Below are 57,208 nucleotides of genomic sequence, written 5' to 3'. Positions count from 1 at the left end.
ACCAGGGCAGATCGTGGCGCGCGATCGTGGATGTGAGGCCGCTCGCGAGCCGTTCGGAGAGCGCGAACATGTGCGCGTAGGCTGCTTCCGTCATGACTTCGTCGAGCGTCGCGCGCATTGCGCTCATCGACAGCGCATTGGCCGTGAGCGTCGTGCCGATGCCCGAATGGCCCGGCGGCGCGTCGAGCTTCGCTTTCTGCGCGCGTGCAGCCAGTTCCGCCGAGAAACCATAAACGGCGCAAGGCACACCGCCGCCCACCGGCTTGCCGAGCACGAAGAGATCGGCTTCGATACCGTGCGCACGTGCATAACCGCGCGGGCCGCTGCTGATGGTGTGGGTTTCGTCGATCAGCAGCAGCGTACCGTGGCGTTTGATGAGCGCCTGGGCCTCGCGCCAGAAGCCCGCTTCCGGCAACACCATGCCGACGTTGGTCATGGCCGGTTCGGCCAGCACGCAGGCGACTTCGCCATCGGTAAGCGCTTGTTCCAGCGCGGCGAGATCGTTGAATTCCACCGCGCGCGTGTGCGGCAGCAGGTCGTGCACCTGGCCGAGCAGGCTCGCGCGCTGCGTGGGCACGCCATCGACGAGATCGACGAATACGTCGTCCACCGTGCCGTGATAGCAGCCGTTGAACACGACGATCTTCTGCCGCCCAGTGGCCGCGCGCGCCCAGCGCAGCGCGAACCGATTGGCGTCGCTCGCAGTCATGGCGAACTGCCAGTAGGGCAGGCCGAAGCGTTGCGCGAGCGCGGCACCCACGGCCACGGCGTCTTCGCCGGGCAGCATGGTGGTGAAGCCGCGTTGCGCCTGCTGCGCGAGTGCCTGCGCGACGGCCTGCGGTGCGTGGCCGAACATCGCGCCCGTGTCGCCCAGGCAAAAGTCGACGTAGCGATGACCGTCCACGTCGCTGAAGGCCGCGCCACGCGCGCGATCGACATAGAGCGAGAACGGCGTGGACCAGTCGTTCATCCAGTGCAGCGGCACGCCGAACAGCAGATGCTGCGCAGCCCGCGCGGAGAGCGCCTGCGATTTCGGGCGCGCGGCAATAAAGGCGTTGCGCTCGCGTGCGAGGACGCGTTGCGCGCGTTCCCGGTTCACGCCTTGACGGTCTGGCATGCGTACCTCCTTTCGATTTGATCAAATCTTCGCATGGCCAAGTATGGAAGTAAATTTGATCGAATACCAAAGGATACAAGTAATGCGATGCTACTTTAGAAATCGGAAATGCAGGCTGGACAAAATCAGCTCGTCACATTCGCTCGCTGAGCCTCTGAATATCTGTCAACGACGAGCGCTGAGCCTATACAAAGTGTAGCGCTGAATATCTGTATTGGATTTAGCGCCTCTCCCAAGAGCAAGCATGAAATGCTGATGGATGCGATCGGTTCCAAATATTGCGATGTCACAGCGAAGATTGGTGTGTGCCTGAGTGCGAAAGAAAACAGCGCGTAGCCGAAAGGGACGACTATGCCGAGTGTCACCGGGAAAACAATTGCCGTGCGAGGTATTGCCGTGATCTCCCGATCCAAGATAATCCATAGGAATACTGAGGATGCGAGTCCAAATAGATTCATGATCTGCGCAACTTCAATATCACTGAATTCCTTCTGTATTCGATGAATAAACACAGTGTAATACGCCCAGCACACCATCCCGCCGAGCATAGACATTGCGCCTAGAAGGGGAATCTGACCGGTTGACTCGCGTCCACTCCATATAAAAGCGCACAATGCTACGACGCAAACTCCTGTCGCAGCCCAGGCGCGCCGAGCCATGGGAAGCCGAAGCAATACAATTGTCAGGACGGGAGTGGCAGAAAAAAAGACAACATAAACGCTCGCCGGAATATCCTCCAGCGCAAGTGCCTGCAGTACGTAAATAAGTGTACTTGTGAGTGCAATTTTCAGCCATATTGTTAGATTAAGCCGATGGGCCTTACGGTAAATTGAACGTATGCAATGACTGAGTATCAGTGTTGATACTGAAAATCGAAAAATCAAAAATGGAAATAATGGTATGGTATGTAGGCTTGATTTTATTAGATACGGCAATATGGCCCATATGAGGACTGATACGATTGCGGCAACATAAGCCAAGCCAAAGTACATTCGGAAATTCCCTTGTGCTGGTGTCTGCATGATGGTCGAAATCAGACAAAACGAATGCTCTGATCTATGTCGCTCAGGCGACGTTCGAGGGCTCCATGATCACGATCCGTAGCAATGACATACCCGATTCGACCTAAGGAACTTTCCGCCGGAGGTATATTTTGGCCAGCCGGAATATCAATGTAAAATTCACGAAGTTCGGGCCATTGATACAAAGGGCGCTCATAATCAGCAATTCGGTAACGGCTCAAACCTGGTCGGATAAAATAGCGGATTCCGCAATACTGATGATCCCGCATAGCTTCAAGTTGGCGTGCAACGACATCTTTGTCGCCGAGGTAGCAGGCTACGGATGTGCGGTAGAGGTCTATGTTTTTTGCGTAGAAGACCAGATCGCAAATATGGTCTCCGCCGAGCCTTGCGCCTATTTCTATAAAAACTGGTCCTTGTTCGTTGACCCTGATTTCGCAATGAAATGGCCCTACGGTAATACGGAGTGCGCGTACGACTGAAGATACATAGTCCTCAATGGTTTGACGGGAGCCTTCCTCAATCAGTGCAGGAGTAATATGGCCTGTCTCGACGAAGTGAGGTTCCGCCCCTAAGAATTTGTCTGTAATGGCGACAATATTCACGTTTCCAGACAGCACGAAACCTTCAACGCTGAACTCTCGCCCTTTTACATATTCTTCGAGTATTGCCTGTTTTAGCGGCGGCATACCGTATTCGCTAAAGCTTTCTTCGCAGATCGTCTTAAGTGCGGAAGCAAGTGCGATTTCGTCGTCAACTCGGCGCACCATAAGACTTCCCGACCACGCGACAGGTTTGATCACGAGGGGGAAGCCTATCTCGCGTCCTACCATCAATCCTTCCTGGACTGTAGTCACCGTCGCAAAACGCGGCGACCTCAGTCCCGCATTGGCAATGACAGTGCGCATTCGATGCTTGTGCCGAACATTGAGTGCTGTCTCGCGATCCAAGCCAGGCGTGCCAAATGCCTCGTTCAACTCTGCCGCAAGTGGAATATAGTATTCAAATCCGGGAATAATTGCATCGATTTGGATTCTTTTTTTAAGATCTTGGACCACCAGGAGAGAGGCCGCGTAGTTGTTGGTGTCAACTAAGTGAACTTCATCTGCATTCGCGAGAATACTTTTGTCAATTTTTCGATCATCACGATTGGCGGTTAAAACGATTGGGCTGTGGCCTAGTTGCCTGCAAGCGTCAATAAGTTTTGTGCCTGACGAAGATGGTTCAATGATTAAAATTTTTTTCATGGCTACATATCATCGAGCAGCTTTTTTCACACCGATAATTAAGCGTGTTTAATTTGTTGTCTATAGTCATTGAGGCTACGTAGCAGCGTATCAATGGCCCGGGAAGTTTGTTCGTATGGATAGCTTGTAGGTACACGAATGGCTCCAGGTCGGGCACACGCGTAATTGGACGAAGTGGCGAGAACGAGGCCGTAGTAATAGAGCGCGAAGTCAGCATAATCTTCAACGTCGGTGACCGGGAGTTCGACAAATATCTGTGTGCCCGCATCGGGAATGCTGTCGACTAAGCCTTCTGCTGCTAGTCGCTCAAGTGCCAGTTCCCGCGTTTTGCGCAGACTATCGATCAGTGGGCTGTTACCGTGCCGAATCAATTGAGCAGCTTTTGTTTGCGATGGCGTGCAGACGGATACACATTCCCGCTCGAGGAGGCTCGATGCTCGCTCGATATTGTTTGCCGACGAACTAATCCAGCCGATGCGCAGACCTGGTGCTCCAAAATTTTTGGAAACCGAATTGATCGTATAGATATTCGACCATTCCGAGGTGCAACGAAAAGGCGAAAGTAGTAAAGTTTTGTTAAAAATATATGAGTCGTATACTAAGTCGAGCACGAGGAATATATTATTCCTGTTAACTTCGGTAACAAGCGCTCGAATGAATTCATCACAATATACGACGCCGTATGGATTGTGCGGAACGTTAAGATAAATTAGTCGGGTGGCGGGCGAGCGGTGAGATAATATAGATTCAGGAGTGCATTGAGTGACAGCGTTAGCGTCGAAGAACTTAACTATGTACCCTGCGTCTGTAAGTAGAGATGAAACGGCAGTAAAGACCGGGGCAACACAGAGCGCTTCGACTTGATCCTGTTGATAGACGCTTCGAAACACCAAAGAGAGGGCATACATCGCGCCATTTGTGACCAGTACATTCTGCGGCTGAATGTTGGCGCCGTACAGACTATTATCGCGCTCGCAGATGGCGGAAATCAGGGAGTCAGTCCCGTTACTGTTTGCGTATTCGAGCATGTCCACAGGGGACGCACTAGGTGCAGAAAACGAATCCTCCGGCCAGACAGGTACGTTTTCAACGAAATATATCGAATCTGAACGCGTGCGAGCGTATTTGATTCGCTGTTGAAGTGCACTCAAAGGATTTCTTGAATCGATGATGCGATATCTTTTCTTCATTGATGCTCCGTTGCGGCCCGGTCAGCGGTTTCTTCGAGTTGGTGGATCAATTCGATCCGCAACGCTAATTTGAAATTGCGAGCAGATATCCGATCTCCAGGTGGGTGGAGTCAACGTTTTGGCAAGTGGTATATTTCTTCTTAACCCGTAGTCCAGCATCATGAAAAATCTCATGCCAGACAATATCGGGTGCAAGTTTTTGACGAGTAAAATAGTGAAGAAGATAGTACGGGTTATAGTAGGCGAGGGCGAGGCCATGCTTCATGGTCGCCGGATCATCTATTTTATCGTCCACTTCTATGACGATAATGTTGATGGTCGGGAATCGTTTGATAATTTTTTCTAAAAAGTTAACTACTCCGTTACGACCGAGTTGACCAAGAATCTCATGTAGAACAAATCCTAAAACGATGAAATCTGGGTCGAATTCAAAATCGGAGTCGAGAAAGCTGACAGCGTCGGCATGGCGGATTTGTACCCGATGGGATAAACCGGCCTTCTCAATCAAATTTTGTGCCTCGCGAAAACCGCCTTCGTCAGGCTCTACGCCGCACGCCATAATATGTGGAAGAGCCTTGCAGAATTCAGCAAGGTAGGCTCCGTTGCCGCAGCCAAGATCTAGTAGCCGATGGCAGCCGCCTTCGACCTCGTTCATCAGCGAACGTGTTAGCGGAATGGCGTCAAAGTGGCTGATCCCACAACTTCCAGATCCGACCAGTGCAGCATTACGGGTGCAACTCTCTGAGCCGATTTTTAGGCGATTGCCAATTTGTAGAAAGGTTTCGGCGTAGCCGCCAATAAGCATTTCATACCACGCTTTATATGTTGCTAGAGTCTGACATTTGCCGGATAGATCATACGCACCTCGCTTTTCGACAAGGAGATTTTCATTGCGAAGATACTTCAAAAATCCGTCAAGCCTATCAGGATCAAGACTAAGCTTGCTCGACAGGGCGGAAGCTGTCATTGGGCCTTCCTCAGACAGCGTTTCATATATTCCTGTTCGTAGAATATGGTAGACCGAAATGGCCAGAACAAACTGGCGTATGGGTTGCAATTCAGAAATTAGATTGGCTTCGAATTGTTGATCGTTGCTCGTCTCAATGCATCGCAATGCTAAGTATTCCATGTGTCAATAATCCTTGCTGTCTTTGTTAATTATTGATATTCAACGGAGGTGAGGCTGTGGGGATAACAATATGCCTGTTGTTTGGCATTGTCTTTGTTGGTCGTCAAGTAACGGGCGTGTTCAGGCCTGTCGCAGACGATGCGAAGAGTGAGTAGGTGAGTGTTTCAGCGCGGCTGTGACGAGTTAGATCTTCGCCCCTGGGAAAGTCCGTCGCGTGCTTGAAGAAAATAGGGCGATACATTGCTGTATCGCCCTAATCAATCCGTAATAAAGGGATGCCACTTACTTCCGGTCGATCGAGAACTTGCCAGGACCCGTCACTGCAAGCGCCAGCAGGCCGCCTGCGATGCTCACGTTCTTGTAGAAGTTGATCATGTTCGCCATTTGATCGGCGCCGGTCATGTTCCAGAAGTGATGGCCGATGATCGCGGTGGCAATCGTGTAGAGCGCCAGCAGTACGGCGAGCGGACGCGTATAGAAGCCCACGGCGATCAGGATGCCGACCACGAATTCCATGACCACCGCAATGACCGCCGAGATCATCGGCGCGGGTGCGCCCACGTGCGCCATGTAGTCGACCGTGCCCGAAAAGCCCGTGATCTTGGACCAGCCGAACAGGATGAACAGGGCGGCCAGCAGGACACGCGAGATCAGCAGAACGACGTCGTTGTTTTGACCAAAGAGGTTATAGCGCATGGTGTTTCTCCGAAATATTGTGTTGGCAGAAGGTCTGCCTGTGCTTTAAGCGATGACAGCGGCAAGCGGTGTAGCAAGTCGGTGTAGCAAGCGGTGTGGCTGGCAGTGTTGATTGCCGGGCGGCGAGCGCCCGGCAATCCGGCTCAATCAGAGCTCAAGCTGGTTTTACGACCAGAGTTCCGACACTTCGATATTACGCAGATCGAACACCAGGACTTCGGCATCGTGTCCGTCCGTAAAGCTTAGTTCGCGTTCCGAACGGATGCGTGCGCCGTCGCCTTCGCCCAGTTCCACGCCGTTAAGCTTCACGCTGCCGCGCGCCACATGCACATAGGCGAAGCGGTCTGCGCCAATCTCGACCTGCGCGCTTTCTGCGCCGTCGAAGCGGCCGGCATAGACGCGTGCGTCCTGACGCAGCAGCAGCGAATCGTCGGCGCCATCCGGCGAGAGGATCAGGCGCAGCTTGCCGCGCTTTTCCGTATCGGCGATGTTCTTCTGCTGATAGCGCGGTTGCGCGCCCTTCACATTCGGCGCAATCCAGATCTGCAGGAAGTGCACGCCTTCGTCGGCCGAATGGTTGAACTCGCTGTGCGCCACGCCCGTACCGGCGCTCATCAGTTGCACGTCGCCCGGCACGATCACCGAACCGGTGCCCATCGAATCCTTGTGCTCGAGCGCGCCTTCCAGCACGTACGAGAAGATTTCCATGTCGCGGTGCGGGTGCTTGCCGAAGCCGCGCGCCGGGGCAACACGGTCGTCGTTGATCACGAGCAGATCGGAAAAGCCCACTTGCTTCGGGTCGTAGTAGTTCGCGAAAGAGAACGTGTGACGCGAGCTGAGCCAGCCATGTTCACCGCGGCCGCGTTGGTCTGCCTTGCGAAGTTCGATCATTTTTTCTCTCCGGTTGAATCGGTTGCGATTCGTTGTTCGTTGCGATGGAGTGAATCTTAGGTCAACCGAAGCGATGTGGATCGCCGTAAAATACGACTCACTGTCACATATGAGTGGACAATAGATATGCAACTCGACGACATGCGCATCTTCATCAACACGGTGGACGCCGGCAATTTCACTGCGGCGGCCAACCGGCTGCGTCTGTCCAAGCAGTTCGTGAGCCGCCGCGTGGCGGCGCTGGAAGCCGATCTGGGCGCGCGCCTGCTGATCCGCAACACGCGCAAGCTGGCCGTGACGGACCTCGGACAGGACTTTTACGATCGCGCCAAACGCATCCTCGCCGATGTCGCCGAGGCCGAACGCGCCATGTCCGACCGTCGCTCGGAGCCGCATGGCTTGCTGAAAGTGAGCGCGCCGATGTCGTTCGGCATGGCGCATCTGTCGCCGCTCGTCGCCGAATTCCTGCGCGAGCACCCGGATGTGCGCTTCGACATGGATTTGAGCGACCGTACCGTCGATGTGATCGGCGAAGGTTTCGACATGGCGCTGCGCATCGGGCGGCTGGCGGATTCCACGCTGGTGGCGCAAAAGCTCATCGACGTGCGCATGATCGCGTGCTGCAGCCCCGGCTACCGGCGTCGGCGGCGCGCGCCTGAAACGCCCGCCGATCTCGCCGGTCACGCCTGTCTGCCTTACGGGCAGCAGGGGCGGGCGCCGTGGGAATTCATGATCGACGGCGTGAGAACGCCGTTCGAGGTGCATGGGCCGCTGCGCGCGAACAACGGCGAGGTGATCCGGGACTCCGCCATTGCGGGGCTGGGCATCTGCTATCTGCCGGACTTTATCGTCGCGGGATCGGTCGATGCGGGACTGCTCGTCGAGGTGCTGCAGGACTACATCCCGCCGTCCAACGCGCTGCATGCGGTCTATCCGCAGCATCGTGAAGCTTCCGTGACGATCCGCGCGCTGACGCAATTCCTGCGCGAACGCCTGGTCGCTCGTGCGGCAACGGCGCGTGGCGGGGCGCTTTGATGCGGTCTGGCCGCATGCTATTGAGGAATGGCGGTTGCGCCTGCATCTAAAGAGGATGCGGGCGCGATGAATGTAGCGTCAGTCGCGCGGAACCTCACGCGGTGGCCCACGATCACAGCCCTTGCATGCGCGGCCCGGCTGGACGCGCGGCCTGCATGCACCCGAATGGCGCATGAAAGAGGCCTATGAAGGCTGGGGGCGTGAGGCTCAGTGTCGCAGTTTCGTTGTATGCTCACCGCCCCGAGGGTTGCTCGGGCCGCTTCACGCGGGATGAGCGCAGGCGCAAACCCCCGTGCCGACGGGCTTGGAAGGCCATGTAATGGTTTTCATGAGGCCCGATAGGCATGGTTTATTCCTGCGATCAAAGCAACCAATTTTTCAAATGGGCGTGGTTCCCGTAATCTTCGTCCATACCTTTTCCAACCCAGAGCGAGGAAGCAACGAATGTCTCTCATCAACACGCAAGTCAAGCCGTTCCAGGCAACCGCATACCACAACGGTAAGTTCGTTCCGGTCTCTGAAGAAAACCTGAAGGGCAAGTGGTCGGTCGTCGTGTTCTACCCGGCTGACTTCACGTTCGTGTGCCCGACGGAACTCGGCGATCTGGCCGACCAGTACGCAGAATTCCAGAAGCTGGGCGTTGAAGTCTACGGTGTGTCGACCGACACGCACTTCACGCACAAGGCATGGCACGACACGTCGGAAACGATCGCCAAGATCCAGTACCCGCTGGTTGGCGACCCGACGGGCGCAATCACGCGCAACTTCGACGTCATGATCGAAGAAGAAGGTCTGGCACTGCGCGGCACGTTCGTGATCAACCCGGAAGGCGAGATCAAGCTGTGCGAAATCCACGACAACGGCATCGGCCGTGACGCAAAGGAACTGCTGCGCAAGGTTCAGGCAGCTCAGTACGTTGCTGCTCACCCGGGCGAAGTCTGCCCCGCCAAGTGGACGCCGGGCGCAGAAACGCTCAAGCCGTCGCTCGACCTCGTCGGCAAGATCTAAGCGTTGTTTGATCGATGCAGTCGGTTTGACTGCATGACGCTGAAGTCTCACTAGCTGTATCTCCGGGCCGCGCCCACGCGGCAGCGGCCCGGATGCCTGAATCGCCTGCTACAAGACGGCGAAATTGCCAGGCAATACTGAGTTATTCCAAGAATTCCCCCGCTTCTTCTTTAGCCGGAACACGCCATGCTCGACGCCAATCTCAAGACCCAACTGAAAAGCTACCTCGAAAAAGTCACGCAGTCGATTGAGATCGTTGCGTACCTGAACGACGGCGAGAAGTCGCAGGAACTGCAGCAATTGCTGCAGGACATCGCATCGCTGTCGGATCGCATCAGCTACGAAGAACGCCGCGGCGCCGCTGCTGGCGACGCGCGTACCCCTTCGTTCGAGATCAAGCGTGCAAATTCGGACGTGAAGGTCACGTTCGCCGGTATCCCGATGGGCCACGAATTCACGTCGCTCGTGCTGGCGCTGCTCCAGGTGGGCGGCCATCCGGTCAAGCTCGAAAACGAAACGATCGACCAGGTGAAGTCGCTCGACGGCGTGTTCTCGTTCGAAGTCTATATGTCGCTGTCGTGCCAGAACTGCCCGGAAGTCGTGCAGTCGATCAACGCGATGGCAGCGCTGAACCCGAATGTGCAGATCGTCACGATCGATGGCGCGCTGTTCCAGGATGAAGTCGAGAAGCGCCAGATCATGGCTGTGCCGACCATCTACCTGAACGGCGAAGTGTTCGGCCAAGGCCGCATGGGCGTGGAAGAAATTCTCGCCAAGCTCGACACGGGCGCATCGGCGCGCGCTGCCGAGAAGCTGAACCAGAAGGACGTGTTCGACATGCTGATCGTCGGCGGCGGCCCCGCAGGCGCGGCGGCTGCGATCTACGCGGCGCGCAAGGGCATCAAGACGGGCGTGCTCGCCGAGCGTTTCGGCGGCCAGGTGCTCGACACGATGGCGATCGAGAACTTCATCTCGGTCAAGGAAACCGAAGGGCCGAAGTTCGCGACGGCGCTCGAACAGCACGTTCGCGCCTATGAAGTGGACATCATGAACCTGCAGCGCGCCGATGCCGTGGTGCCGACGGGCAAGGGTTTCGAAGTGCGCACGCAAAGCGGCGCAACGCTGCGCGCGAAGAGCGTGGTGCTGGCAACGGGCGCGCGCTGGCGCAATGTCGATGTGCCGGGCGAGCAGGAGTACAAGAACAAGGGCGTGGCGTACTGCCCGCACTGCGACGGCCCGCTCTTCAAGGGCAAGCGCGTGGCGGTGATCGGCGGCGGCAACTCGGGCGTGGAAGCGGCGATCGATCTCGCCGGTATCGTGAGCCACGTCACGCTGCTCGAATTCGGCGCGCAACTGCGTGCGGACGAAGTGCTGCAACGCAAGCTGCGCAGCCTGCCGAACGTCACGGTGCATGTGAACGCGCAGACCACGGAAATCGTCGGCGATAGCCAGAAGGTCACGGGTCTCGCGTTCCTGGAACGCACCTCGGGCGAGAAGCGTCATGTCGAACTCGAAGGCGTGTTCGTGCAGATCGGTCTCGTGCCGAACACCGAGTTCCTGAAGGGCACGGTCGCGCTGTCGAAGCACGGCGAGATCGAAGTCGATGCGAAGGGCCAGACGTCGGTGCCGGGTCTGTTCGCCGCGGGTGACGTGACGACCGTGCCGTTCAAGCAGATCGTGATCGCAGTGGGCGAAGGCGCGAAGGCCTCGCTGGCGGCGTTCGATTACCTGATCCGCTCGTCGGTGGAACTGGAAGAGGACGCAACGGCGGCTGCCGCTATCGCATAAGTTTTTTGCCGCGGGATGCCCCATGCGGACGCCGGCCCTGAGTGGCCGGCGTTTTTTTCGCCTGGCGGATGCGGGCGTGCCAGACTGGAGCGTGCGGCGTCAGGCCGCGTCGTGTTTCAGGAAGGAGACAGCCGTGGATCGTGACACTTTTATCCGCACGCTTGCGAGCGAGGGCTTTCCAGAGCCGGTACTCGTGACGCGCGAGCCGGGCCATATGGACGAGCATTCGCATCCGTTCGAAGCGAAGGCGCTGATCGTCGCTGGAGAGATCACGATCAGGTCGGGCGGCGCGGCGCGGGTGTACCGGGCGGGCGAGGTGTTTCACCTGCCCGCCCATGTGCCGCATGTCGAGGACTATGGGCCGCAGGGCGTGCAGTATCTGGCGGGGAGGAAGGGGTGAAGTGCTGCAGATCAGGCCGCGAGGCGGCCTGATCTGCAGCACTTCACCCCCGCGCCGCAATCTCCTTCTTCCAGCCTTCGATGATCTTCGCGGCGAGCGCGCTGTAGTCGCCGTCGAAGTGGTGGCTACCGTGCGTCTTCACGAGATCGATGCCGGTGTTCGCCAGCGCCGGGCACAGCGTATCTTTCTCGTCCGCGCCATACACGCATTGCACGATCGAAGGCGGCACCTTCGCCAGTTCCGGCTGCACCTTGAGCGCCTTGTCGCTCGCCGGCATGCCGAGCCAGCCCACCACGCGAATCTGGAAATCCGCGTCGGGCGCGAAGCCGAGCAGCGACATATACGAGACCTTCGCGCGCAGCGCATCCGGCAGGCGGTTATAGGCGAACGGCATCACATCGGCGCCGAACGAATAGCCCACCAGCGCGATGTGCTTCGCATGCCAGCGCGACGCGTACGTGTTGATCACGCGTGCAAGATCGTGGCTCGTCTGCGCGGGCGACTTCTCGCTCCAGAAGTAGCGCAGCGCATCCCAGCCGACCACCGAAACACCCTGCTTTTGCAGTTGTTCCGCGATCGTCTTGTCGAGATCGCGCCAGCCGCCGTCGCCGGAAATCACTACGGCGAGCATGTCGGTCGGATGCGCGGCGGGCAGCTCGACGAGCGGCAGATCGGAGACGTCTTCCTCGCTTTCCGTCGCCACGTGCAAATGCGGCGCGGCGAGCGTGACGAGTTTGTCGGCGTCGCTCAGATTCGCTGCGAACGTGTGCGGCGCGGCGCCGGCCGTTGAAGCCGCCGGCGTTTTCGTTGCGCCCGCAACCGTCGAGGTCACGCCTTGTTCGAAGAAACCGGGCAGGCCTTTGCCGCGCGAGAGCGTCGGATCGGCCGGGCAGGGCGCGAAGCGCGCGTCGAGCTTCGCGGCCGGATCGAGCGATACCGCGCCTGCCATCGTGTTGGCCGGCGCCTGCGAGAGCATGCGCTGCGCGATCAACGCGCCTTCGCCCGTGCCGATGGCGATCGGCGCGAAATACTGGCTCGATTCTTCCTGACGTTCGAGCTGATGGCTGAGCGCTTCGGCGTCGCTATAGAGCTTGTGGCAGGTCTCGTTCTTGACCGCCGCGAGGTTCGTCATATAGCGCGTCTTGTCGACGCCGACGACGAGCGCGCCGTGATGCGCGAGCGCATCGGCGCGGGTCTGGTCGTCGGCGTTCCAGTGATCGCCTGCGGAGAACAGCACGGTGAAACCGCGCATCCCGCCGATGGGGCGCGTCACGGCGACATCGCCATAACGGCCGCCGGAGACATGCGTCACGGCGCTATGCGCCGGTGCCTCGGTTGCGTGGGCCTGAACGGCGCCGAGCGCGAGCAATACTGCGCCCGCTGCCGCGCGGGTCGTGCGCGGCAGCGAGAAAATACGATGAATCATGAACGCCAGCCTCCTGCCAGCAGCGATAGATCCGCAAGGGTGATGAACACGCTGATCGAGCCCGAGGCGGCCAGATAGCGCGGTTCCCAGCGCGGCGCGAACTTGTTCTTGAAGCCGCGCAACCCACGGAAGTTGTAGAACTTGCCGCCGAAGCGCCAGATCAGTCCGGCCAGGCGGTGCCACGACGACGCGAGCGGCGTCGGCCCCATGCCGGAAAGCGGCGCCATGCCGAGCGAGAGCGACTGATACCCGGCGGCTTTCAGGTGCAGCGCAAGCTGCGTGAACAGATACTCCATTGCGTAGGGCGAAGCGCCCGGCAGATGGCGCATGACGCCGACCGTCGCGTCGGTGTTCAGGTCGGTCGTCATGAAGGTGACGAAGGCGAGCGGCGCGCCGTTCTGGCGCACCATCAGCACGTGCTGGGCGGCGAGGTAATCGTCCTCGAACGCGGCCACCGAGAAGCTCTTTTCGCGCGCTTCGCGGTCTTCCAGCCAGGCGTCGGAGATCGCGCGCAGCACCGGCAGGCTTTCGGCCATCTGCGCGGGTTCGATGTTTTCGAACGAGAAGCCGTCGCGCTCGCCGCGTTTGAGCGCATAGCGCAGATGCGCGCGCTGCGGGCCCTTGAGATCGAATTCCTGCAGCATCACGCGCGCTTCTTCGCCGAGTTTCATCAGCGTGAGACCGGCGTCGAGATACAGCGGCAGTGCGTCGGCGCGCACCTGATAGAACGCGGCGCGCCCGCCGTGCGTGTGCGCGAGCGAGACGAATTCGCGGATCAGCGCGGGCCATTCTTCGCGCGGGCCGACCGGGTCGTGCAGCGCGGCCCACGTGCGGCCGCGTTTGGCGTACATCAGGAAGGCGTTGCGCGACTGCGAGAACAGGAAGCTCTTGTCGCCCATCAGCGCGAGGCCCGCGTCGCTGCGTTCCTGCGCGCGCACGATGCGCGCGGCTTCGACGAGATCTTCGCTCGCGGGCATCACGAAGCGGCCGGCGGCCGGGCGCAGCAGCTGCCACGAGGCCAGCGCCGCAGCGAACACGCCCGCGCCGAGCGTGGCGCGCAGTGCACGCGGCGCGCGTTCGTCGAAGGCGAATTGCCACCAGAGATGCTGCGAATAATCGACGTCGCGAAAGGCGAACAGCAGCACCCAGACGGCCAGCGCGATCACGCAGCCGACCGAAGCCAGCCACGCGGGCGTGAAGCGCTCCGCGAACAGCGACGAATGGCGATTGAAACGGCCGCGTGTGGCGATCAGCAGCGCGATCAGCACGCACAGCACGCCCGCTTCGACAAAGGCGAGACCCTTGGTGAGCGAGAGCGCGAGGTTGGCGACGGCGAGCATCAGCGCGAGCCACCAGGCGGCGTCGAGCCGGCGCAGCAGACCGCGCGCGACGAACAGCAGGAGCACGCCGAACAGGCTGCCGAGCATCTGCGAGCTTTCGAGCACCCAGAGCGGCAGGAAGGTTTGCAGCAGGGCGATGCGCTTGGCGAAGGCGGGCGTCGCGCCCGAGATCACCAGCATGCTGCCCGTCACGAAGGTGACGATGGCGAGGAACAGCGGCGCGAGTTGCGAGACGCCGTCGGCGCCGCGCCTGGCGAAATTCGTGTTGAGCGGGTTCTTGAGCGCGCGGCCTTCGAATGCGGCGAGCAGCGCGGCCGACAGCGCGAGCGGCGCGCCGAAGTAGATCGCGCGATAGGCCAGCAGCGCGGCGAACACCTTCGAGCCCGGCACGCTGGAGCCGAGCGCGAACACCATCGCCGCTTCGAATACGCCGATGCCGCCGGGCGTATGGCCGATCAGGCCGAGCAGCATGGCGGCGGTGTAGACGGTCAGGAAATCGGCGAAATCGAGCTGTGCGTGCGGCATCACCGACCAGAGCGCGAGGCCGGCGCCCACCACGTCGAGTGCGGCGAGCAGCAGTTGCGCGACGAGGTCGCGGCGCGCGGGTACCGTGAAGCGCAGCCAGGCGCGCTTAAAGGGCTCGATCTCGCGTGCGCGGGCAGGGCAGGCGGCGATCATCGCGGCGCCGAGCGCCAGCACGATGCCGCCGATCCAGCGCAGCGCGGCGGGCGTGAGGTGCAAAAGTCCCGCGAGCGTGTCGGCGGAAGCGACCATGCCGAGCGCGGCCATCAGCGCGAGGGCGATGGCGAGCGTCGCGCTCGTGAACACCGTCATGCGGCCGATCTGCGCGGGCGTGACGCCGGCGGGGCCATAGACGCGGCATCGCACCGCGCCGCCCGTGAGCGCGCCGAAGCCCGTCACGTTGCCGAGCGCCGAGCCGGCGATCGCGCCGACCCACAGCGCGCCGCGCGAAACGCGAGCGCCGAGGTAGCGCAGGCCGACGGCGTCGCGACCGACGAGAGCGACGAAGCTGAGCGCGGTGGCGCCGAGCGCGCCGGTCCACTGTGTCGGGGTCAGATGCCAAAGCTGGCGGATCACCGAACGGTAATCCACCGATTGCGACAGATGCTGGAACACGATCAGCAGCAGCGCGCAGATGCCGAGCGCCAGCGCCGGCGCGGCGAAGCGCTGCAGGCGCAGAACCCGGGCGCGGCGGCGCAGCGCCACGAAGGCGGCGCGCGCGAGGCGCGAAGGAGGCGTTTGAGACATGGATTGGTCCGGCGGATTCCCGGATGCCGCCTTGGCGCCGTGCTGGCGTCCCCGGGGGCGGCATCGCATGTTGGACGTCACGTTCCGGCGGCGGCGGCCCGGCTGGTGGGCGGCTTCGCGGTGGAAAACGTAAACGTTTGGTAAATGACTGGTAAAGCTGCAAACGCGCGGGGCGTCTGGACGGTTGACTAAGTACCTAAAGAAACATCAAACAGGATCGGATGAAAATTCGTCAGATTGATGCGTCGGGGCTGCATTTTACGCACGGCGCTTCGCTTAATCGGCGATTTTTGCGCGACTTATCCGAATCTTCATATTTGCAGACGCACGACATAAACGCCGCGAAACCGCTGGGCAGTCAGCCAGGCACAAGTCGGCCGCCATAGTACAGACGTCTCAATTAACGAGGTGTTTCGGACAGATTGACGCGGCCCGACGCGAGCATTGCTTCATCGCGCGACTCAATGGTTGACGGCAGAAACGAACCCTTTCTGAATCCGCTGTTACCAAATCGAGACACGCTTTTTAATTCTTTTACTTCGCGCCGCCGTGGAGTTAGATTGATCCACGCAAGAGAGGATGTGAACCGCACAAGATGGTCTTGCATGGGATCGGGGCGCTGGCTCCGCTCGACAAGGAGAATGACGTGAAGAGACTCGCGTTGACTTCGCTTTCGCTCGCCGCGCTCGGGGCTGCCGGCGCGGTGCATGCCCAGAACAGTGTCACGCTCTACGGCACCATCGACACTTCGATCACCTACGTCAATCACGCCAACGGCAGCAAGAATCTCTGGAGCCTCGGCAACGCCAGCAACGGCAACCTGTCCGGCTCGCGCTGGGGCATGAAGGGCGCCGAGGATCTGGGCGGCGGCCTCAAGGCGATCTTCCAGCTGGAAAGCGGCTTTAATCCTTCGACGGGATCGTCCGCGCAGGGCGGGCGGCTGTTCGGCCGCCAGGCGTACGTCGGGCTGACCGCCGAACAATACGGCTCGCTCACGCTGGGCCGCCAGTACGATCCGCTGATCGATCTCGTGCAGGGCATTACCGCGGATAACTACTTCGGCTCGGCATTCGCCACGGCGGGCGACGTCGACAATTACGACAACAGCTTCCGCGTGAATAACGCGGTCAAGTACACCACGCCGGTCTGGAACGGGCTGCAGGCGGCCGCCATGTATTCGTTCGGCGGCATCGCGGGCTCGACGGGATCGGAGCAATCGTATTCGGCGGCCGTCGCCTATAACAATGGGCCGATTGCGGTCGCGGGCGGTTACTTCTACGCGGCCAACAGCCAGGCAGGCCTGGGCATTCGCACCGACGGCTGGAGCAGCACCTCGGACGGCACCTTCGACGGTCCGATCAACAGCGGTTATGCGAGCGCTCACTCACTTTCGATCGCGCGTGCGGCGGCGCAGTATTCGGCCGGACTGTTTACCTTCGGGCTGGGGTATAGCAATGCGCAGTACGCGGCGGATGCGAGTTCCGCATTCCGCGATACCGAGAAGTACAACACCGGCCAGGGCTTCGTGAATTACCAGTTGAACCCGGCGCTGCTGCTGGGGCTCGGCTACAGCTACACGCACGCGAATGGCGATACCAACGCGAATTACCATCAGGTGTCGATCGGCGCGGATTACAGCCTCTCCAAGCGCACCGATCTCTATATGACGGCGGCCTGGCAGCACGCGAGCGGCGATCAGGGCGACGGCTCGGGCGGTTCGATGCCGGCCGAAGCGTCGATTGGTTCGTATGGCTACAACGGAACCGCGTCGCAGACCATGATCAATCTGGGCCTGCGGCACAAGTTCTGATGTCGATGTAAGCGAGTGCTCACTGGGCACAGACGCCGGGCGCGCCAATCTGCAGCGCGCCCGGCGTTTTTTATGCATCGCCTAACGCGGTGCGCGGCGCATCGTCAGCAGCGCGAGCAACGCGCCGACGCGCTCCGCGATCTGCCGCGCGCTGGCCAACGGCGGCCGCCAGGCGCTGGTGATCGTGACGCGCGCCGGGTTGGGGGAGAAATCGGCGAGATCGGCGAAATCGGCGGGATCGTCGCAGCTGATCCAGAGCCGTTCGCCGCGCAGGACGCGCAGCGTACCGCCGGGGTTCAGCCAATGGTCGTAGGGCGAACGGGCGCGGGTGATCCACACGCGCGAGCCGTGGACGCGCAGAGTGCTGTCGGCGGCGACGCGCCAGGTGAGCGTCTTGCCGATGGGGACAGCGAAATGGATCGACTGCGCGGGAAGCGGCACCTCCTGCTCTTGCAAGAGGCGATCGAAACTGAAGACCTGACAGGCGCCGGCGGCGTCCTGCTGTGATGCCTGATCCATCGTGTTCTCCATTTCTAGAGCCGACGGACGGAGCGTTACTTCTGCCACCCACAAACAAAAAGCCCCGTCGATTCGGCGGGGCTTGTGATTTGCGCAACGACAGACTGAACAGACTGCCTTTTGCCTATACGCACACATTCCCCCGTGCCATGCCATGTTTCGGCATATGCCACGGGCGAGTTGTCGCGGTCGTGTGGGGAAGGGTGGCAAAGGTGTGCATGAGTCGAGTGTGCGGGGCCGCCGCATGCGCTGTCAACCAAATTCGTGTCGGATTCCGCTGGTTCTGTTCCGCTGGTTCCGTTCCGATGCTTCGGATGACGGCTTCGCGGTGGCAGGCTTCGTCTGGAATATCCCTTCTTGGGATCGACTTGTCGCCCGCGTCCATTTCGTTCAGCATGGTTTCCTGCACGGCGCGCTGGGCTGTATCGGAGACACAACAATTAGAAGAATTCTTAGTGATATATCACATACAGAATATTGATTTTTGTCGCGACGCAGCATATGATTCAGTCATTCAATGACTCAATCTTGCGGAGCTTCAAATGGATTTCGTCTCTCTCGCACTCTTTGGCGCAGCGGTGGTGGGTTTAGGCGCGGCTGCAACGGTTATGATCGCAAAGTGGCTGCCGCAGTCGGCCATCGAGCAGGCTGGCCAGCATGGCCGTTTCGTCGGTTTGGGCGAAGCGCCGCGCGTGCAGGCGGTCCGTCAACACGTCCGTTCGCATGTCGGTCCCAAGGTCGGGCCGCAGGTGGGTCGTATCGGTTAAAGGGCAATGAATGTCGTCAGAACACACTGAAGTTGTCGCCACCCGGGAAGCCGCGCCGCTCACGCTGGCGCTGCAACCCATCAATGCCACGCTGAGCCTGCGCGATCAGGCTTATGCCATGCTGCGTCAGGCCATTGCCGACGCCGACATCTATCAGTCGCGCGAAGAAATCCGTCTGGACGAGCGCGTGCTGAGCGAAACGCTCGGCGTGAGCCGCACGCCGGTGCGCGAGGCCATGACCTTGCTCGAGCAGGAAGGCTTTCTGCGCATGGTGCCGCGTCGCGGCATCTATATCGTGCGCAAGAACAAGCGTGAAATCGTCGAAATGATCCAGATGTGGGCCGCGCTGGAAAGCATGGCCGCGCGTCTCGCGACGCTGCACGCCACAGACGAGGAAATCGCCCGTCTGCGTCACATGTTCGACGCGTTCCGCGACAGCACGCCGGCCGAGCATATCGCCGAGTACTCGGATGCCAACATCGCCTTCCACCAGGCGATCGTCGAACTCTCGAAGTCGCAGATCATTCTCGATACCATCAAGAACATCTTCGTGCACGTGCGCGCGATTCGTCGCATGACGATCTCGCAAAGCGACCGCGCATCGCGTTCGATCGTCGATCATCTGCGCATCATCGAGGCGCTCGAAAAGCGCGACACCGAGCTTGCCGAGCGCCTCGCGCGCCAGCATTCGCTCGATCTCGCCGCCTATGTCGAGAAGCATTGCGATTTTCTCGACTGAGCCTGTAGCGGTTCGCCGTACAAGCTGATGCCAGCGGGAGACCTTCGGGTCTCCCGTTTTCGTTTGGGCGCCGGATTCGCGGCGGCGAAAAGGTCAGAATTTTATGCGCATCAAGGCGGCCGGCGTGGCCGCGTTTTGAGCATCCCGCACGCCCAATCCGAAATATCTCCGCACTGAAAGGCCGTTCAGACCTCGGGGTTTTCCCGTTCATGCAGTGCAGCAATCATCCTTCAGGGGCAACAAACCCATATCCGACAAGGCTCACAGCCCGATCGGCATGCATTTTGGGCGGATAAACCCGCTCTTGCTTCGTTGTGATATATCACATACCGTATTGAAAACGGACGCAGCGACGCAGCGCTCCCGCAGAACCGATTCCTGATTCCACGATTTCGTTTTTTCGTTATCTCGCCCGGCCACGACTAAATCAAGGAGACCTGACATGGGCAAGGCACTGGATGGTGTGCGTATTCTCGACTTCACGCATGTGCAGTCGGGCCCGACCTGCACGCAGCTTCTCGCCTGGTTTGGCGCTGACGTCATCAAGGTAGAACGTGCGGGCGCGGGCGATATCACGCGCGAGCAACTGCGCGATCTGCCCGATGCGGACAGCCTGTACTTCACGATGCTCAACGGCAACAAGCGCTCGCTGACGCTCGATACGAAGAATCCGCAGGGCAAGCGTGTGCTCGAACGGCTGATTCGCGATTGCGATGTGCTGGTCGAAAACTTCGCGCCCGGCGCGCTCGAACGCATGGGCTTTAGCTGGGAGCATATCCAGTCGCTCAATCCGCGCATGATCGTGGCTTCGGTGAAGGGCTTCGGCCCGGGGCCGTACGAGGACTGCAAGGTCTACGAGAACGTCGCGCAATGCGTGGGCGGCGCGGCCTCCACCACGGGTTTCGACGATGGTCCGCCGGTGGTCTCGGGCGCACAGATCGGCGATAGCGGTACGGGTCTGCATCTGGCGCTGGGCATCGTCACCGCGCTTTATCAGCGGACGCATACGGGACGCGGCCAGAAGGTGCTGGCGGCCATGCAGGACGGCGTGCTCAATCTTTGCCGCGTAAAGCTGCGCGACCAGCAGCGGCTGGAGCGCACCGGCGTCATGAAGGAGTATCCGCAATTCCCGAATGCGGCTTTCGGCGAGGCCGTGCCGCGTGCAGGCAATGCCTCGGGCGGCGGTCAGCCGGGCTGGATTCTCAAGTGCAAAGGTTGGGAGAGCGACCCGAACGCCTATATATATTTCATCGCGCAGGCGCCTGTGTGGGACCGCATCTGCAAGCTGATCGGCCGCGAGGAATGGATCGACGATCCGCGTTACGCGACGCCCAGCGCGCGCCTGCCGCACTTGAAGGATATTTTCGCCGAGATCGAGCACTGGACCATGCATCGCACCAAGTTCGAAGCGATGGCCGTGCTCAATCGGCACGACATTCCGTGCGGCCCGATTCTTTCGATGAAGGAAATCGCCAATGACGAATCGCTGCGCGCGAGCGGCACGATCGTCGAAGTCGATCATCCGGTGCGCGGCAAATATCTCACCGTCGGCAATCCCATCAAGCTCTCGGACAGTCCCACCGAAGTCACGCGTTCGCCGATGCTCGGCGAGCATACCGACGAGGTGCTGACGCAGTTCGGCTATAGCGAAACGGAGATTCGCTCGCTGCGTGCCGCGGGCGCCATCTGATTGCGCGCGCAACCAATTCATAACATCGATGAACCGACGGAGCAGAGCATGGACACATGGATGCGCTTGATGGCGAACGACGGCAGTATCGTGTTCGGTCGCGTCGAAAACGGTTATCTGCATGAATACGAAGGCATCGATCAGCCGGTGCCCACGGGCGCCGTGCTGTCGATGCGTGCGCTCACGCCGCTTGCGCCTTGCGCGCCGGGCAAGGTCGTCGCGCTCTGGAATAACTTTCACGCGCTTGCACTCAAGCTCGAAAAGCCGGTGCCCGAGCATCCGCTTTTTCTGATCAAGCCCGCGGAATCGGTGATCGGTTCGGGCGCGGCGATTCGCAGGCCTGCCCACTATGCGGGAAAAATCGTTTTCGAAGGCGAGTTGGCCATTGTGATCGGCAAGCGTTGCCGCAATGCAAGTCTCGAAGAAGCGCAGGCCGCGATCTTCGGCTACACGGTCGTGAACGATGTGACGGCGGCGGGCTTGCTGGCGGAGAATCCGCACTTCCCGCAATGGTGCCGCGCGAAGGGATTCGATACGTTCTGCTGTCTGGGACCGGCGATCGTTTCGGGCTTCGACTGGCGCAGTGCGCGTGTCGTGACCTTGCTCGATGGTGTGGAGCGACAGAATTATCCGCTCGACGATATGGTGTTTACGCCCGCGCAGCAGGTCAGCCTGATTTCGCAGGATCTCACGCTGGAGCCCGGCGATGTGATCGCGTGCGGGACCTCGCTTGGCGTGGGTTCGATCGGCGAAGGCGCAACGGTGGAAGTCACGATCGAGGGCATCGGCACGCTGGCGAACGCACTGAACGCGCCGGTCGCGGAGCGGCAAACGCAGAGCGAAGACGAGCGAGTGGTTTAAGCGCTGTTCACCGGGCAGCCTGACGCGCGATACCTGAGGAGAAGAGATGCCGCAGCAACTGGCTGGCGACGCGTTGTGCCTGGGCGGCGCCATGCTATTCGCGTGGTTCGTCTGTGCATTTGCACAATTCGCACCGCTCGCGTCGGGCTGGATTCGACGCGAGCCGGTTCGCGCACGGCCATGTTGCACGCGCACGAGCGAAACCGAGCGCTCGCGCCATCTGTGGCTGGCCATTTCCTTTGCACTGCTATTGACGATCACGCCAGGCGTGCTGGCGGCCTTGTTCACCCAAAGCGCGCTGGCGGTAGCGGCGGCGGAATTGGGCGCGTTGTCTGGCTTATGGATGGGCACGCGTCTCGATCTCACGCGGCGCGTGCGCGTGGTGGCAGCGATGGGGTGTGTATTCGGCGTCACGGCCACTGTATCGAGTGTGATCTGCATGGTTTTCATACAGCAGCACACGGTCAGCATGCGCGTCGCGCTCTATATGACGGCGATATGGGGCGCAGTGGCCTTGGGCGCAGCCACATTCATGCTCGCGCGCGAGCCGCGAACCATCGCGCGCAAGCACAAGCCCTTGAGCCGTGGCGAATCCGCGCTGCATCTCACGGCGCTCGCGCTGATTGCCGCGTTGGGCGATGGCTTCGCAACGGTTCATATCGGAACGTCGCGATCGTCGATGGAATTTGCGCTCTCGGCACTCGGCGCGGCCTGCGTGCTGGCCGCCGCGTTAGGCGTGCGTCTGATGGGCGGCGCGCGGCGCATGCCGCGAACGCGTCCTGCGCGCAGCACGCAGGACGTATCGAAACGACCCGCTCCAGTGAGCCTCGTCACCGTGCCCGATAGCTGGCTGGTCACGGCATGCGGCACGGCCGCCTACGAACCCGCAGCGTTCGATACCTGGCTTTCCCTCTATGAGCCGCCTGGCGAAACGCCGCGCGACACGCATCACGCCTCGCGCGATTCCCCACGCCGAAGGCGCAATCGCAGTCGCCAGACCTCGAAATCGCGGCGCGTCACGAAAATCATTCATCAGGCGTAACTGTTACGCCCGTAACCATAGGTCCTTACTTATGAAGTGAGGCCTGTGAGACTCGTGTAATGTTTTCGATCAGTTGCGCGCCTTCCTCCATGAGGAAGCGTTTGAACGCGAGCGCAACCGGCGGCAGACGCTTGTTTTTCCGGTGCACGACGTACCAGTTGAGCATGACGGGAAAGCCCTCGACGTCGAGCACGGCGAGGTGCCCGACCTGGAGTTCGAGGCTGATCGTATGCGCCGATAAAAACGCGATCCCCATGCCCGCGATCACGGCCTGCTTGATCGTTTCGGTGCTGTGAATCTCCATCGCGATCTTCAGGTTCGTGAGCTTGCCCGCGAAGCCTTCCTCCATCGAATTCCACGTGTCCGAGCCGCGCTCGCGCACGATGAACGCCTCGTTGGCGAGCGTGCTGATCTTGATGTTGCGCTTGTTGGCAAGCGGATGCGTGGGCGCGGCGACGATCACATAAGGATGCGGCGCAAACGTTTCGTTGATGGCGTCCGTGGCGTGCGGAGGCCGCACCATGATCGCCAGATCGGTCTGGTTCGTGGAGAGTTGATGCAGTAACTGCTCGCGGTTATGCACCGAGAGATTGAGCTCAACGCCCTTGTAGCGCCGCGTGAATTCGGCCAGCAGGCGCGGAAAGAAGTAGTCGCCTGCACTGATCACCGCCACGTTGAGCTTGCCGCCAGAGACGCCTTTTAGCTGGCTCATGGCTTCGTCGACTTCGTGGAACTGCTGCATGATCGCGCGGCTGTAATGAAGCATTTCCGTGCCGGCGGGCGTGAGATAGATCTTCTTGCCCAGTTGCTCGAAGAGCGGCAGGCCGGCGTGCTCTTCGAGCTGCCTGACCTGCGTGGAAACGGCTGGCTGGGTGAGGTGCAACTCTTCCGCGGCACGCGAAAAACTGAGGTGGCGCGCCACGGTCTCGAAGACCTTCAACTGGCGCAGCGTGGCGTTCCGCATGGTCATAGCCGATCCATAAAGGATGGTGAATCCTCATAATAACAAACTTTAATTGTGACTAATTGAGTAATCACCCTAGCATGAGTTGAAAGGAGTCCGAATGCATCGTCTTTTGCGTGCGGGTTAACGCCTAAATCAGCGAAAAACACTGTGTTTAAGGCGGGAAAACCCGAATCGAACGACACGAAAAGGCAGGCCGGAGCCGCATTCAGGTAGTCAAACGAAAGCGTCGAATTAAAGCAGCTTCAGGATTTTTAATTCGATTTTTCGTGTGACTAATCGAATGGAAACAGAAAGTCGAAGGTAGAGAAATAGAGAACCATAAGTAGATGACTATGCAGGCCGGCAAAAGCACCGGCCCCCATGAATGGATAGCGGAGACAAGCGAGATGAATGCAATCGGTCAGAGGAGCGAAGGCGGTCCGTTCTGGACGAACCGCTGGTGTCAACTGGTAGTCGGCATGCTATGCATGGCACTCGTTGCCAATCTGCAGTACGCGTGGACCTTGTTCGTTGCGCCGATGAATGCGCGCCATCATTGGGGCGAAGCATCGATTCAACTGGCGTTCTCCATTTTCATCCTGACCGAGACCTGGCTCGTGCCGGTCGAAGGCTGGCTCGTCGACAAGTTCGGTCCGCGCCCGGTCGTGGCGGTTGGTGCGCTGTGCGCGGGTCTCGCCTGGGTGCTCAATTCCTATGCGACCACGTTGCCGATGCTTTACGCCGCGTCCGTGATTGCGGGCATTGGCGCGGGCGGCGTGTACGGCACCTGCGTGGGCAACGCGCTCAAGCTGTTCCCCGACCGCCGCGGTCTCGCAGCGGGTCTCACGGCGGCGGGCTTCGGGGCGGGCGCAGCGGTCACGGTGATCCCCATCGCCAACATGATCACGCGCTCGGGCTATGAGCACACGTTTCTTTTCTTCGGCATCCTGCAGGGCGCGGCGATTCTCGTGCTGGCCTTCCTGCTCGTGAAGCCGGTGCCGCGCGCCGCCGCTGCGGCTCGCCGTATGGTCTCGCGGGTCGATTACACGCCCGGACAGATGGTGCGCCAGCCCGTGTTCTGGATCATCTACGTCTCGTTCGTAGCGGTCGCGGCGGGCGGCCTGATGGCCACGGCGCAGATCGGGCCGATCGCGAAAGACTGGGGGCTCGCACGCATTCCGATGACGGTGTTCGGCGCCACGTTGCCGCTGCTCACGCTCACGCTGTCGATCGATAACATCTGCAATGGCTTCACGCGTCCGTTGTGCGGCTTCATCTCCGACAAGATCGGCCGTGAAAACACCATGTTCATCATCTTCGTGGGCGAAGGGCTGGCGCTGCTCGGCATGATGCAATACGGCACGAATCCCTATGCGTTCATGACGTTCGCGGCGCTGATCTTCCTGTTCTGGGGCGAGATCTTCTCGATCTTCCCGGCAATCTGCGCCGATACCTTCGGCAGCAAGTTCGCCGCCGCCAACGCAGGCACGCTTTACACCGCGAAGGGCACGGCTGCGCTGCTGGTGCCGGTGGCTTCGGTGTTGTCGGCGACGGGCGGCTGGAGCGCGGTGTTCATCGTCGCGGCGATCATCACGATTGCGGCCGGCGTGAGCGCCAAGTTCATCCTCGCACCGATGCGCCAGCGCCTGATCGAGCAGAACGGCGAACCGGCCGCGACGCTGTCCACGCACACCGGCACGCTTCAGCACTGGCCGAACCAAAGTGGCGAATGACGTTTGGCGATGAACGTCTCGCTCCAGCAACTCAAGGTGTTCGTCGCCGTCGCGCGCTCGCGCAGCTTCACGCGCGCGGCGCGCGAATTCGGTCTTACGCAGTCTGCGGTCAGCCGCTGCGTGCGCGATCTCGAAGAAGCCGTCGACCTGAAACTCTTCGATCGCACCACGCGTCAGGTCGAACTGACGCTTGCAGGCAGCGGCTTCGAGCGGCGCATTGCGCATCTGCTCGACGAAATCGACATGGCGTTGAACGAGGGCCGCGATGCGCATCAGGCGCATCGCGGCATTGTCACGGTGGCGAGCAATCCGGCGCTTTCGTCGGGCTGGGTGCCGGGTGCGCTTGCGCATTGCGCCCGCGCGTTGCCTGCCGTCACCTTGCACTTGCAGGACTTGCCGCAAGACGCGGTCTTGCAGGCCGTCGAGCAGGGCGAAGTGGATTTCGGCGTGATTTCGCAAGCGGTGCCGTCGCTGCGCCTGTCGAGCGGTCAATTCGACGTGCAGCCGCTCGCGGCGACGCCCTTGTGCGCATTGTTGCCCGCGCAACATTCTCTTGCGCAGCATGCTTCGCTACCTTGGGCCGCAATCGCGCATGAAGCGCTCGTTACGCTCAATCGCGATTCGGGCTGCCACAGCGCGGTGATGCGTGCGCTCGAAGGTTTGCGCGCGCCCGATCGTGCCGTACAGGAACTCGCACATTCAAGCGGTATCGCGCGCATGACGCAGCTCGGCATGGGTATCGGCATTCTGCCGGTTTGTACCGACGCCGATGCCCGCCATTGGCCCGCGCCTGCCGCTTCGCTCGTGACGCGCGTGCTGCATCCCGTTGTGCAGATCAGCACGATGCTCGTGCGGCGGCGTCATCGCTCGTTGCGTCCGTGCGCGCAGGCGGCGTGGACCGAGTTTGTCGCGGCGGGGCGCGTTCAGGAAGTCGAGGCAGCGGCATGCGCGATTGACACGCAGGAACCGCAGACCGCCGATTCCATCGCGCCATAAAGCAATCGCGCAATAAAAAAGGCCGCGCTTTCGCGCGGCCTTCTCACATTCCCGACTCCCGCATTCAAGCAGCGAGCTTCGCCATCTGCTCGCGCTGCTTGACCAACGCAAGCACCGTATCGATGGCAGGCGTCGCTTCGCCCACCAGCATGCCCATTTCCTGCACTACCGTCAGCAGCGGATCGATTTCCATCGGCCGACGCTGCTCCAGATCGACCAGCATCGACGTCTTGTGCGCGCCCACCGCGCCCGCACCGTCGATACGCCGTTCGATATCCACGCGAAAATGCACGCCAAAGCGCTCGGCAATACGTTGCGCTTCCAGCATCATCGTGCGTGCCACCGCGCGCGTGGCGGGGTCCTGCGTAATCACGTCGAGCGTTGCGTGCGTGAGCGCGCTGATCGGGTTGAAGCAGAGATTGCCCCACAATTTCAGCCAGATTTCATCGCGGATATTGTCGCGGATCGGCGCTTCGAAACCGGCCGCCGTCATCGCTTCATGAAGCTGGACGATGCGCGGCGTGCGTTCGCCCGACGGTTCGCCGATCGGAAACTTCTTGCCGTACACATGACGGATCACGCCCGGCGCGTCGATTTCCGCAGCGGGATAGAGCACGCAGCCAATCGCGCGGTCGGGCCCGAGACGCGTCCACTGCGAACCGTCGGGATCGATGCTTTCGAGCCGCGTGCCTTCGAACTTGCCGCCATGCCGGTGAAAGTACCAATAAGGAATGCCGTTGGTGCCGGTGACGATGGCCGTATGTTTGCCGAGCAGCGGCTGCATCGAATCGATCACGCCCGCCACCGAATGCGCCTTGAGCGTGACGATCACGATATCCTGCACGCCCAGTTCGCGCGGATCATTCGTGCAACGAACCTTTGCGACGTACTCCTCGCCGTCCATCAAGAGACGCGCGCCGTGCTCGCGCATGGCGGCCAGATGCGGTCCGCGTGCCACAAAGCTCACGTCCGCGCCTGCGCGTGCGAGCTGCACGCCCATCATCCCGCCTATCGCGCCCGCTCCGAAGATGCAGATCTTCATGTGATTCCCCAATGACGTTGAAAACCGCGTGTCCATCGATTGAGCGCGCACGTGCTGCGCCGACGGACGATGATTCGAGCATAGGGGGCGCGGTCGATTAACGACAGTTAAAGTTTCTCCTCTGCATCATCCAGAAAGACTTATGGTTAATGAGGCGCTTAGTGGAAGAAAGGCAGCGCCAGAAACAGCTTGATGACGATGGCGTTGGCGATATCGATGAAGAATGCCGCCACCATCGGCACGACCAGAAACGCCAGATGCGAATGGCCGAAGCGCGCCGTGACGGCCTGCATATTGGCGATGGCGGTGGGCGTCGCGCCCAGGCCGAAACCGCAATGGCCGGCCGCGAGCACCACGGCGTCGTAATTCGCGCCCATCACGTGGAAGGTCACGAACATCGCGTAGAGCACCATCAGCACGGTCTGCGCGACGAGGATGGAGAACACCGGCAGCGCGAGCGCGGCGAGATCCCACAGGCGCAGCGTCATGAGCGCCATCGCCAGAAAGAGCGCGAGGCTGACATTGCCGATCAGCGCCACGGCATGTCCGGCAACCGGACGCCCGAGCAGCGCGAGACCGTTGGCGAGCAGCACGGCCACGAACAGCACGCAGACGAACGCGGGCAATTCGGCGGGCGTGCCCGTGAGCCACTGCGCGATGAGGTTGCCCAGCGCGAGACTGATGGCGATCAGCGTGAGCGTTTCAATGAAAGCGGCGGCGGTGGTCGGTTGTTCGGCTTGGGGTTCTTCGAAGGCCTGGGCGTCGCGTGCAGGGTTGTCGGTCGAGATGCCTTCATCGCGCCCGAGCCGCTTGAGCAGACGCTGCGCCACCGGGCCGCCAAGAATGCCGCCCATCACCAGGCCGAAGGTTGCGCACGCAATCGCGGCTTCCGTCGCGGATTGCAGGCCGTGATGTTCGGTGAAGACCTTGCCCCACGCCGCGCCCGTGCCATGTCCGCCCGACAGCGAAACCGATCCGCCCAGCAGTCCGAACAGCGGATCGACGCCCAGCGCGTAGGCGAGCGCAATGCCTAGCGTGTTCTGCAACACCAGCAGTCCCACCACGATGACCAGGAAGCGCGCGAGCATCGGGCCGCCCGCCTTGAGGCTCGCGAGATTCGCGTTCAGGCCGATGGTCGCGAAGAACGCCAGCATCAGCGGCGTTTGCAGCGAAGCGTCGAAACTCACGTCGAGATGCGCGAACGAATGCAAACCGAACAGCACGAGTGCGGCGACAAGGCCGCCCGCCACCGGTTCGGGAATCGTCCATTTGCGCAGCAAGGGCAAGGCGGCCACGAGCCGGTTGCCGAGCAGCAGGACGAGCGACGCGGCCACCAGCGTTCCGTAGACATCGACATTCATCAAGGCCTCGCAATGCGGCGAAGGTCGAGCCCGAGCCGCGCCAGGGGCTACATCTGGGCGTGCGCCGTGTGCGGACCATGACGCCGTCCCCGCGAGCGGCGTCCACAGCGCACGGTACACGAGCGGGGCGTGCGGTGCGCGGGCGGTGTCCGGCTTGCGTAAAAGAGGGCCACGGGCTTAAATACGGCAGGCGCGCGTGTCGGCATCGAACGATGCAGGCGCCGATGCGGGACGAATCACGGCATCCACGAACACCCTCAAGAACGGGAGCAGTTCATGAATGGAAAGACCGTTGCGGAACGCGAAGCGGCCGGGCGTGCCGCACGCGAAAAGGCGAAGCGCTCGGGCCACCGGCTGGTGGGCGACCTCAAGCGCGATCCGCTCGAAATACTCCAGCAAAGCAGCGAGGGCCGCGTGCCCAACCTCGTGCCGCTACGCTACGGGCGCATGATTGTTTCGCCGTTCACGTTCTTTCGCGGCAGCGCCGTGTTGCAGGCGCACGATCTTGCGCAGGTGCCGAACACCGGCATGTCGATGCAGATTTGCGGCGATGGCCATCTGCTGAACTTCGGCGGCTTCGCCACGCCCGAGCGCCAGCTTGTCTTCGATCTCAACGATTTCGACGAAGTCGCGCCCGCTCCCTGGGAATGGGATCTGAAGCGGCTGGTGGCGAGCTTCGTGGTGGCGGCGCGGCATATGCGCTATTCGCGCGGCGTGGCCGAAGATCTGGTGATGACGGTGGTGAACACCTATCGCGACCGCATGCGTCAGTACTCGGAATATGGCGCGCTCGAACTCTGGTACGACAAGATCACCTTCGACCGTATGGCCGAAAGCGCGCTCACGCCGGACGGCCGCCGCCTGATTCGACGCGGCATGGAAAAGGCCGCGGGCCGCACGCACGAAAGCATGCTGGAAAAGCTGGCGTATCACGACGGCGCGCACTGGACGATACGCGATGCACCGCCCGCGCTCTTTCACGTACACGGCCCGAACTCGCTCTACGAATCCGAGGACAACTGGCTCACGCTCGGCGACTGGCGTCAGCTCATCACGCCGATGTACGAGGCGTATCTAAAGACACTCGCGCCCGATCGCCGCGAACTGGTCGAGCATTTCGATCTTCAGGATCTCGTATTCAAGGTGGTGGGCGTGGGCAGTGTGGGCACGCGTTGTCTGGTGTTGCTGCTCGTCGATCATCACAACAAGCCGCTGTTTCTCCAGGTGAAGGAAGCGCGCCGCTCGGTGATTTCGCAGTACTTCAAGTCGCCCGCGTTCAAGCACGAAGGCGCGCGCGTCGTGCAAGGCCAGCGGCTGTTGCAGGCCGCGAGCGATCTGTTTCTCGGCTGGTCGACGGGGCCTTCGGGGCGGCATTTCTATTTCCGCCAGTTGCGCGACATGAAGCTGTCCGTCGAACTCGATCTGCTCGATAGCACCCTGCTCGCGGGCTATGCACGTTTATGCGGCTGGGCGATGGCGCGCGCGCATGCGAAGTCGAGTAACGCGGCGATCGAAATCGCTGCCTATATCGGGCGCAGCGATCAGTTCGCCGAAGCGCTCGCGGGCTATGGCGCTGCCTACGCCGATCAGGTGGAGCGCGACTACGACGCGTTCGTGAAGGCCGCGCGCTCGGGCGCGATCTCCGCGCGTAGCGACGAGGATATGGCGGCGGATTTCCGGGTCTGATTTCGAGGTCTGATTTTGTGGTCTGAATACCGGCGTCGCGCAGCGCGGACGCGTTATCCTTGCGCTTTTGTTTCGCCGCATGCGTGGCGCGTTTTGTTGTTGACGCGCTCGCGTGCGGCTCGCGCCTCATGCGTCTACGACACATCGAAGTCTTTCACGCGATCATGCGCACGGGCTCGCTTTCGAAGGCCGCCGAGCTGCTGTGCGTTTCGCAACCCGCCGTGAGCAAGGTGCTCGCGCATGCCGAGCGCAGCGCGGGCCTCAAGCTGTTCGCGCGCACCCACGGCCGCCTGCAAGCCACGCGCGAAGCCGAATTGCTGTTCGCCGAAACCCAGAAGCTGCAATCGAGTCTCGACAGCATCCGCGATCTTGCGCGCAATCTGGCGTTGCGCCCGCAGGGGCTGCTGCGCATCGGCTGCCTGCCCAGTCTGGGGATGAGCCTGATTCCGCAGGCCGTCGAGGCGTTTCGCGCGAGTTATCCCGAGGTCTCGCTCAAGGTCCAGACGCGTCACACGACGGAGCTGCTCAACGCGCTGCTGACGCGCGAACTCGATGTGGGCGTGGCGCTCAATCCGCCCGCGCGGCCCGGCATCGAGGCGCTCGAACTCGGGCGCACCGCGGTGGTGTGCGTCGCGCCGCCCGACGATCCTTCGCCTGCGGGCGAAGCGCTCGCGCTGGAGGATTGCGTCGAGGGCGCGTGGATCAGCATCGGCAATGTCGATCCGCTGGGCGAGGCGATCGGGCATCTGCTGGAAACGCAGGGCGTGGATGGGCAACTCGCGGCCGTCGAGGCGCAGACCTGGTATGTGGCGCGTGCGCTCGCGGCGCGCGGCGTCGGGCGTGTGCTGCTCGACGAAATCACGGCGCGCAGCGCGGGCGAGCCGGTGGCGATCCGGCGCGTGGAGCCGGAACTGACGATCGGCGTCTTCGCGGTGTGGCGCGACGGCGGCATGGATTCGCAGGCGGGCAGGGCGTTTGTCGATGTGCTGCGCGCGCGGCTCGCAACCTAACTGAACGGAGGCAAGAACGATGATTGACGCGACACAGCAAGCTGGGCAAGCCACGCAAGCGGCACAGAAAATCGCGCTCGTGACCGGCGCGGGCAGCGGCATCGGGCGCGCCTGCGCACGCAAGCTGCTGGCCAACGGTTATGCCGTGGTGCTGGTGGGACGGCGCGCCGAACCGCTCGAAGCGCTCGCCGCCGAAGCGCACGCGGCAGGGCAGACGGCGCTGGCCGCGCCCTGCGACGTGACGGACGTGGCCGCCGTCGAAGCGCTGTTCGAAGCCGTGCACGCGCGATTCGGCCGCCTCGATCTGCTGTTCAACAATGCGGGGCGCAACGCGAAAGCTGTGGATATCGACGAGCTTTCGGTCGAAGACTGGCGCGCCGTGGTCGATACCAATCTCACGGGCGTGTTTCTCTGCACGCGCGCGGCGTTTGCGCTGATGAAGCGGCAAAGCCCGCGCGGCGGCCGCATCATCAACAACGGCTCGATTTCGGCTCATGCGCCGCGGCCGTTCAGCATCGCGTACACGGCGACCAAGCACGCGATCACCGGCCTCACGAAATCGGTTTCGCTCGACGGGCGGCGTTACGACATCGCCTGCGGCCAGATCGACATCGGCAATGCGGCGACGGAAATGGCCGGGCGCATGGCGCATGGCGTGCCGCAGGCGAACGGCGAGATCGCGGTCGAACCCTTGATGGACGTCGAACTGGTCGCCGATGCGGTGCTGCACATGGCGCAACTGCCGCTCGCGGCCAACGTGCAGTTCATGACGATCATGGCGACCAAGATGCCCTTCGTGGGTCGCGGATAACGACGTAGCCAAGGCGCGAGGCGCACCGGGCGCGCATGCCAGCGCTCCCGTATACTGGCAGTCGATCCGCCTTAAAGCCTGCCTGCAATGTCCCTGCCAGTGAATTCCGAGGACGATCCGCGTCCCCTCCCGCCCGAGCGCCCCGACGACAACGCCTGTTGCCAAAGCGGCTGCGACCCCTGCGTCTTCGATCTCTACAACGACGAAGTGAGCCGTTACCGCGCCGCGCTGGCGGAATGGGAAAAGCGCGCAGCCGCGCGGCAGGCGGAGCAGTCCGCGAAAGCGCACGGCTGACGACCCACGTTTCCCGAGCCGAGTCATGCCCGATATCGCCCCGTCTGTCGAAACCCCGGCCACGATGGCCACATTGGCCACCGCCGCCGATCCCGCCGCCCTCGACGCGCTGCACGCCTTCGTCGAGCGCCATCCGCGCCTGTTCGTGCTGACCGGCGCGGGCATCAGCACGGATTCGGGCATTCCCGGTTATCGCGACGACAACGGCGCCTGGAAGCGTTCGCCGCCCATCACCTTGCAGGAATTCCTCGGCTCGGAAAGCTGGCGCCGGCGCTACTGGGCGCGCAGCATGATCGGCTGGCCGACCGTCGGGCTCGCGCAGCCCAACGGCGCGCATCGTGCGCTTGCGCAGCTTCAGGCCGCAGGGCGCGTGGGTGCGCTCGTGACCCAGAACGTCGATGGGCTGCATCAGCGTGCGGGCAGTCACGATGTCATCGAACTGCACGGCAGCATCGGCCATGTGCATTGTCTCGATTGCGGCGCGCAATACTCGCGCGCCTCCGTGCAGCCGGAGCTGGTGGTGCGCAATCCGGCGGTCGCGGGCGCATTCGCCGAACCGGCCGCCGATGGCGACGCCCATCTCGACTTCGACGGCGCCAATGCGTTCCACATTCCCGCCTGCGCGGCCTGCGGCGGCATGCTCAAGCCGTCGGTGGTGTTTTTCGGCGAGAACGTGCCGCGCGAGCGCGTAGCGGCGGCGTCCGACGCGCTCGACGAGGCGGACGCGGTGCTGGTGGTCGGCTCGTCGCTGATGGTGTATTCGGGCTACCGTTTCTGCGCGTGGGCGCAGCAGCGCGGCAAGCCGGTCGCGGCCATCAACCTCGGCAAGACGCGCGCCGATCCGCTGCTCGCGCTCAAGGTCGCCGCGCCATGCGCGGCCTCGCTCGAAGCGCTGGTGGCGCGCCTCGCTGCATCGCCTTCGTAAAATCGCATCACGCCGGCCCGCCGCAACGCCGCCAACCGATCCGCCCATCGACGAGGAAGCGCACCATGCTCAACACCATCGCCGAACTCGAAGCCCATTACGGCGAGCCGAACGAACGCTCGCTGCGTAAGGAAATCGACTACATCAACGCGGATTACCGCCGCTTTATCGAGTTGTCGCCGTTCGTGGTGATGGCGTCGGGCGGCCCGGAAGGGATGGACTGTTCGCCGCGCGGCGACGCGCCCGGCTTCGTGCGTGTCGTCGATGCGCGCACGCTCGCGCTGCCCGACCGGCCCGGCAACAATCGCGTCGACAGTCTGCGCAATGTCGTGGCCGCACCGCAGATCGGCCTGTTGTTCATGGTGCCGGGTGTGGGCGAGACCTTGCGGGTGAACGGCCGCGCGCGCGTGAGTCTGGACGCCGCGCTGCTGCAAAGCTTCGCCGTGGACGGCAAGCCGCCGCGCTCGGTGCTGCTGATCGACGTCGAAAGCGTCTACTTTCACTGCGCCAAGGCGATCGCGCGCTCGAATCTGTGGGACCCGGCGCGTTATGTGGAGCGCTCGCAACTGCCGAGCGCGGGCGAAATGCTGCGCCGCGTGAGCGACGAACAATATGGCGAGGGCTTCGACGTCGAACGTTACGAAGCCGATCTCGCCGAACGCATGAAGAAAAGCCTGTACTGAACCATTGATACCGATGAACGACCCGCAAGCCAGCCTGCGCCTTAGCGCGCCCGCCGCCGCGCGCAACGCCGCGCCCATTCTCGACGTCCTGCGCACGGCGCTGCCCGCGCACGGCACGGTGCTGGAAATCGCCAGCGGCACCGGCCAGCATGCCGTGCACTTCGCCACGGCGCTGCCCGGCATCGACTGGCAACCCAGCGACGCCGATGCGCGCGCCCGCGCCTCCATCGCGGCGTGGCGCGAGCACGCGGGCCTCGTCAATCTGCGCGCGCCGCTCGATCTGGACGTGCGCCGCGAGCCCTGGCCCGTCGATGCGGTGGACGCCATCGTCTGCATCAACATGATTCATATCTCGCCGTGGGAAGCCACCATTGCGCTGATGAAAGGCGCGGGCGCGCGCATCGCCCAGGGCGGCGCGCTGGTGCTGTACGGTCCGTACCGGCGCGACGGCGCACACACGGCGCCGTCCAACGAAGCGTTCGATGCCGATCTGCGCGCACGCGACCCGGCATGGGGCGTGCGGGACCTCGAAGCCGTCGACGCGCTCGCGCGCGCCGAAGGTTTCGTCTGCGAGGCCGTCGTGCCGATGCCGGCGAACAATTTCACGGTGGTTTTTCGCAAGCGTAATGCGTAAAAAGCGTCAGGAAGCGCAGCAGCAGACCCGCGACACGCGCTCATCGAGCGTCAAGTGAGCGATAATCGCGGCCCTCGATAAGCAGTGCGCGCTCACGAAGCGCGCGCTGGACGTGACGACGAAGGCCTGCGGACAGGCGCGCCGCGCAACAGTCTGAACCGATCGCAGCAAGGCTGCAGGCCCGTGCGCGCAAGCGGGCATCGTTGGAGCGTTTCCCTTATCCTTGCACGATCGACGCCTCTCGCAAGACCTGCGCGGGCGTCACCCCAATCGATTGAAGTGGAGAGTCAACATGAGCAAACAGGCAATCGGCGTGGTGGGTCTGGCCGTGATGGGGCGCAATCTTGCGCTCAACATCGAAAGCCGCGGCCATGCGGTGTCGGTGTTCAACCGCAGCCGCGAGAAAACCGATGAGCTGATCGCTGAGTTCCCCGAGCGCAAGCTCGTGCCGACGTACACGCTCGAAGAGTTCGTCGAGTCGCTCGAAAAGCCGCGTCGCATTCTGCTGATGGTCAAGGCCGGCGAAGCCACCGACGCCACCATCGCAGCGCTCAAGCCGCTGCTGGACAAGGGCGACATCCTGATCGACGGCGGCAACACGCACTTCACCGACACGATCCGCCGTAATCAGGAACTCGCCAAGGCGGGCCTGCATTTCATCGGCACGGGCGTGTCGGGCGGCGAAGAAGGCGCGCTCAAGGGCCCGTCGATCATGCCGGGCGGTCAGCGCGATGCTTACGATCTGGTTGCACCGATCCTCACCGAAATCGCCGCGAAGGCGCCGGCCGACGGCGAGCCGTGCGTGGCCTACATGGGCCCGGACGGCGCAGGCCACTACGTGAAGATGGTGCACAACGGCATCGAGTACGGCGATATGCAGCTGATCGCCGAAAGCTATGCGGTGCTCAAGCAGGTGGTCGGCCTGACGAACGAAGAACTCGGCAAGGTCTACACGGAGTGGAACCAGGGCGAGCTCGACAGCTACCTGATCGAAATCACCTCGAAGATCTTCGACAAGAAGGACGAAGAGACGGGCCAATATCTCGTCGACGTGATTCTCGACCGCGCGGCGCAAAAGGGCACGGGCAAGTGGACGAGCCAGAACGCGCTGGATCTGGGCGCGCCGCTGCCGCTGATCACCGAAGCCGTGTTTGCGCGCGTGCTGTCGTCGCTCAAGACGCAGCGCGTGGCCGCGAGCAAGGTGCTGGCGGGCCCGCAGACCAAGCCGTTCTCGGGCGACCGTACCGCCTTCATCGAAGCCGTGCGCCGCGCACTGTACTTCTCGAAGGTGATTTCGTACGCACAGGGCTTCGCGCAACTGCGCGCCGCTTCGGACGAGTACAAGTGGGATCTGCAGTACGGCACGATCGCCAAGATCTTCCGCGCGGGCTGCATCATCCGCGCGCGCTTCCTGCAGAAGATCACCGACGCCTACGCGAAGGACGCGCAACTGGCCAACCTGCTGCTCGATCCTTATTTCGCCGATATCGCCGCCAACTATCAGGCTGCGCTGCGCGACGTGGTGATCCACGCCGTGACGGCGGGCGTGCCGGTGCCGGCGTTTTCGTCGGCGGTTGCGTACTTCGACGCGTATCGCTCGGAGCGCGTGCCCGCGAATCTGGTGCAGGCGCAGCGCGACTTCTTCGGCGCGCATACGTTCGAGCGTACCGACAAGCCGGGCAGCTTCCACGCTGACTGGTCGTAATCGGCTAGTTTCGGCTGGTTTCGGCACGTGGCAGTGATCGGCTAAGTTAGCGCTCACTGCGGCGATTGCCCGCATAGTCGTTGCGGGTATTTGTCGAATGAATAGGGGAACCCCACGGGGTTCCCCTTTTTTATTACCGTTTTCGCAACGGTGTATTTAGTAATTAGGGTTTTCCCTAGAGCGAATAAGAGCCTAGACTTCAGTCAATCGCAGACGGACATGAACACCAGCCCGAAAGCGCCAATAAAACAGATGGAGGTCGAATCATGAAGAAGCTTATCCCCGCAGTCGTCGTGGCAGCCGCTCTTGTCGTTCCGGCGCTTTCGTTTGCCCAGTCGAGCCAGCAAGGCCTGACCCGCGCCCAGGTGCGCGCCGAGCTGGTCCAGCTCGAACAGGCTGGTTACAACCCGTCGGCTGATCGTGTGAATTACCCCGAAAATCTGCAGGCTGCTCAGGCTCGCGTGACCCAGGAAAAGCTGGCAAGCAACGATACGAGCGGTTACGGCGCGCCGGCAGTCGGTACGTCGCAAGCGGGCGGTCCGGCAGTGCAGCCGGCACACGTCACGCCGTCGCAGGCAGTGTATTTCGGCCACTAAGCAGGGCGTGGTCGTGAGTTGAAGCGAAGTTGCTGTGTGTGTTTCCAGTGGCTTCGCAAAGCAGGCGGTTGGAAATGTAGTGCGAGTTGTTGTAGTTGTAGTGAGAAGTTGCAGGGCGCTGTAAGCACAGAGGTGTGGTTAGCAGTTGCAGTTGCAGTATGTAGTGGAAGTTGCAGTGTGTAGTAGCAGGTCGCAGTAAGCAAAGAGGTGCAGTAGGCAGTTGCAGTTTGATGTCGTTGTGGTTGTAGCTTGAGTGTTTGTCTGGAAGTTGCAGTACGTAGTAGCAGTCGCAGTAAGCAAAGAGGTGTTGCAGGCAGTTGCAGTACGTAGCACGCAGTTGTTGTTGTTGTTGTTGTTGTTGTTGTTGTTGTTGTTGTTGTTGTTGTTGTTGTTGTTGCTTGAGTAGTTGGTAGTAGAGGTTGCAGTAGGTAGTAAGCAAAGAGGTGCAGTTCGCAGTAGATGTACTAGCAGTAGTAGTTGTTGCGTGAGAGCAAGTAGTCGCTGTAAGCAGTACGAAGTAGAGTTGGTAGTAGAAGTAGAAGCACGCAAAGAGGTTGCATTAGTTGTTGCAGCAGGCAGTACCCGCAGGTGTAGTTAGCTGTAGAGGTAGAAAATGCAGTACGAAGTAGCAGCATGCAGTCCAGCGCGGCCCGGTCCTTACCGGCCCGCGCTTTTCTTTTTTGGGCGGTAGAATTGTCGGTGGTGCCAATTTGTCACCACGAGTGCTACACTGACTCCACAGTCGAAACGGAGAGCAACAAGCCTTGTCTGGACCCGTGCCAGATAAAAAGGCGAAAAACTCATCACTGATCGAAACCAGGGACTTCAACGCAGCCGTAGCCGCCGGAAGGCGTGTCGGCAGAAGTCCAGCGAGGACACATCATGGCGATCAACAACGGTATGGAAAACGCCAGCCGCGGGCGTATCACCGCCCGGTTGAGTGCGGAAAAACAGGAAATCCTGCAGCTGGCTGCAGATCTCTCGGGTAGCACCCTCAACCAGTTCATTGTGCAGTCGGCGCTTCGCGCTGCAGAGCAGGTCATCGAGCAGGAAGAAGTTATTCGCTCCATCCGCCTGACGATGGAGGAATCAAAGCGCTTCTTTGCGCTGCTGGATGAGCCGCCCGCGCCGAACGAAGCCTTGCAGCGCGCAATGGCCCGCTTCAGGAACAAGAAGATTGGAAACGCAGATTCGACGTCTTGAGGAGACCGATGATCGTAGTCGTTTCGACTGCGGCGTCGGTGCTCTGAACGATTGGCTGCGCAACATGGCCAGTCAGCATCAGAAGAAGAACTTCTCGCGCACCTTTGTCGCGACCGAGCCCGGGGCGCCGGGGACAATCGTCGGCTACTACGCGCTCGCGGCGACTTCGGTGGAGACGGATTCCATGCCAGATAGGCGTTTGCCGAGAAGCGTATCGGCCGTGCTGCTCGCACGCCTTGCCGTCGACTTAAGTTGCCGTGGTCGTGGACTTGGCGAATCTCTGCTGATGCATGCGCTGGATACCGTGTTGACCGCTTCGCGCTCGGTAGGTGTGCAATGCATCGTCGTCGATGCCATCGACGATTCCGCCGTCGCGTTCTATCGCAAATACGGCTTCGTGCCGTTCACCGACATTCCGCGCAGGCTGTTCCTGCCCGTCGCGACGATCATGCAGGTATGACGACGGCCGGCTTTGTGCCGGCCGTTTGCTTTCCACCGCCTCACCGCCCCGTCAAATGCGGCACGCCCTCATTGCTCGTCACGCTTAGCTGATGAATCGTGCGGTGCGCCTTGTTCAGTTGCGCCTGCGCCGCGATCCGCTGCGCCTCCAGTTGAGCCACATCCTTGCGCACCTGATGCTGGCGCGCGCTCACCCGATGTTCCTGTTCCGCATGGCGCTGCAGATCGACGCGCAGCCGCTCCGCATGCGCCTCCGATTCCTCGATCTGCTTCGTGAGCACCGCATTCTGCGCGGCCAGTTGCGCGAGGCGGGTTTCACCATCGGCGAGCCGTGTCGCCTGCTCTTCCAGGTGATGAAACACGGCGCCCGCAGAATCCAGATCGGCGGCACGGAAGGCATGCCAGAGCGCGTTGTCCTGATGCATCGCCACGAAGTACGACAGCGTGCGCGCGTGGAACAGCAGGGTCACCGAATAATCGAAGCAGTGAAATACGCGGAAGGTGCTCAACTCGTCGGTGGCGGCGAGGGCGGTGAACGAAGCGCCGTCCGCGAGCTGGACCGGACGGTTGGCCAGATGCGCCGGCACGGCGGGCACGGCATGAAGCGTGGAAACCGGCCGTGGCGAAGCGCCGGCGTCAGGTATATCGGTAACTTCGTCGGTCACGTCGTCTGCGGACAGTTCGGCCTGCGCTTGCGCGTCGATACGCTCGGGCCCGGGATTTGCTGATGGCGCTGCGCCATGCTCGAGCTCGATTTCCTCGGCACTGACGCCATTCGCCTCGGACTCGACGCTCACGGCAACGAGATGCGATGCGCCGCCCGACAGCACGGCGTTACGGCGATGCAGAAAGGACTTCACGGCGTTTCCCCAGAAATATCCGGCCGCACGCCGCTTCAAACCGCTTCAAACCCGTTGCGAGAAGGGCGGGCGCGGCGTTCGGCGGGCGGTCAGGAGGAGCGGGCGACGTTGCGATCGATGCGCTGCGCTCCGGCGTGGCCAGTCATGGGCCTGTGCTCAGTGCAGCAGGCGAGGGCGGCGTGCGATATCGTCGAAGAGTGCACGGCCGGGTTCGAGTGCGAAGAGCCAGGTTTCGTCGTAGCCGCTCAGGGTGTCGAGCGCGTCGCGCAGACGCTCGATAACGATGGCCGGAATCTCTACCGTCGCCTCAAGACCGCCGGAGAGACGGGCGACGCTGGCGTGCTGGACCAGCTCGTCGGCGGCTTCGGCGACATCGGCGGCGAAGACCAGATGGTTGTTCAACAACTCGACGAGGCCCGGCGACGCCGTGACATCTTCGACGTTGAGTTGCACGGCAACAAAAGTGGCTTTGTTCATCCTGGGTCCCTCAGGAACGTTGCACCACAACGAGAGGCGTGTCGTCGAATTATTGTCTGATTATCAGAATTGATAGCAGGGAGTATAGGCGAGGGTGCGATCAACGATACGGAGTATGTCCGGTCGCTGTAAGAAATAGTTGCTGGCTGTGAAGATTTAACAAACATTCGTGCGTGCGCGCTAAAAAGGCCCGCGCGCCCGGGACGATATAATGGGGGCCGTTCGCCAATTCCGGCTTAATCAACGGAGAGGGTTTCGCGGGCGAACGCCGGCGGCCCCACGCGCATCCAAATACGTATCCCCGTCGTACGTAGCGAGGAACCAGCGAGGAACAGCAACATGAATCGACAATGGCGAAACCCGGGCGCGTACGCGGCTCTGGCTGCACTCACGCTTGCCTGCAGCGCCTGTACGCTCACGCCCTGGGAAAGCAGCCCGTCTGCGCCGCCCACTCCCACGTCCAACGGCGTGCCCGCCGGTTACTACCGCGTCAATCCTGGCGACACGCTTTCGCGTATCGCGTCGGCTTACGGCCAGCGCCCGCAGGATCTCGCGAGCTGGAACCAGTTGCCGCCGAATGCGCAGGTGCTGCCCGGTCAGGTGCTGCGCGTCGCGCCGCCGGCCGGCTATAGCAGCGGCAGCGCCGTGCCGCCGCCGCCCGCGTTCACGAGCAGTGCGCCCGCCGCGAACGGCGTGGCCGTGCCCAATCCGGTCGGCTCGGCGCTCACGCTCATGTGGCCCGCGCGCGGTCCGATCCTGCAGCGTTTCGTGCCGGGCAAGTCCACTGGCATCGTGATCGGCGGTGCGCCGGGCGAGCCGGTCAAGGCCGCCGCCGCGGGCCGCGTGGTCTACGCGGGCTCGGGCATCGAAGCTTACGGTCCGCTCGTGATCATCAAGCACAACGACCAGACCGTGACGGCCTACGGCCACAACGGCCGCCTGCTCGTGAAGGAAGACGACGCCGTTTCGCAAGGCCAGCCGATCGCCGAAATGGGCGTCGACAACAACGGCGTCGCGGGCGTGCAGTTCGAAGTGCGCAGCGACGGCAAGCCGGTCGATCCGCTGCCGCTGCTCACGCGCTAACGGTTTGCGCCGATCCTGCGCGCATCCCGCGCGTCGGGGCGATTGCGGTTTTTTCAGCGATTTGCCTCGACGCGCCGTTTGAAAATACACTCGATGGTTTCCATCGCCGCGCACGCCAACGTGCGTGGCGCCCCGTGCCGCGCATCCGCAGCCCGCGCGGCCACTACGAGGATTCCATTGCATGATCGATCTGCGCAGCGACACCGTCACCCGTCCGACCGAGGCCATGCTGGCCGCCATGACCCGCGCCGAAACCGGCGACGATGTCTGGGGCGACGATCCCACCGTGCTGCGTCTGCAGGCCCGCGTGGCCGAACAGGCCGGCAAGGAAGCGGGCCTGTTTTTCCCGAGCGGCACCCAAAGCAACCTCGCCGCGCTGATGGCGCATTGCGGGCGCGGCGACGAATACATCGTCGGCCAGCTTGCGCACACCTATAAGTACGAAGGCGGCGGCGCGGCGGTGCTCGGCAGCATCCAGCCGCAGCCGCTCGACAATGCCGAAGACGGTTCGATCCCGCTCGAGCGCGTGGCCGCCGCGATCAAGCCGATCGACGATCACTTCGCGCGCACGCGCCTGTTCGCGCTGGAGAACACCATCGGCGGCAAGGTGTTGCCGGCGGCGTATGTCGCCGAAGCCACGCAGTTCGCGCATGGCCGTGGCCTCGCGACGCATCTGGACGGCGCGCGCGTGTTCAACGCGGCGGTGGCGTCGAACCAGTCGCTCAAGGCCATGGCCGAGGGTTTCGATTCGATGTCGATCTGCTTTTCGAAGGGTCTGGGCGCGCCGGTCGGGTCCGTGCTGGTGGGCAGCCAGGCGCTGATCGACGTGGCGCATCGCTGGCGCAAGGTGCTGGGCGGCGGTATGCGCCAGTCGGGCGTGCTGGCGGCGGCCTGCCTTTACGCGCTCGATCACAACGTCGCGCGTCTGGCCGACGATCACGCCAACGCCGCGCGCCTCGCGCAAGGGCTGGCGCAGATCGACGAGGTCAAGCTGATGTCGCACGCCACGAACATGGTGTTCGCGCAGTTTCCGCAGGCCGATTGCGCGCCGCTGGAGGCGTGGCTCAAGGAGCGCGGGATTCTGACGCAGATGCTCTACGCGTCGCGCTTCGTCACGCATCTGGATGTGAGCGCCGCCGATATCGACACGGTTGTCGCGGCGGTGAAGGCTTACTTCAAGCGCTGATCTGCGGCAGGCGGCGCATCGGACCGATCGCGCCGCCTACGGAATTCATCCACGCACTGCCCGATGCGACGGTGCGAACAGCCGCAAGCCGCTCGCCACGCTCGCCGCTGCCGAAAACGCCGCGCCCAGGCTGAGCGCCAGCGTCGGGCCGTGCTTGCCGGCGATCCCGAAACACAACGCCACCAGCGCCGCGCCCGTGGTCTGCCCAAGCAGACGCGATACGGCGACGGTCCCGCTCGCGCCGCCGCTGCGCTCGGGCGGCGCGGCCGCCATGATCGCGCGCAGATTGGGCGACTGGAAGAAGCCGAAGCCCGCGCCGCAGATCGCCATGCGGATCACGATGTCGATCACGCTCGGGTGCACCGGCAACATCGCCAGCGACGCCATGCCCACGGCAAGAATCGCGAGACCGATCGCCCCCAGCAGGCCGGGCGGATAACGGTCCGACAAGCGTCCGGCGATGGGCGCGGCGGCGGCCACGACCACGGGCCAAGGCGTCATCAGAAAGCCGGTTTCCACCTGGCTGCGCATCAGTACGGTTTCGAAATAGAACGGCAGCGACACGAACGCGAGACCTTGCGCCGCGAACGAGCAGATGGCCGTGATCGAAGACAGCGCGAACACCGGGCGCTTGAACAGGTCGAGCGGCAGCATCGGCGCGGGATGGCCGATTTCGCGGCGGATCAGCAGCGCGCCGAACACGATGGCGACGGCGGCCGCCGCCAGCACTTCCCTCGCCGGCGCCTGCTGCGCCGCCTCGCCGAGCGCGAAGATCAGCGCGGCAAACGTCACGAGATTGAGCAGCGCGGCGACGGGATCGAACGCGTGCTTGCCGCGCGCCGTCTGCGGCAGCGCGGGCATCGCGAACACGAGCGCGATCACGCCGAGCGGTACATTGATCGCGAACAGCCACGGCCAGGTGCCCGCCGAAAGGATCAGCGACGCCATGGTCGGCCCGACGGCGAACGAGACGCCGACGATCAGCGCGTTCATGCCCAGGCCGCGCCCGAGCCGGTGCGGCGGATAGAGGAAGCGGATCAGCGCCGTGTTGACGCTCATGATCGCGCTCGCGCCCAGGCCCTGAAGCACGCGCGCGCCGGCCAGCGCGGTGAGCGACGGCGCGAGCGCGCAGGCCAGCGAGGCCACGGTGAAAATCGCCAGGCCGCTGATATAGATGCGCCGATGCCCGAGGATGTCGCCGAGCGCCGCCAGCGGCAGCAAGGTGGCGACCATCGCGAGCTGGTAGGCGTTGATGATCCAGACCGAGGCGGCGGGCGCCGCGTGCAGATCGGCGGCAATGGCGGGCAGGGCCGTGTTGGCGATGGCGGTGTCGAGCGTCGCCAGCGCGACGGCGAGCATCACGGCGGCCATGGCGCGGCGGTTCTTCGCCGTCATGGGGGCGTCGGTGCGGCCGGTGTCTTTCGGCGCGGATACGGTTTCGGACAAGGCGATTCTCGGGCGTGAGCGGGGATGCGGGTGAGACGGAGCGTTCTGGCAGGCGTGCCCGCCGGACGATCCCGCAATTGTTACAGAGGCCGGGCGATTCTGCAGCGCTTGCTTCAGAGCGTGGGCTGGCTGTAAGGCACGACGCGCCATCGCATCAATCGCAACTAACAGCCAGTCAGCGCCGATTCCACCTGCACGCCACCCGCACGCCATGCGAAGGCCCGCAGCGCGTCGCTGTGCCTCGATCGGCCTCGACCGGCCTCGATTGGGAGAAGCGATCCAGGCGCCGCAAGCGGCTCGCAGCGATGCCGCGCCGCCGCACGCCATGAAAATGTCCTACTCTGCAAACTGATCTGCGCTTGCCAGACCGCATTTTTCAGGCGGACGACATGCACCGCCACGGTGCCCGCGCGCATTGCCGCGCGAATGATCGCCGCCATGCGCGGCACGCGATGTGCAAGCGCAGCCCGAACGCCCGCGCGCCGCGTCCGCCATCCTGGCATCCCGCCGCGCGCCGCTTTTTCCGGGAGGCATTCGATGACAGCCGTCGGTCTTGAATTCGACCAGTTGAAGAGCAGCGCCGATGCGCTGCGCCGTTCCATCTCGAACCGCCTGATGTACGGCGTCGGCAAGGACGCGGTGACCGCGCGCCCGCAGGACTGGCTGCACGCCGCTGCGCTCGCCGTGCGCGACCGCCTCGTCGAGCGCTGGATGGTGACCACGCGCCGCCAGTACGACCAGGACGTCAAACGCGTCTATTACCTGTCGATGGAATTCCTCATCGGCCGCACCTTTTCGAACGCGCTGCTCGCGCTCGGCATTTATGAGCAGATGAAAGAGGCGCTGTCGGGCGTGGGCGTCGATATGGAAGCGCTGATCGATCTCGAACCCGATGCCGCGCTCGGCAACGGCGGCCTCGGCCGGCTGGCGGCCTGTTTTCTCGATTCGATGGCGACGCTCGGCATTCCGGGCTTTGGCTACGGCATCCGCTACGACTACGGCATGTTTCGTCAGCAGATCATCAACGGCGAGCAGGTCGAAGCGCCCGATTACTGGCTGCGCTCGGGCAATCCGTGGGAGTTTCCGCGGCCCGAAGTGCAATATCCCGTGCACTTCGGCGGGCGCACGGTGCAGCGCGACGGCCGCGTGGAGTGGATCGAAACCACGCACGTGAACGCGATGGCCTACGACACGGTGATTCCCGGCTACGCCACCAGCGCGACCAACACGCTGCGCCTTTGGTCGGCGCGCGCAGACGAAGAACTCGATCTTTCCGCCTTCAATCAGGGCGATTATCAGCGCGCTGTCGAAGCGCGGAATATTTCGGAGAACGTATCGCGTCTGCTGTATCCGGACGATTCGACCATGGCGGGCCGCGAATTGCGTCTGCGCCAGGAATACTTCTTCGTTTCGGCGACGATGCAGGATCTGATCCGCCGCTATCTGCGCACGCACAGCACGTTCGGGCGCTTTTCGGACAAAGTGGCGGTCCACCTGAACGACACGCACCCGGTACTGGCGATTCCCGAGCTGATCCGTCTGCTCGTGGATGTCCACGGCATGCCGTGGGACGAAGCGATGGGCCACATCAAGCGCGTGTTTTCGTACACGAATCACACGCTGATGCCCGAAGCGCTGGAAACCTGGGACGTCGAACTATTGGCGCGCCTGCTGCCGCGTCACCTCGAAATCATCTTCGATATCAACGCGGCGTTTCTACGCGAAGCCAGCGATAAAGGCGCGCACGATCTCGACTTTATCCGCCGGATTTCGCTGGTCGACGAATACGGGCAGCGGCGCGTGCGTATGGCGTATCTGGCGATTGTCGCGAGCCACAAGGTCAATGGCGTTTCGAAGCTGCACTCGCAATTGATGACGCGCGATATCTTCGCCGATTTCGCGCGGCTCTTTCCCGATCGCTTCGCCAATGTCACCAATGGCATCACGCCGCGCCGCTGGCTGGCGCAGGCGAGTCCTTCGCTCGCGCATCTCGTCGATGAAAGCATCGGCCCGAACTGGCGCAGCGATCTATTTGCCCTCGACGGCCTGCGCAAGCTAAGCGGCGACGCGGCTTTCGTGGCCGCGTTCCGCGCGGCCAAGCGCGAAAACAAGGTGCGGCTGATCCAGCGCATGGCCGCGCGCACCGGCCTGAGCTTCAATCCCGACGCGCTGTTCGACATGCAGGTCAAACGCATCCACGAATACAAGCGCCAGTTGCTCAACGTGCTGCACGTGATCACGCGCTACAACCGTATCGTGCAGGAGCCCGAACGGGATTGGGTGCCGCGCGTGGTGGTGTTCGCGGGCAAGGCGGCGTCGGCGTACCGGATGGCCAAGACCATCATCCGGCTCATCAACGATGTGGCCGAAAAGATCAATCACGATCCCGTGGTGGGCGACCGCCTGAAGGTGGTGTTCGTGCCGAACTACGGCGTGAGCGTGGCCGAAGTGATCATTCCGGCCGCCGATCTGTCCGAGCAGATTTCGACGGCGGGCACCGAAGCGTCGGGCACCGGCAATATGAAGCTCGCACTCAACGGCGCGCTGACGATGGGCACGCTGGACGGCGCGAACATCGAAATCTGCGACGCGGTGGGCAACGACAATATCTTCATCTTCGGCCACACGTCCGATCAGGTCGATGCGCTGCGCTGCGCGGGCTATCGGCCGCGCCAGGTCTACGAGGAGAATGCGGAGTTGCGCACCGTGCTCGACCAGATCCGCACGGGCTTTTTCTCGCCCGGCGACCCGGCGCGCTATTCGGATATCTTCCACACGCTGGTGGATTGGGGCGACCACTACCTGGTGCTGGCCGACTATGCCGCGTTCATCGAGGCGCAGGAGGCCGCGGACGAGCGTTACGTCGATACGCCGCGCTGGAGTGCGAGCGCGATCCTGAACGTGGCGGGGATGGGCACGTTCTCGTCGGATCGCGCGATTGCCGAGTACGCGCGCGACATCTGGCATACGAAGCCGGTCGAGCAGGTAGGCTGACCGGCGGGGTTTATTGCGCGGCGGGGCGCGGCGCCGGCGTGTCGGCGCTGGCTGCCTTGGCTGCGCGCACGGCCTGTTCGACGCGCTCGACAAACGTGCGGTCGCTGCTCACGACGGCTTCGCGCGTTTCGCCCTTCGTCACTACCATCAGACGATGCGTGACTTCCTGCCAGATCCACGCGAGCCAGCCCACCACGATCATCATCACGCCGCAGCCAAGGCCGGCGCCCGAACTGTACACGCCGCCAAAAGCCGCGAGCGCCACGCCGATCAGCGAAAGCAGCACCGGCACGAGGCGGTTGCGCCCGATCGTGACGACGCGAAGATCGTCGATATCGCGTAGTGCGAAGATTTGTCCCGCGGCAGACAGTGTGCTGCGCGTGACCGATACGCCGGCTTCGTTGAAAGGAAGATCCATCGGTGGGAAAGCTGCGAAGGGAAAGGGCGCAGCGTACCAGAATGGCGCCCGATGCGGCAGGTTGCACGGCGCCGCAGGCGCGAGTGCGCGTGCCCGCGCGTGTGCGAAGTAAGGCCATGAAATGAAAAGGGGCATCCCGAAGGATGCCCCGAAGCCGCCGTGCGAGGCACGGCAGGCTGGCATGGCATGCAACACCGGCTGTGCCGGCGCTGCGTGCGCGATGCTTAGAACTTGTGGCGGATACCGACGCGCACGGCGAGCTGTTCTTGCGAGCCCGAACCCGACGTGTTGAAGATGCCCGACGACGAATCGCCGATCTGCGCCTGAACCGGCGTGCCCTTGTACGAGCCCGACGCTTCTTCGAAAGCGACCAGGCCGTAGACGTCCGTGCGCTTGCTCAGAGCGTAGTCGACCGAACCGTTGACCTGGTTCCAGTGTGCGTTGAACAGGCCCGAAGCGCGCGAGTACGTGTAGCCCACGCCACCCGTCAGAGCCGGCGTGAAGGCGTACTTGACGCCTGCTTCGTACGCGTTGTACAGCGTCGACGAACCGGTGATCGGCTCGAAGCGCGTGTTCGTCCACAGCAGCCATGCCGTAGCCGGGCCGTAGACGTAGCGGCCGCCGAAGCCGAACGAACGCAGATCGCGGATCGTGCCCGAACCTGCCGTGTTGACGTTCGCGAGCGTCGTCGAGAAGGTCGTGGTCGAAGCCGAAGCCGGGTACGTGATGTCCGTGTACGCGCCGCCGATGCTGAACGGACCGTATGCGTAGTTAGCGCCGAAGCTGTAAGCGCGCGACGACGAGGTCGAGCTCGAGGTCGGAGCGCCGGCGAACGACGTCGTGTTCGAGAAGCCGTACAGGCCGCCGAACGTGAAGCCCGACAGGTTCACGCTCTGGAACTTGACGGCGTTGTTGATACGGCTCGACGTGAGCTGGTCGACGTCATTGACGTGGTATGCCCAGTTGCCCGAAACCGTGTTGCCACCGGTCGAGTACAGCGAACCGAGGATGTCCGTGCTCAGCGAGTATTGACGGCCGAACGTCAGCGAGCCGATGTTGCTTTGCGTCAGGCCGACATAGGCTTGACGGCCGAACATCGACGAGCCTTGACCTGCTGCGCCCGTGCCGCTGTTAAAACCGTTTTCGAGCACGAAGATCGCCTTCAGGCCGCCGCCCAGATCTTCCGAGCCACGCAGACCCCAACGGCTGCCTTGCGCCACGCCATCACCGTACTGGAATGCCTTCGAGCTGCCGCCCGATGCGTCCTTGACGTGGTTGATGTAGCTGACACCAGCGTCGATCAGGCCGTACAGCGTCACGCTGCTTTGTGCGTGAGCGGAGCCGGCGATCAGGCCGAGGATAGCGGTGGTCAAAATCTTCTTTTTCAACTGTTTCTCCGGATGAAAGAAAGTAGGTCTCCGGTCTCGTGTGGACCAGTTCATGTATCGCGCTGCAATTTAAGGGTCGATAGCGAAAGAAATGTGACAGTAAGGATATGTCTCTGAAATGTCTCGGTTATGTGGCGTGAATGCGACAGTGGGCTTGTGCGCCGGTGCAATCGGCGCAAAGCCTTGATGGTATTGGGTTTGCTGGAATTTGAAGCGGCTTCTGCTGCAGCGGAGGGCGGCAAAATAACCGTTATAAGATTTTCTGCTTTGTAACAACGCTCAGCCGATTTGCATGAACGTTTGTTTATTTTTATGACGCAAATGTCGCAACGAAAAATGGGAATCGAGCCCCGTTATCTGGTCTGATTTCGCCGTTTTTTGCAATAGTCGTGTTGCGAGGGAAAGGCAGAAATGCCCGATCGGGCGACGCCCCGGCGCTGAATGGGCCGGGGCGGAATACAGCGTGAAGCGGGTTTGGAGCGGCTTTACAGCGACAGCAGCGAACCGGAGCGGATCGGCGTATTGCCGGCGATGCGGGCGATCTCCATCCCGGCCGTGGCGAAGCGCGCGCTGTGACGCGCGTACATCACGCCGCTGACGCTGGCGTTCAGCGTGGTCACGGTATCGGTGAGCGGATCGACGATATCGGCCACGGGCGTGCCTGCGTCGATCCACGCGCCGCAATCCGCGCGGAACACGATCACGCCGCTGGCGGGCGCGACGATCGGCTCGGTGCCCGCGAGCGGCGTGGCCGGATGCGCGAGCGGCGGCAGTGCAGCGGCGGTGCCGTCGATCACGCCGCGCGTAATCAGGTAATCGACGATGGCCTGCGCGTCGTGCTCGGCGAATTCGTGCGACACGTCGCGTTGGCTGCGCAACTCGATCGTCACCGAAATCGAGCCGTGCGGAATCGGGAAACGCTCGCCGAAGCGCTCGCGCAGCTCGCTCCAGCAGAAGCTGTGAATCTCGTCGAACGGATTGCCGATCGAGTTGAGCGCGAGCAGTGACGCCCTGGCGTCCAGATAACGCGCGAGCGGCTCGACCTCGGGCCAGAGTTCGGGGTTCGTGTAGATGTGCATCGCGGCTTCCCAGTCGCAGTGCAGGTCCAGCACGATATCGGCGTCATAGGACAGGCGCTGCAGCGCGAGACGCTGCGAGTCGAGCTCGGTCTTCGGCTGCACGGCGGCGAGGCCTTCGCCCATCAGGGCGCGGATCGCCTTGAGGTTGGCGTGGGCGTCGGCGCTCAGGCGCGACTCGACCTGCGGCAGCACCATCGCCGTCAGATCGTGGAAGTTGCGGTTGTAGTTCTGCGCGGTGTTCGATTCGAAGCGGCCCACGAGATGGCCGAGCCAGTGCTGGTTCAGGCCGATCGGGTTCGCCACCGGCACGATCACGACTTCGCCGCGCATGCGCCCTGCGGCTTCGAGCGCGGCCAGCTTGCGGCGCAGCGCCCAGGACACGAGCATGCCGGGCAATTCGTCCGCATGCAGCGACGACTGCACGTAGACCTTGGTGCCGCCGGGTTTGCCGTAGTGGAAACTCGTGATCTCTCGCGCGGTGCCCAGTGCGGGCGCAATCAACGGATGGTGGTGGGTTTGCATGATGGAGGCGCGCGTGGCGTTTGAGGCGCGTGGCGCGTTGTTCGGCTTGACCGGGTGGATGGCCCGCGGGCGGGCCGGTGTTCAAGATCTTAGCCGATCCGCGTAATTGACAGAACTGCGTGGGCTTTGCGCCTGAATCCGGGCCCGAAAAGCAAAAAGCCCGAACCGCAAGGGTTCGGGCTTTCAGCGAAGCGAAACAGCGTGAAAAACCGCTTAGCCGCCGTACACGTCGAAGTCGAAGTACTTGGCTTCGATCTTCTTGTACGTGCCGTCCTTGATCATGTCGGCGATGGCCTTGTCGATCTTGGTCTTCAGGTCGGCGTCTTCCTTGCGCAGGCCGATAGCCGCTGCGCCCGTCGGGATTTCCTTGCCGGCGAACTGGAAGCCAGCGCCGCGCGGCGTCTTCAGGAAGCCGAGGTCGGCTTGCACTTCGTCCTGCAGCGCTGCGTCCAGACGGCCCGAGATCAGGTCGGCATAGACCTGGTCCTGGTTCTGGTAGGGAACCACGTTGACGCCCTTGGGCGCCCAGTTGTCCTTCGCGTAGGTTTCCTGGATCGTGCCTTGTTCGACGCCCACCGACTTGCCCTTGAGCGAGTCAGCCGACGGCTGGTAGCTCGTGCCCTTCTTGGCGACGAGGCGCGTCGGCGTGTTGAACAGCTTGGCCGAGAACGCGATCTGTTCCTGGCGCTGCGGGGTGATCGTCATCGAGGAGAGCACGCCGTCGAACTTCTTCGCCTTCAGGCCCGGGATCATGCCGTCGAAATCCTGCTCGACCCACACGCACTTGGCGTTCATGCGCTTGCAGATCTCGTTGCCGAGGTCGATGTCGAAGCCGACCAGCTTGCCATCGGGAGCTTTCGATTCGAACGGAGCGTAGCTCGCGTCGACGCCGAAGCGCACGGTGGTCCAATCCTTCGCGTGGGCGACAGTGGCCGAAACGGCCAGCAGGGCAACCGACAGGGTGGCAAGCAGTTTCTTCACTCTTTGTACTCCTCTTATGGTTCATGGCGCGCCATGTGCGGTCGTGCCGCCACGGCGCATTTTCCCGGCGCAGCTCGCACCGGAGATTCGGTTGACCTCGCAAGCGTAGCTGCGAGCGGCGGCGCAAAGCTTACCCGGTCAAAAATGCGGCGTCGCTAGTGAAATACCGGATGGCAGGCGAACAAGCGCTCTAACGAACCTCCGCCGGTTTGTGCCGGCGCTTCGAAAGTCTTGCGGATCAAGCCTTTAGGCGATGTTTCGAGGCCTGCGGACAGGTGTGCAAAAAGGGGATTGCGATGCTCCGCCGCAACAGTCGGAAGAATGCGCCAGCGCGTGCGCAAAGCCCTGCGCCGGCGCATGAAGGGAAGTTGAAATCGAAACGATGGCGTGCCGTTGGTTTCGCAACCGGTGACGGCACGCCTTTGATGCGATGCAGCAGGCGCGTGAGCCCCTACAGACGCCCTTAAATCACGCGTTGGCCCGCGCGATACGTCGCGCGCGGCACCGGCAAGGTATCGAGCATGGTCACGCGGATAAAGTCGGCGCGCAGGCCCGGCTCGATCGCGCCACGGTCGTGCAGGCCGGCCTTGTGCGCCGGTTCCCACGAAACCGTGGCGAGCGCGCGCGGCAGCGTCCAGTCGGCCTTGGTGACGAGATCGAAGGCGGCGGTCAGCAGGCTCGACGGCACGTAATCGGACGAGAGGATGTCGAGCAGATCCGCCTGCGCCAGCTCCAGCGCCGACACGTTGCCCGAGTGCGAGCCGCCGCGCACGACATTGGGCGCGCCCATGATCGTGGCGATGCCGCGCTGCTTCGCTGCTGCTGCGGCGGCGTGCGTGGTCGGGAATTCGGCCAGCACGATGCCTTCGGCGGCCGCCTGCTCGACGTGCTCGACGAGCGTGTCGTCGTGGCTTGCCAGCGGGATGTTGCGCGCGCGGCAACGCTCGACGATGGCGCGACGGTGTGCATCCGCGTAACGCTCCTGCTCGGTTTCCATTTCGGTCAGCAGGTTTTCGGCGTGCTCGTCGGTCCACTTGCCGTGGCGTTCCTGATAGCGGCGCCATTGCGTGCGGTCGTGCCACTGGCGCTGGCCCGGCGTGTGGTCCATCACCGAGGCCAGACGCAGCAGCGGATGCGCGCTCAGCGTATCGAACAGTTCGATGACATCTTCGGTGGCGATCTCGCAGCGCAGGTGCAGGAAGTGATCGGCGCGCAGCAGCTTGCGTTCGGAAAAGCGCGAGAGCGCGGCGGCGCTGGCCAGTTGCACGTCGCGACCGCGCACGCCCACGGCCAGACGCGTGCCGATGGCGAGCGCGTCGAACACCGTGGTGATGCCGGCGGCGGCGATCTGCGCGTCGTGGATCACGAAGGCGGCGTCGGTGTTCCAGTGCACGCCGGGGCGCGGCGCGAGGTGTTTTTCGAGGTTGTCGGTGTGCAGCTCGACGAGGCCCGGCAGCAGGAAGTCGCCTTCCCAGTCCTCGGCCTCGGGCGCAGCGGTCGAACCGCGCGAAATGTCGCGAATCGTCTCGCCTTCGACATGCAGCGTGCCGGTGAAAACGTCGTCTCGCGTCACGATGCGAGCGTTCTTGATCAACATCGTCAGGCTCCAGAAATCAGTCTTGAGTCAGGCTATGAAGGTACGTGAAACGGTACGTGAGATACATAAAACGCGTATGAAACGCTCAGGCCACGGCGGCGGTATCAGTCACGCGCGGCGCTTGCAGCGCGAGCACGCGGGTAGCGACGCGTTCGCGCGTGTCTTCGTCATGAAACACGCCGACGATGGCCGCGCCGCGTTCGCGCGCTTCGACGATCAGACCCGCGACGACTTCGCGGTTTTCCGCGTCGAGCGAAGCCGTGGGTTCGTCCAGCAGCAGCACGCGATGTTGCGCGATCAGGCCGCGCGCGATATTCACGCGTTGCTGTTCGCCGCCCGAAAACGTCGCGGGCGCGAGCGCCCACAAACGTTGCGGCACGTTCAGGCGTTGGAGCAAGGCGGCCGCGCGTGCGCGCGCCTCTTCTTCGTCGATACCGCGCGACACCAGCGGCGCCGCCACGATATCGAGTGCGCAAACCCGCGGAATCACGCGCAGAAACTGGCTCACGTAGCCCACGACATGACGGCGCAGGCGCAGTACGTCGTGCGGTTCGGCGCCGGTGATGTCGAGGTGCTGCGCGGGCGCGGCATCGTCGCGGATCGCAATCGAGCCGCCGCTCGCCAGATAATTGCCGTACAGGCAGCGCAAAAACGTGCTTTTGCCCGCGCCCGAGGGCCCGACCAGCACGACGCATTCGCCGCGCTCCACATCGAGCGACACGCCCGCAAGCGCGTCGATGCCGATACCGCCCTGGCCGTGCAGCGTGAAGGTCTTGCAGACGTCTTCGGCGCGCAGCATGAGCGCGGGGCGCTCGGCGAACGCGCGCGCCGCGCGGGAGGTCTGGGAATTCAGAGTCATGGCGTTCATCCTAGACCGGCAGCACGGAAGCTACCAGCGTCTGCGTATAAGGGTGTTGAGGATCGTCCAGCACCTGATCGGTCAGACCCGATTCGACCACCGCGCCGCCCTGCATCACCATCAGCCGGTGCGCCAGCAGGCGCGCCACGCCGATATCGTGCGTGACGATCAGCACCGAAAGATGCAGCGTGGTCGTGAGCGTGCGCAGCAAATCGAGCAGGCGCGCCTGCACGGAAACATCGAGGCTGGCCGTGGGTTCGTCCATGAACACGAGGCGCGGGCCGGTGACCAGATTGCGCGCGATCTGCAGGCGCTGCTGCATGCCGCCCGAGAACGCCGAAGGCAGTTCGTCGATGCGCGTTTCGTCCAGTTCCACGCGGCGCATCCATTGCTGCGCGCTCTGGCGGATGCGGCCGTAGTGGCGCGCGCCCACCGCCATCAGCGGTTCGCCGATATTGGCGCCCGCAGATACGCCCGCGCGCAGCCCGTCACGCGGGTTCTGCTGCACGAAGCCCCATTCGGTGCGCGCGAGCAGACGACGGCGCGGCTCGGAGAGCGTGCGCAGATCGAGCGTTTCGCCGTTCGCGCTGGTGTAATCGAGCGTGCCGGCATCGGCTTCCGTGCGCAGCGCGAGCGTGTTGAGCAGCGTGGTCTTGCCCGAACCCGATTCGCCGACGATACACAGCACCTCGCCCGGATACAGATCGAAACTCACATCGCGGCAACCGTTGCGCCCGCCATATTGTTTCGTGAGGCCGCGCGCGCTCAGGAGCGGCGTCATTGCGGAATTCATTGCTGCGCTCCTGTTGATTCGTGATCCTGATCTTCCCGGCGATCGTGGCAATAATCGCTATCGGAACAGACGAACATACGCTTGCCCGCATCGTCGACGATCATTTCGTCGAGGAAGCTTTCGCGCGAACCGCACAGCGCGCACGCATGTTCCCAGCGCTGCACTTCGAACGGGTGATCGTCGAAATCGAGCGATTTCACCGGCGTATAAGGCGGAATCGCGTAGATGCGCCGTTCGCGGCCCGCGCCGAATAATTGCAGCGCGGCGTTCATATGCAGCTTCGGATTGTCGAATTTGGGAATCGGCGAAGGCGACGTGAGGTAGCGCCCGTTCACCGTCACCGGGTAATCGTAAGTCGTGGCGATGCTGCCGTGCTGCACGATGTCCTCGTAAAGCTTCACGCTGATCAGACCGTAATCGGCCAGCGCGTGCAGCTTCTTGCATTCGGCTACGCGCGGTTCGAGCCGGAACAGCGGTTCGGGCATCGGCACCTGATAGACGAGGATCTGCTTTTCCGTGAGCGGCGTTTCGGGGATGCGGTGGCGCGTCTGCACGATGGTCGCTTCGCTCGTGCGGCGCGTGGTGGCCACGCCCGTCGTGCGCGCGAAAAAGCGGCGGATGTTCACCGCGTTGGTCGTATCGTCGGAGCCTTGATCGATGACCTTGAGCGTATCTTTCGCGCCGATGATCGCCGCCGTCACCTGAATGCCGCCCGTGCCCCAGCCATACGGCAGCGGCATTTCGCGCGAGGCGAACGGCACCTGATAACCCGGCACCGCCACCGCCTTGAGCAGCGCGCGGCGGATCATGCGCTTGGTCTGCTCGTCGAGGTAAGCGAAGTTGTAGCCGTCGGCGGCCTGGGTTTCGTGCGAGGCCAGCGAGGTGTCGAATGTATCGGGCGCGTTCATGCGGCCTCTCCGGTTTGCGGCTCGCCGCCTGAAGCTTCGCGATGCTGCGCGCGCAAACGGCGCACGAGTTCGAGTTCGGACTGGAAATCGACGTAATGCGGCAGTTTCAGGTGCTGCACAAAGCCTGACGCTTCCACGTTGTCGCTGTGCGAAAGCATGAATTCGATGTCCTGAGTGGGCGAGGCAAGCGTCTCGCCCAGTTCTTCGGCGCGCAATGCGCGATCGACCAGCGCCATCGCCATGGCCTTGCGCTCGCCGTGGCCGAAGCTGAGGCCATAGCCCTGCGTGAAGGCCGGCGGCATGTCCTTGCTGCCCGCGAACTGGTTGATCATCTGGCATTCGGTCAGATCGATTTCGCCGATCTCGACGGCTTCGCCCAGTTCGTCCAGCACCATTTCCACGGCCACGGTGCCGAAGCGGATCTCACCCGCGAACGGATGCGAGTGCGCATAGCCGCGCTGCGTGGCATAGCCCATCGCGAGTAGAAAACCTTCGTCGCCACGTGCGAGGTTTTGCAGACGCACACTGCGATCGGCGGGAAACGACAGCGGCTCGCGCGAGAGATCGCCCGGTTCCACGCCTTCGCCCGCAACCGTTTCCTGCTCGATCAGGCCTTCGTGGTTCAGCAGCGTGACGACGCGCGGCATGGCTTCGGTTTCGCGCGTTTCTTCAGCTTGCGCAATTGATTCGATATCCGAATCATTATCGCCTTCGGCCATCAACGCAAAATCGAGCAGACGCTGCGTGTAATCGTAGGTCGCGCCCAGCACCTGGCCGCCGGGCACATCCTTGAACGTCGCGGAAATGCGTCGCTCGACGTCCATCTGCTCCGTTTCCACGGGCACGGTGTAGCCGAAACGCGGCAGCGTGGTGCGATAGGCGCGCAGCAGAAAAATCGCTTCGACCAGATCGCCCGCGGCCTGCTTGATCGCCAGCGCGGCGAGTTCTTCGTCGTAGACCGAGCCTTCGGCCATCACGCGCGCAACGGCCAGGCGCATCTGTTCGCGAATCTGTGCGACGGACAGTTCGGGCACGTTCGTGTCGCCACGGCGGGCCTTGTCGAGCAGACGCCACGATGCCTCGATCGCGCGTTCTCCTCCTTTGACGGCGACGTACATCAGTTCACCTCCACGCAAGTCGTGCGCGGCAGGCCGACAAGCTGGGCGCCGCAGACGAAATAGAAGTCGATGCCGCAGGGAAAGAGCGGCGCGAGCGCGGCCCGTTCCTGCCAGAAGCGCGCAGGCAGGCCGGCGGGCGTGAACGATTGCGTCGTTTCGATGCCGGGGCCGCTGAGCGTGAGCGGGGCGCCGCCGGTCAACGAATCGACGCGCACGAACACGGTGGCCGATTGCTCGGGCGATTCGGCTGTGCCGCAGGCGAACGCGTCGAGCGGCGGCAGCGCGGCGGCGTCGTGCACATAGGCGAACACCTGCGCGTGTTCCCGATCTCGAACTGGACCGAACTCGACGTGTGGCAATACATCGAGCGCGAAAAGCTCGAACTGCCGTCGATCTACTACGCGCACCAGCGCGAGATCGTGCGCCGCA

The 57,208-nt window shown here is 62.6% G+C and carries 51 protein-coding genes and 2 pseudogenes (1 of these 53 cut by a window edge); 27 read left to right on the top strand and 26 right to left on the bottom strand.

The window, feature by feature from the left end:
- The 6 genes from G3N59_RS20015 to G3N59_RS19985 all read right to left on the bottom strand — a co-directional run.
- Positions 1-1,117, bottom strand: the 5' portion of a protein-coding gene (locus G3N59_RS20015; protein ID WP_205984367.1) for an aspartate aminotransferase family protein. 245 nt of this gene lie to the left of the window's left edge; only the first 1,117 of its 1,362 coding nucleotides appear in the window; the start codon lies at positions 1,115-1,117; its stop codon lies off the left edge, out of view.
- Positions 1,118-2,150: 1,033 nt separating this feature from the next.
- On the bottom strand, positions 2,151-3,386 hold the full coding sequence (locus G3N59_RS20005; RefSeq protein ID WP_205984365.1) for an ATP-grasp domain-containing protein: 1,236 nt from the start codon (positions 3,384-3,386) through the stop codon (positions 2,151-2,153).
- A 38-nt stretch (positions 3,387-3,424) separates the two neighbouring features.
- On the bottom strand, positions 3,425-4,576 hold the full coding sequence (locus G3N59_RS20000) for a beta-methylarginine biosynthesis bifunctional aminotransferase (protein ID WP_205984364.1): 1,152 nt from the start codon (positions 4,574-4,576) through the stop codon (positions 3,425-3,427).
- A 64-nt stretch (positions 4,577-4,640) separates the two neighbouring features.
- Positions 4,641-5,705, bottom strand: a complete 1,065-nt coding sequence (locus G3N59_RS19995; RefSeq protein WP_205984363.1) for a 2-ketoarginine methyltransferase — start codon at positions 5,703-5,705, stop codon at positions 4,641-4,643.
- A 282-nt stretch (positions 5,706-5,987) separates the two neighbouring features.
- Positions 5,988-6,401: a DoxX family protein gene (locus G3N59_RS19990; protein WP_205984362.1), complete on the bottom strand. Its 414-nt coding sequence runs from the start codon at positions 6,399-6,401 to the stop codon at positions 5,988-5,990.
- A gap of 165 nt (positions 6,402-6,566) precedes the next feature.
- Positions 6,567-7,292 carry a pirin family protein gene (locus G3N59_RS19985; RefSeq protein ID WP_205984361.1) on the bottom strand — a complete coding sequence of 242 codons (726 nt, stop codon included), beginning with the start codon at positions 7,290-7,292 and terminating at the stop codon, positions 6,567-6,569.
- 126 nt (positions 7,293-7,418) lie between these two features.
- On the opposite strand from G3N59_RS19985, the gene G3N59_RS19980 reads away from it, so the two are divergent.
- From G3N59_RS19980 to G3N59_RS19965, 4 genes are all read left to right on the top strand, one after another.
- Positions 7,419-8,327 carry a LysR family transcriptional regulator gene (locus tag G3N59_RS19980; RefSeq protein WP_205984360.1) on the top strand — a complete coding sequence of 303 codons (909 nt, stop codon included), beginning with the start codon at positions 7,419-7,421 and terminating at the stop codon, positions 8,325-8,327.
- Positions 8,328-8,771: 444 nt separating this feature from the next.
- On the top strand, positions 8,772-9,335 hold the full coding sequence (gene ahpC / locus G3N59_RS19975; protein WP_205984359.1) for an alkyl hydroperoxide reductase subunit C: 564 nt from the start codon (positions 8,772-8,774) through the stop codon (positions 9,333-9,335).
- A 186-nt stretch (positions 9,336-9,521) separates the two neighbouring features.
- On the top strand, positions 9,522-11,123 hold the full coding sequence (gene ahpF / locus G3N59_RS19970) for an alkyl hydroperoxide reductase subunit F (protein WP_205984358.1): 1,602 nt from the start codon (positions 9,522-9,524) through the stop codon (positions 11,121-11,123).
- 133 nt (positions 11,124-11,256) lie between these two features.
- On the top strand, positions 11,257-11,523 hold the full coding sequence (locus G3N59_RS19965) for a cupin domain-containing protein (RefSeq protein WP_205984357.1): 267 nt from the start codon (positions 11,257-11,259) through the stop codon (positions 11,521-11,523).
- A 43-nt stretch (positions 11,524-11,566) separates the two neighbouring features.
- Here G3N59_RS19965 and G3N59_RS19960 read toward each other — a convergent pair whose 3' ends face one another.
- Both G3N59_RS19960 and mprF read right to left on the bottom strand, forming a co-directional pair.
- Positions 11,567-12,949, bottom strand: coding sequence for a virulence factor family protein (locus G3N59_RS19960; protein ID WP_205984356.1), 1,383 nt, complete (start codon positions 12,947-12,949; stop codon positions 11,567-11,569).
- Positions 12,946-15,558: a bifunctional lysylphosphatidylglycerol flippase/synthetase MprF gene (mprF, locus tag G3N59_RS19955; protein ID WP_205984355.1), complete on the bottom strand. Its 2,613-nt coding sequence runs from the start codon at positions 15,556-15,558 to the stop codon at positions 12,946-12,948. Before mprF ends, G3N59_RS19960 begins: the two co-directional genes overlap by 4 nt.
- A 646-nt stretch (positions 15,559-16,204) precedes the next feature.
- Here mprF and G3N59_RS19950 point away from each other — a divergent pair.
- The gene (locus G3N59_RS19950; protein WP_205984354.1) at positions 16,205-17,368 is read left to right on the top strand and encodes a porin; all 1,164 of its coding nucleotides are present in this window, start codon (positions 16,205-16,207) and stop codon (positions 17,366-17,368) included.
- An 81-nt stretch (positions 17,369-17,449) separates the two neighbouring features.
- Here G3N59_RS19950 and G3N59_RS19945 read toward each other — a convergent pair whose 3' ends face one another.
- A complete protein-coding gene (locus G3N59_RS19945; protein WP_205984353.1) occupies positions 17,450-17,887 on the bottom strand; it encodes a DUF2917 domain-containing protein in 438 nt (145 codons plus the stop codon).
- A 542-nt stretch (positions 17,888-18,429) separates the two neighbouring features.
- Between G3N59_RS19945 and G3N59_RS19940 the strand changes: the two genes are divergently transcribed.
- From G3N59_RS19940 to G3N59_RS19920, 5 genes are all read left to right on the top strand, one after another.
- Positions 18,430-18,654 carry a hypothetical protein gene (locus G3N59_RS19940; RefSeq protein ID WP_205984352.1) on the top strand — a complete coding sequence of 75 codons (225 nt, stop codon included), beginning with the start codon at positions 18,430-18,432 and terminating at the stop codon, positions 18,652-18,654.
- A 10-nt stretch (positions 18,655-18,664) separates the two neighbouring features.
- Positions 18,665-19,393 carry a GntR family transcriptional regulator gene (locus G3N59_RS19935; RefSeq protein ID WP_205984351.1) on the top strand — a complete coding sequence of 243 codons (729 nt, stop codon included), beginning with the start codon at positions 18,665-18,667 and terminating at the stop codon, positions 19,391-19,393.
- A 442-nt stretch (positions 19,394-19,835) separates the two neighbouring features.
- A complete protein-coding gene (gene frc / locus G3N59_RS19930) occupies positions 19,836-21,083 on the top strand; it encodes a formyl-CoA transferase (protein ID WP_205984350.1) in 1,248 nt (415 codons plus the stop codon).
- A gap of 48 nt (positions 21,084-21,131) precedes the next feature.
- On the top strand, positions 21,132-21,944 hold the full coding sequence (locus G3N59_RS19925) for a fumarylacetoacetate hydrolase family protein (RefSeq protein ID WP_205984349.1): 813 nt from the start codon (positions 21,132-21,134) through the stop codon (positions 21,942-21,944).
- Between the two features lie 46 nt (positions 21,945-21,990).
- Positions 21,991-22,986, top strand: a complete 996-nt coding sequence (locus G3N59_RS19920) for a hypothetical protein (RefSeq protein WP_205984348.1) — start codon at positions 21,991-21,993, stop codon at positions 22,984-22,986.
- Between the two features lie 25 nt (positions 22,987-23,011).
- Here the strand turns inward: G3N59_RS19920 and G3N59_RS19915 are convergent, their stop codons facing one another.
- Positions 23,012-23,956 (bottom strand): LysR family transcriptional regulator, encoded by a 945-nt coding sequence (locus G3N59_RS19915; protein WP_205984347.1) that lies wholly within the window; start codon positions 23,954-23,956, stop codon positions 23,012-23,014.
- 383 nt (positions 23,957-24,339) lie between these two features.
- Here G3N59_RS19915 and oxlT point away from each other — a divergent pair, with 383 nt between their 5' ends.
- Positions 24,340-25,665, top strand: coding sequence for an oxalate/formate MFS antiporter (oxlT, locus tag G3N59_RS19910; RefSeq protein WP_205984346.1), 1,326 nt, complete (start codon positions 24,340-24,342; stop codon positions 25,663-25,665).
- Positions 25,666-25,674: 9 nt separating this feature from the next.
- Positions 25,675-26,661: a LysR family transcriptional regulator gene (locus tag G3N59_RS19905; RefSeq protein WP_205984345.1), complete on the top strand. Its 987-nt coding sequence runs from the start codon at positions 25,675-25,677 to the stop codon at positions 26,659-26,661.
- 64 nt (positions 26,662-26,725) lie between these two features.
- Here the strand turns inward: G3N59_RS19905 and G3N59_RS19900 are convergent, their stop codons facing one another.
- A complete protein-coding gene (locus G3N59_RS19900) occupies positions 26,726-27,703 on the bottom strand; it encodes a 2-dehydropantoate 2-reductase (protein ID WP_205984344.1) in 978 nt (325 codons plus the stop codon).
- Between the two features lie 158 nt (positions 27,704-27,861).
- Positions 27,862-29,064: a sodium/glutamate symporter gene (gene gltS, locus G3N59_RS19895; RefSeq protein ID WP_205984343.1), complete on the bottom strand. Its 1,203-nt coding sequence runs from the start codon at positions 29,062-29,064 to the stop codon at positions 27,862-27,864.
- A 276-nt stretch (positions 29,065-29,340) separates the two neighbouring features.
- Between gltS and G3N59_RS19890 the strand changes: the two genes are divergently transcribed.
- From G3N59_RS19890 to G3N59_RS19840, 11 genes are all read left to right on the top strand, one after another.
- Positions 29,341-30,750, top strand: coding sequence for a DUF2252 domain-containing protein (locus tag G3N59_RS19890; RefSeq protein WP_205984342.1), 1,410 nt, complete (start codon positions 29,341-29,343; stop codon positions 30,748-30,750).
- Between the two features lie 128 nt (positions 30,751-30,878).
- Positions 30,879-31,760 carry a LysR substrate-binding domain-containing protein gene (locus G3N59_RS19885; RefSeq protein ID WP_205984341.1) on the top strand — a complete coding sequence of 294 codons (882 nt, stop codon included), beginning with the start codon at positions 30,879-30,881 and terminating at the stop codon, positions 31,758-31,760.
- Between the two features lie 19 nt (positions 31,761-31,779).
- Positions 31,780-32,571: an SDR family oxidoreductase gene (locus tag G3N59_RS19880; protein ID WP_205984340.1), complete on the top strand. Its 792-nt coding sequence runs from the start codon at positions 31,780-31,782 to the stop codon at positions 32,569-32,571.
- Between the two features lie 87 nt (positions 32,572-32,658).
- On the top strand, positions 32,659-32,865 hold the full coding sequence (locus G3N59_RS19875) for an oxidoreductase-like domain-containing protein (RefSeq protein ID WP_205984339.1): 207 nt from the start codon (positions 32,659-32,661) through the stop codon (positions 32,863-32,865).
- 64 nt (positions 32,866-32,929) lie between these two features.
- Positions 32,930-33,790 (top strand): NAD-dependent protein deacetylase, encoded by an 861-nt coding sequence (locus tag G3N59_RS19870; RefSeq protein ID WP_241023649.1) that lies wholly within the window; start codon positions 32,930-32,932, stop codon positions 33,788-33,790.
- Between the two features lie 65 nt (positions 33,791-33,855).
- A complete protein-coding gene (locus G3N59_RS19865; RefSeq protein ID WP_205984337.1) occupies positions 33,856-34,473 on the top strand; it encodes a pyridoxamine 5'-phosphate oxidase family protein in 618 nt (205 codons plus the stop codon).
- Between the two features lie 13 nt (positions 34,474-34,486).
- Positions 34,487-35,107 (top strand): DUF938 domain-containing protein, encoded by a 621-nt coding sequence (locus G3N59_RS19860; protein ID WP_205984336.1) that lies wholly within the window; start codon positions 34,487-34,489, stop codon positions 35,105-35,107.
- 292 nt (positions 35,108-35,399) lie between these two features.
- Positions 35,400-36,812: an NADP-dependent phosphogluconate dehydrogenase gene (gene gndA, locus G3N59_RS19855; RefSeq protein ID WP_205984335.1), complete on the top strand. Its 1,413-nt coding sequence runs from the start codon at positions 35,400-35,402 to the stop codon at positions 36,810-36,812.
- Positions 36,813-37,078: 266 nt separating this feature from the next.
- Positions 37,079-37,408 (top strand): DUF4148 domain-containing protein, encoded by a 330-nt coding sequence (locus G3N59_RS19850; protein ID WP_205984334.1) that lies wholly within the window; start codon positions 37,079-37,081, stop codon positions 37,406-37,408.
- A gap of 882 nt (positions 37,409-38,290) precedes the next feature.
- The gene (locus G3N59_RS19845; RefSeq protein ID WP_205984333.1) at positions 38,291-38,611 is read left to right on the top strand and encodes a DUF1778 domain-containing protein; all 321 of its coding nucleotides are present in this window, start codon (positions 38,291-38,293) and stop codon (positions 38,609-38,611) included.
- Positions 38,586-39,071: a GNAT family N-acetyltransferase gene (locus G3N59_RS19840; protein WP_241023633.1), complete on the top strand. Its 486-nt coding sequence runs from the start codon at positions 38,586-38,588 to the stop codon at positions 39,069-39,071. Before G3N59_RS19845 ends, G3N59_RS19840 begins: the two co-directional genes overlap by 26 nt.
- A 40-nt stretch (positions 39,072-39,111) precedes the next feature.
- Here the strand turns inward: G3N59_RS19840 and G3N59_RS19835 are convergent, their stop codons facing one another.
- On the bottom strand, positions 39,112-39,930 hold the full coding sequence (locus G3N59_RS19835; RefSeq protein WP_205984331.1) for a DUF2968 domain-containing protein: 819 nt from the start codon (positions 39,928-39,930) through the stop codon (positions 39,112-39,114).
- A gap of 156 nt (positions 39,931-40,086) precedes the next feature.
- The gene (locus G3N59_RS19830) at positions 40,087-40,407 is read right to left on the bottom strand and encodes a hypothetical protein (protein WP_205984330.1); all 321 of its coding nucleotides are present in this window, start codon (positions 40,405-40,407) and stop codon (positions 40,087-40,089) included.
- Positions 40,408-40,746: 339 nt separating this feature from the next.
- Between G3N59_RS19830 and G3N59_RS19825 the strand changes: the two genes are divergently transcribed.
- Together G3N59_RS19825 and ltaE are read left to right on the top strand one after the other, a co-directional pair.
- Entirely contained in the window at positions 40,747-41,490 is a 744-nt protein-coding gene (locus tag G3N59_RS19825) for a peptidoglycan DD-metalloendopeptidase family protein (RefSeq protein ID WP_205984329.1), read from the top strand.
- A gap of 181 nt (positions 41,491-41,671) precedes the next feature.
- The gene (gene ltaE, locus G3N59_RS19820; RefSeq protein ID WP_205984328.1) at positions 41,672-42,676 is read left to right on the top strand and encodes a low-specificity L-threonine aldolase; all 1,005 of its coding nucleotides are present in this window, start codon (positions 41,672-41,674) and stop codon (positions 42,674-42,676) included.
- Between the two features lie 45 nt (positions 42,677-42,721).
- On the opposite strand, the gene G3N59_RS19815 is transcribed toward ltaE, so the two are convergent.
- Together G3N59_RS19815 and G3N59_RS19810 are read right to left on the bottom strand one after the other, a co-directional pair.
- Positions 42,722-44,122, bottom strand: a complete 1,401-nt coding sequence (locus G3N59_RS19815; protein WP_277397924.1) for an MFS transporter — start codon at positions 44,120-44,122, stop codon at positions 42,722-42,724.
- Positions 44,123-44,286: 164 nt separating this feature from the next.
- Entirely contained in the window at positions 44,287-44,562 is a 276-nt protein-coding gene (locus tag G3N59_RS19810) for a hypothetical protein (protein ID WP_205984327.1), read from the bottom strand.
- A gap of 97 nt (positions 44,563-44,659) precedes the next feature.
- Between G3N59_RS19810 and G3N59_RS19805 the strand changes: the two genes are divergently transcribed.
- Positions 44,660-47,116: a glycogen/starch/alpha-glucan phosphorylase gene (locus G3N59_RS19805; RefSeq protein WP_205984326.1), complete on the top strand. Its 2,457-nt coding sequence runs from the start codon at positions 44,660-44,662 to the stop codon at positions 47,114-47,116.
- 10 nt (positions 47,117-47,126) lie between these two features.
- On the opposite strand, the gene G3N59_RS19800 is transcribed toward G3N59_RS19805, so the two are convergent.
- From G3N59_RS19800 to phnH, 10 genes and pseudogenes are all read right to left on the bottom strand, one after another.
- Positions 47,127-47,534, bottom strand: a complete 408-nt coding sequence (locus tag G3N59_RS19800; protein WP_205984325.1) for a DUF6232 family protein — start codon at positions 47,532-47,534, stop codon at positions 47,127-47,129.
- 224 nt (positions 47,535-47,758) lie between these two features.
- Complete coding sequence (locus G3N59_RS19795) at positions 47,759-48,922, bottom strand: porin (RefSeq protein ID WP_205984324.1); 1,164 nt, start codon at positions 48,920-48,922, stop codon at positions 47,759-47,761.
- A 485-nt stretch (positions 48,923-49,407) separates the two neighbouring features.
- Positions 49,408-50,523 (bottom strand): succinylglutamate desuccinylase/aspartoacylase family protein, encoded by a 1,116-nt coding sequence (locus G3N59_RS19790; protein ID WP_205984323.1) that lies wholly within the window; start codon positions 50,521-50,523, stop codon positions 49,408-49,410.
- A gap of 213 nt (positions 50,524-50,736) precedes the next feature.
- The gene (locus G3N59_RS19785; RefSeq protein ID WP_205984322.1) at positions 50,737-51,504 is read right to left on the bottom strand and encodes an ABC transporter substrate-binding protein; all 768 of its coding nucleotides are present in this window, start codon (positions 51,502-51,504) and stop codon (positions 50,737-50,739) included.
- 463 nt (positions 51,505-51,967) lie between these two features.
- Positions 51,968-53,101 (bottom strand): alpha-D-ribose 1-methylphosphonate 5-triphosphate diphosphatase, encoded by a 1,134-nt coding sequence (locus G3N59_RS19780; RefSeq protein ID WP_205984321.1) that lies wholly within the window; start codon positions 53,099-53,101, stop codon positions 51,968-51,970.
- Between the two features lie 85 nt (positions 53,102-53,186).
- Complete coding sequence (phnL, locus tag G3N59_RS19775; RefSeq protein WP_205984320.1) at positions 53,187-53,960, bottom strand: phosphonate C-P lyase system protein PhnL; 774 nt, start codon at positions 53,958-53,960, stop codon at positions 53,187-53,189.
- Positions 53,961-53,970: 10 nt separating this feature from the next.
- Positions 53,971-54,741, bottom strand: a complete 771-nt coding sequence (phnK, locus tag G3N59_RS19770; protein ID WP_205984466.1) for a phosphonate C-P lyase system protein PhnK — start codon at positions 54,739-54,741, stop codon at positions 53,971-53,973.
- Between the two features lie 8 nt (positions 54,742-54,749).
- On the bottom strand, positions 54,750-55,661 hold the full coding sequence (locus tag G3N59_RS19765) for an alpha-D-ribose 1-methylphosphonate 5-phosphate C-P-lyase PhnJ (protein WP_205984319.1): 912 nt from the start codon (positions 55,659-55,661) through the stop codon (positions 54,750-54,752).
- Positions 55,658-56,779 (bottom strand): carbon-phosphorus lyase complex subunit PhnI, encoded by a 1,122-nt coding sequence (locus G3N59_RS19760; RefSeq protein ID WP_205984318.1) that lies wholly within the window; start codon positions 56,777-56,779, stop codon positions 55,658-55,660. The genes G3N59_RS19765 and G3N59_RS19760 overlap by 4 nt, the downstream gene beginning before the upstream one ends.
- Positions 56,779-57,087: pseudogene (gene phnH, locus G3N59_RS19755) on the bottom strand (phosphonate C-P lyase system protein PhnH); the annotation flags it as partial. The pseudogene phnH and the gene G3N59_RS19760, both read right to left, overlap by 1 nt.
- Here phnH and G3N59_RS37080 point away from each other — a divergent pair.
- Positions 57,073-57,208, top strand: a pseudogene (locus G3N59_RS37080) (phosphoadenosine phosphosulfate reductase family protein); the annotation flags it as partial. The pseudogenes phnH and G3N59_RS37080 sit on opposite strands and share 15 nt — an antisense overlap.

Source organism: Paraburkholderia sp. Ac-20340, from assembly GCF_017104965.1.
Taxonomy (GTDB): Bacteria; Pseudomonadota; Gammaproteobacteria; order Burkholderiales; family Burkholderiaceae; genus Paraburkholderia.
The sequence above is the reverse complement of the archived record's forward strand: the minus strand, read 5'-3'. Positions and strand labels throughout refer to the sequence as shown.

Bases quoted from the DNA above. Each gene is read 5' to 3' on its own strand.
- G3N59_RS19870 (WP_241023649.1), top strand. From the start codon at position 32,930: ATGGCCACATTGGCCACCGCCGCCGATCCCGCCGCCCTCGACGCGCTG.
- G3N59_RS19935 (WP_205984351.1), top strand. From the start codon at position 18,665: ATGTCGTCAGAACACACTGAAGTTGTCGCCACCCGGGAAGCCGCGCCG.
- G3N59_RS19995 (WP_205984363.1), bottom strand. From the start codon at position 5,705: ATGGAATACTTAGCATTGCGATGCATTGAGACGAGCAACGATCAACAA.
- G3N59_RS19800 (WP_205984325.1), bottom strand. From the start codon at position 47,534: ATGGATCTTCCTTTCAACGAAGCCGGCGTATCGGTCACGCGCAGCACA.
- G3N59_RS19915 (WP_205984347.1), bottom strand. From the start codon at position 23,956: ATGACCATGCGGAACGCCACGCTGCGCCAGTTGAAGGTCTTCGAGACC.
- G3N59_RS19860 (WP_205984336.1), top strand. From the start codon at position 34,487: ATGAACGACCCGCAAGCCAGCCTGCGCCTTAGCGCGCCCGCCGCCGCG.
- ahpF (WP_205984358.1), top strand. From the start codon at position 9,522: ATGCTCGACGCCAATCTCAAGACCCAACTGAAAAGCTACCTCGAAAAA.
- G3N59_RS19890 (WP_205984342.1), top strand. From the start codon at position 29,341: ATGAATGGAAAGACCGTTGCGGAACGCGAAGCGGCCGGGCGTGCCGCA.
- oxlT (WP_205984346.1), top strand. From the start codon at position 24,340: ATGAATGCAATCGGTCAGAGGAGCGAAGGCGGTCCGTTCTGGACGAAC.
- G3N59_RS20000 (WP_205984364.1), bottom strand. From the start codon at position 4,576: ATGAAGAAAAGATATCGCATCATCGATTCAAGAAATCCTTTGAGTGCA.
- gndA (WP_205984335.1), top strand. From the start codon at position 35,400: ATGAGCAAACAGGCAATCGGCGTGGTGGGTCTGGCCGTGATGGGGCGC.
- frc (WP_205984350.1), top strand. From the start codon at position 19,836: ATGGGCAAGGCACTGGATGGTGTGCGTATTCTCGACTTCACGCATGTG.
- ltaE (WP_205984328.1), top strand. From the start codon at position 41,672: ATGATCGATCTGCGCAGCGACACCGTCACCCGTCCGACCGAGGCCATG.
- G3N59_RS19845 (WP_205984333.1), top strand. From the start codon at position 38,291: ATGGCGATCAACAACGGTATGGAAAACGCCAGCCGCGGGCGTATCACC.
- G3N59_RS19780 (WP_205984321.1), bottom strand. From the start codon at position 53,101: ATGTTGATCAAGAACGCTCGCATCGTGACGCGAGACGACGTTTTCACC.
- G3N59_RS19945 (WP_205984353.1), bottom strand. From the start codon at position 17,887: ATGGATCAGGCATCACAGCAGGACGCCGCCGGCGCCTGTCAGGTCTTC.
- phnL (WP_205984320.1), bottom strand. From the start codon at position 53,960: ATGACTCTGAATTCCCAGACCTCCCGCGCGGCGCGCGCGTTCGCCGAG.
- G3N59_RS19760 (WP_205984318.1), bottom strand. From the start codon at position 56,779: ATGTACGTCGCCGTCAAAGGAGGAGAACGCGCGATCGAGGCATCGTGG.
- G3N59_RS19805 (WP_205984326.1), top strand. From the start codon at position 44,660: ATGACAGCCGTCGGTCTTGAATTCGACCAGTTGAAGAGCAGCGCCGAT.
- G3N59_RS19980 (WP_205984360.1), top strand. From the start codon at position 7,419: ATGCAACTCGACGACATGCGCATCTTCATCAACACGGTGGACGCCGGC.
- G3N59_RS19885 (WP_205984341.1), top strand. From the start codon at position 30,879: ATGCGTCTACGACACATCGAAGTCTTTCACGCGATCATGCGCACGGGC.
- G3N59_RS19900 (WP_205984344.1), bottom strand. From the start codon at position 27,703: ATGAAGATCTGCATCTTCGGAGCGGGCGCGATAGGCGGGATGATGGGC.
- G3N59_RS19865 (WP_205984337.1), top strand. From the start codon at position 33,856: ATGCTCAACACCATCGCCGAACTCGAAGCCCATTACGGCGAGCCGAAC.
- G3N59_RS19925 (WP_205984349.1), top strand. From the start codon at position 21,132: ATGGACACATGGATGCGCTTGATGGCGAACGACGGCAGTATCGTGTTC.
- G3N59_RS19880 (WP_205984340.1), top strand. From the start codon at position 31,780: ATGATTGACGCGACACAGCAAGCTGGGCAAGCCACGCAAGCGGCACAG.
- G3N59_RS20005 (WP_205984365.1), bottom strand. From the start codon at position 3,386: ATGAAAAAAATTTTAATCATTGAACCATCTTCGTCAGGCACAAAACTT.
- G3N59_RS19875 (WP_205984339.1), top strand. From the start codon at position 32,659: ATGTCCCTGCCAGTGAATTCCGAGGACGATCCGCGTCCCCTCCCGCCC.
- G3N59_RS19765 (WP_205984319.1), bottom strand. From the start codon at position 55,661: ATGAACGCGCCCGATACATTCGACACCTCGCTGGCCTCGCACGAAACC.
- mprF (WP_205984355.1), bottom strand. From the start codon at position 15,558: ATGTCTCAAACGCCTCCTTCGCGCCTCGCGCGCGCCGCCTTCGTGGCG.
- ahpC (WP_205984359.1), top strand. From the start codon at position 8,772: ATGTCTCTCATCAACACGCAAGTCAAGCCGTTCCAGGCAACCGCATAC.
- G3N59_RS19990 (WP_205984362.1), bottom strand. From the start codon at position 6,401: ATGCGCTATAACCTCTTTGGTCAAAACAACGACGTCGTTCTGCTGATC.
- phnK (WP_205984466.1), bottom strand. From the start codon at position 54,741: ATGACGCCGCTCCTGAGCGCGCGCGGCCTCACGAAACAATATGGCGGG.
- gltS (WP_205984343.1), bottom strand. From the start codon at position 29,064: ATGAATGTCGATGTCTACGGAACGCTGGTGGCCGCGTCGCTCGTCCTG.
- G3N59_RS19985 (WP_205984361.1), bottom strand. From the start codon at position 7,292: ATGATCGAACTTCGCAAGGCAGACCAACGCGGCCGCGGTGAACATGGC.
- G3N59_RS19960 (WP_205984356.1), bottom strand. From the start codon at position 12,949: ATGATTCATCGTATTTTCTCGCTGCCGCGCACGACCCGCGCGGCAGCG.
- G3N59_RS19790 (WP_205984323.1), bottom strand. From the start codon at position 50,523: ATGCAAACCCACCACCATCCGTTGATTGCGCCCGCACTGGGCACCGCG.
- G3N59_RS19905 (WP_205984345.1), top strand. From the start codon at position 25,675: ATGAACGTCTCGCTCCAGCAACTCAAGGTGTTCGTCGCCGTCGCGCGC.
- G3N59_RS19810 (WP_205984327.1), bottom strand. From the start codon at position 44,562: ATGGCGGCGATCATTCGCGCGGCAATGCGCGCGGGCACCGTGGCGGTG.
- G3N59_RS19825 (WP_205984329.1), top strand. From the start codon at position 40,747: ATGAATCGACAATGGCGAAACCCGGGCGCGTACGCGGCTCTGGCTGCA.
- G3N59_RS19850 (WP_205984334.1), top strand. From the start codon at position 37,079: ATGAAGAAGCTTATCCCCGCAGTCGTCGTGGCAGCCGCTCTTGTCGTT.
- G3N59_RS19940 (WP_205984352.1), top strand. From the start codon at position 18,430: ATGGATTTCGTCTCTCTCGCACTCTTTGGCGCAGCGGTGGTGGGTTTA.
- G3N59_RS19830 (WP_205984330.1), bottom strand. From the start codon at position 40,407: ATGAACAAAGCCACTTTTGTTGCCGTGCAACTCAACGTCGAAGATGTC.
- G3N59_RS19920 (WP_205984348.1), top strand. From the start codon at position 21,991: ATGCCGCAGCAACTGGCTGGCGACGCGTTGTGCCTGGGCGGCGCCATG.